The organism is Flavobacterium aurantiibacter (genome assembly GCF_002251775.1).
Classification (GTDB): domain Bacteria; phylum Bacteroidota; class Bacteroidia; order Flavobacteriales; family Flavobacteriaceae; genus Flavobacterium; species Flavobacterium aurantiibacter.
Map to the genome: position 1 here is coordinate 1 of NZ_NOXX01000218.1, position 45,969 is coordinate 45,969.

General features: G+C 39.2%; 44 protein-coding genes and 1 tRNA gene. 32 read left to right on the forward strand and 13 right to left on the reverse strand.

Annotated features, from left to right (window positions below; genetic code table 11):
* Together CHX27_RS12730 and CHX27_RS12740 are read left to right on the forward strand one after the other, a co-directional pair.
* Positions 1 to 528 (forward strand): hypothetical protein (locus CHX27_RS12730; protein ID WP_207758963.1); only part of this gene is annotated, 528 nt, incomplete at its 5' end.
* Between the two features lie 808 nt (positions 529 to 1,336).
* Positions 1,337 to 1,732: a helix-turn-helix domain-containing protein gene (locus CHX27_RS12740; RefSeq protein WP_094487144.1), complete on the forward strand. Its 396-nt coding sequence runs from the start codon at positions 1,337 to 1,339 to the stop codon at positions 1,730 to 1,732.
* 5 nt (positions 1,733 to 1,737) lie between these two features.
* Here the strand turns inward: CHX27_RS12740 and CHX27_RS12745 are convergent, their stop codons facing one another.
* Both CHX27_RS12745 and CHX27_RS12750 read right to left on the reverse strand, forming a co-directional pair.
* A complete protein-coding gene (locus CHX27_RS12745; protein WP_094487145.1) occupies positions 1,738 to 2,049 on the reverse strand; it encodes a YtxH domain-containing protein in 312 nt (103 codons plus the stop codon).
* A gap of 3 nt (positions 2,050 to 2,052) precedes the next feature.
* Entirely contained in the window at positions 2,053 to 4,050 is a 1,998-nt protein-coding gene (locus tag CHX27_RS12750) for a glutamine--tRNA ligase/YqeY domain fusion protein (RefSeq protein WP_094487146.1), read from the reverse strand.
* Positions 4,051 to 4,095: 45 nt separating this feature from the next.
* Here CHX27_RS12750 and folB point away from each other — a divergent pair, with 45 nt between their 5' ends.
* From folB to CHX27_RS12765, 3 genes are all read left to right on the forward strand, one after another.
* The gene (gene folB / locus CHX27_RS12755) at positions 4,096 to 4,470 is read left to right on the forward strand and encodes a dihydroneopterin aldolase (protein WP_094487147.1); all 375 of its coding nucleotides are present in this window, start codon (positions 4,096 to 4,098) and stop codon (positions 4,468 to 4,470) included.
* 115 nt (positions 4,471 to 4,585) lie between these two features.
* Positions 4,586 to 4,798: a hypothetical protein gene (locus CHX27_RS12760; protein ID WP_094487148.1), complete on the forward strand. Its 213-nt coding sequence runs from the start codon at positions 4,586 to 4,588 to the stop codon at positions 4,796 to 4,798.
* Complete coding sequence (locus tag CHX27_RS12765; RefSeq protein WP_094487149.1) at positions 4,795 to 5,052, forward strand: type II toxin-antitoxin system RelE family toxin; 258 nt, start codon at positions 4,795 to 4,797, stop codon at positions 5,050 to 5,052. The genes CHX27_RS12760 and CHX27_RS12765 overlap by 4 nt, the downstream gene beginning before the upstream one ends.
* 55 nt (positions 5,053 to 5,107) lie before the next feature.
* Here CHX27_RS12765 and CHX27_RS12770 read toward each other — a convergent pair.
* From CHX27_RS12770 to rnr, 4 genes are all read right to left on the reverse strand, one after another.
* Positions 5,108 to 5,178 (reverse strand) — tRNA-Cys (locus CHX27_RS12770).
* Between the two features lie 334 nt (positions 5,179 to 5,512).
* Positions 5,513 to 6,196, reverse strand: a complete 684-nt coding sequence (locus CHX27_RS12775) for a LysE family translocator (protein ID WP_094487150.1) — start codon at positions 6,194 to 6,196, stop codon at positions 5,513 to 5,515.
* A 66-nt stretch (positions 6,197 to 6,262) separates the two neighbouring features.
* Positions 6,263 to 6,937: a head GIN domain-containing protein gene (locus tag CHX27_RS12780; RefSeq protein WP_094487151.1), complete on the reverse strand. Its 675-nt coding sequence runs from the start codon at positions 6,935 to 6,937 to the stop codon at positions 6,263 to 6,265.
* Positions 6,930 to 9,110 (reverse strand): ribonuclease R, encoded by a 2,181-nt coding sequence (gene rnr, locus CHX27_RS12785; RefSeq protein WP_094487152.1) that lies wholly within the window; start codon positions 9,108 to 9,110, stop codon positions 6,930 to 6,932. The genes CHX27_RS12780 and rnr overlap by 8 nt, the downstream gene beginning before the upstream one ends.
* Positions 9,111 to 9,786: 676 nt before the next feature.
* Between rnr and rpiB the strand changes: the two genes are divergently transcribed.
* Both rpiB and CHX27_RS12795 read left to right on the forward strand, forming a co-directional pair.
* Positions 9,787 to 10,218, forward strand: coding sequence for a ribose 5-phosphate isomerase B (gene rpiB / locus CHX27_RS12790; protein ID WP_094487153.1), 432 nt, complete (start codon positions 9,787 to 9,789; stop codon positions 10,216 to 10,218).
* 2 nt (positions 10,219 to 10,220) lie between these two features.
* On the forward strand, positions 10,221 to 12,338 hold the full coding sequence (locus CHX27_RS12795; RefSeq protein WP_094487154.1) for a Tex family protein: 2,118 nt from the start codon (positions 10,221 to 10,223) through the stop codon (positions 12,336 to 12,338).
* Between the two features lie 35 nt (positions 12,339 to 12,373).
* Here CHX27_RS12795 and CHX27_RS12800 read toward each other — a convergent pair whose 3' ends face one another.
* Positions 12,374 to 12,613, reverse strand: coding sequence for a twin-arginine translocase TatA/TatE family subunit (locus CHX27_RS12800; protein WP_094487155.1), 240 nt, complete (start codon positions 12,611 to 12,613; stop codon positions 12,374 to 12,376).
* A 148-nt stretch (positions 12,614 to 12,761) separates the two neighbouring features.
* Here CHX27_RS12800 and CHX27_RS12805 point away from each other — a divergent pair, with 148 nt between their 5' ends.
* The 9 genes from CHX27_RS12805 (at position 12,762) to rffA (ending at position 22,407) form a co-directional block, all read left to right on the forward strand.
* Positions 12,762 to 14,252, forward strand: a complete 1,491-nt coding sequence (locus tag CHX27_RS12805) for a GH3 auxin-responsive promoter family protein (RefSeq protein ID WP_094487156.1) — start codon at positions 12,762 to 12,764, stop codon at positions 14,250 to 14,252.
* A 403-nt stretch (positions 14,253 to 14,655) separates the two neighbouring features.
* A complete protein-coding gene (locus tag CHX27_RS12810) occupies positions 14,656 to 16,344 on the forward strand; it encodes a DUF6909 family protein (protein ID WP_094487157.1) in 1,689 nt (562 codons plus the stop codon).
* 10 nt (positions 16,345 to 16,354) lie between these two features.
* Entirely contained in the window at positions 16,355 to 17,332 is a 978-nt protein-coding gene (locus tag CHX27_RS12815; protein WP_094487158.1) for a hypothetical protein, read from the forward strand.
* 5 nt (positions 17,333 to 17,337) lie between these two features.
* Positions 17,338 to 18,201 (forward strand): glucose-1-phosphate thymidylyltransferase RfbA, encoded by an 864-nt coding sequence (rfbA, locus tag CHX27_RS12820; protein ID WP_094487159.1) that lies wholly within the window; start codon positions 17,338 to 17,340, stop codon positions 18,199 to 18,201.
* Positions 18,198 to 18,746: a dTDP-4-dehydrorhamnose 3,5-epimerase gene (gene rfbC / locus CHX27_RS12825; RefSeq protein WP_094487160.1), complete on the forward strand. Its 549-nt coding sequence runs from the start codon at positions 18,198 to 18,200 to the stop codon at positions 18,744 to 18,746. The genes rfbA and rfbC overlap by 4 nt, the downstream gene beginning before the upstream one ends.
* Entirely contained in the window at positions 18,743 to 19,546 is an 804-nt protein-coding gene (rfbD, locus tag CHX27_RS12830) for a dTDP-4-dehydrorhamnose reductase (RefSeq protein WP_094487161.1), read from the forward strand. Before rfbC ends, rfbD begins: the two co-directional genes overlap by 4 nt.
* 11 nt (positions 19,547 to 19,557) lie before the next feature.
* Positions 19,558 to 20,484: a glycosyltransferase family 2 protein gene (locus CHX27_RS12835; protein WP_094487162.1), complete on the forward strand. Its 927-nt coding sequence runs from the start codon at positions 19,558 to 19,560 to the stop codon at positions 20,482 to 20,484.
* Complete coding sequence (locus CHX27_RS12840) at positions 20,474 to 21,268, forward strand: acyltransferase (RefSeq protein WP_094487163.1); 795 nt, start codon at positions 20,474 to 20,476, stop codon at positions 21,266 to 21,268. The genes CHX27_RS12835 and CHX27_RS12840 overlap by 11 nt, the downstream gene beginning before the upstream one ends.
* Before the next feature lie 2 nt (positions 21,269 to 21,270).
* Positions 21,271 to 22,407 carry a dTDP-4-amino-4,6-dideoxygalactose transaminase gene (gene rffA / locus CHX27_RS12845; protein ID WP_094487164.1) on the forward strand — a complete coding sequence of 379 codons (1,137 nt, stop codon included), beginning with the start codon at positions 21,271 to 21,273 and terminating at the stop codon, positions 22,405 to 22,407.
* A 9-nt stretch (positions 22,408 to 22,416) separates the two neighbouring features.
* Here the strand turns inward: rffA and CHX27_RS12850 are convergent, their stop codons facing one another.
* Positions 22,417 to 23,301: a hypothetical protein gene (locus tag CHX27_RS12850; RefSeq protein WP_094487165.1), complete on the reverse strand. Its 885-nt coding sequence runs from the start codon at positions 23,299 to 23,301 to the stop codon at positions 22,417 to 22,419.
* Between the two features lie 3 nt (positions 23,302 to 23,304).
* A complete protein-coding gene (locus CHX27_RS12855) occupies positions 23,305 to 24,249 on the reverse strand; it encodes a hypothetical protein (protein ID WP_094487166.1) in 945 nt (314 codons plus the stop codon).
* Positions 24,250 to 24,455: 206 nt separating this feature from the next.
* Here CHX27_RS12855 and CHX27_RS12860 point away from each other — a divergent pair, with 206 nt between their 5' ends.
* From CHX27_RS12860 to CHX27_RS12880, 5 genes are all read left to right on the forward strand, one after another.
* Positions 24,456 to 24,989: a hypothetical protein gene (locus CHX27_RS12860; RefSeq protein ID WP_094487167.1), complete on the forward strand. Its 534-nt coding sequence runs from the start codon at positions 24,456 to 24,458 to the stop codon at positions 24,987 to 24,989.
* A gap of 274 nt (positions 24,990 to 25,263) precedes the next feature.
* Entirely contained in the window at positions 25,264 to 25,929 is a 666-nt protein-coding gene (locus tag CHX27_RS12865; protein WP_094487168.1) for a class I SAM-dependent methyltransferase, read from the forward strand.
* Between the two features lie 18 nt (positions 25,930 to 25,947).
* The gene (locus tag CHX27_RS12870; protein ID WP_094487169.1) at positions 25,948 to 27,222 is read left to right on the forward strand and encodes a flippase; all 1,275 of its coding nucleotides are present in this window, start codon (positions 25,948 to 25,950) and stop codon (positions 27,220 to 27,222) included.
* 1 nt (position 27,223) lies between these two features.
* Positions 27,224 to 28,024 carry a glycosyltransferase family 2 protein gene (locus CHX27_RS12875; protein WP_094487170.1) on the forward strand — a complete coding sequence of 267 codons (801 nt, stop codon included), beginning with the start codon at positions 27,224 to 27,226 and terminating at the stop codon, positions 28,022 to 28,024.
* 34 nt (positions 28,025 to 28,058) lie between these two features.
* Positions 28,059 to 29,300, forward strand: coding sequence for an O-antigen ligase family protein (locus tag CHX27_RS12880; protein ID WP_094487171.1), 1,242 nt, complete (start codon positions 28,059 to 28,061; stop codon positions 29,298 to 29,300).
* Here the strand turns inward: CHX27_RS12880 and wecB (CHX27_RS12885) are convergent.
* Positions 29,275 to 30,390 (reverse strand): non-hydrolyzing UDP-N-acetylglucosamine 2-epimerase, encoded by a 1,116-nt coding sequence (gene wecB, locus CHX27_RS12885; protein ID WP_094487172.1) that lies wholly within the window; start codon positions 30,388 to 30,390, stop codon positions 29,275 to 29,277. The two genes, CHX27_RS12880 and wecB (CHX27_RS12885), sit on opposite strands and share 26 nt — an antisense overlap.
* A 73-nt stretch (positions 30,391 to 30,463) precedes the next feature.
* On the opposite strand from wecB (CHX27_RS12885), the gene CHX27_RS12890 reads away from it, so the two are divergent.
* The 5 genes from CHX27_RS12890 to CHX27_RS12910 all read left to right on the forward strand — a co-directional run bounded on the left by CHX27_RS12890 (position 30,464) and on the right by CHX27_RS12910 (position 36,287).
* The gene (locus tag CHX27_RS12890; RefSeq protein ID WP_094487173.1) at positions 30,464 to 31,579 is read left to right on the forward strand and encodes a glycosyltransferase family 4 protein; all 1,116 of its coding nucleotides are present in this window, start codon (positions 30,464 to 30,466) and stop codon (positions 31,577 to 31,579) included.
* Positions 31,576 to 32,685 (forward strand): DUF1972 domain-containing protein, encoded by a 1,110-nt coding sequence (locus CHX27_RS12895; protein WP_094487174.1) that lies wholly within the window; start codon positions 31,576 to 31,578, stop codon positions 32,683 to 32,685. Before CHX27_RS12890 ends, CHX27_RS12895 begins: the two co-directional genes overlap by 4 nt.
* A gap of 142 nt (positions 32,686 to 32,827) precedes the next feature.
* Complete coding sequence (locus tag CHX27_RS12900; RefSeq protein ID WP_165764515.1) at positions 32,828 to 33,949, forward strand: O-antigen ligase family protein; 1,122 nt, start codon at positions 32,828 to 32,830, stop codon at positions 33,947 to 33,949.
* Positions 33,950 to 34,933, forward strand: coding sequence for a UDP-glucuronic acid decarboxylase family protein (locus tag CHX27_RS12905; protein WP_094487176.1), 984 nt, complete (start codon positions 33,950 to 33,952; stop codon positions 34,931 to 34,933).
* Between the two features lies 1 nt (position 34,934).
* Positions 34,935 to 36,287, forward strand: coding sequence for an undecaprenyl-phosphate glucose phosphotransferase (locus CHX27_RS12910; protein WP_094487177.1), 1,353 nt, complete (start codon positions 34,935 to 34,937; stop codon positions 36,285 to 36,287).
* A gap of 22 nt (positions 36,288 to 36,309) precedes the next feature.
* Here the strand turns inward: CHX27_RS12910 and CHX27_RS12915 are convergent, their stop codons facing one another.
* The 3 genes from CHX27_RS12915 to CHX27_RS12925 form a co-directional block, all read right to left on the reverse strand.
* Positions 36,310 to 37,488 carry a glycosyltransferase family 4 protein gene (locus tag CHX27_RS12915; protein WP_094487178.1) on the reverse strand — a complete coding sequence of 393 codons (1,179 nt, stop codon included), beginning with the start codon at positions 37,486 to 37,488 and terminating at the stop codon, positions 36,310 to 36,312.
* Positions 37,481 to 38,572, reverse strand: coding sequence for a non-hydrolyzing UDP-N-acetylglucosamine 2-epimerase (gene wecB / locus CHX27_RS12920; RefSeq protein ID WP_094487179.1), 1,092 nt, complete (start codon positions 38,570 to 38,572; stop codon positions 37,481 to 37,483). Before wecB (CHX27_RS12920) ends, CHX27_RS12915 begins: the two co-directional genes overlap by 8 nt.
* A 153-nt stretch (positions 38,573 to 38,725) precedes the next feature.
* The gene (locus CHX27_RS12925) at positions 38,726 to 41,245 is read right to left on the reverse strand and encodes an outer membrane beta-barrel family protein (RefSeq protein ID WP_094487180.1); all 2,520 of its coding nucleotides are present in this window, start codon (positions 41,243 to 41,245) and stop codon (positions 38,726 to 38,728) included.
* 139 nt (positions 41,246 to 41,384) lie between these two features.
* Here CHX27_RS12925 and CHX27_RS12930 point away from each other — a divergent pair, with 139 nt between their 5' ends.
* From CHX27_RS12930 to CHX27_RS15360, 6 genes are all read left to right on the forward strand, one after another.
* On the forward strand, positions 41,385 to 42,317 hold the full coding sequence (locus tag CHX27_RS12930) for a CPBP family intramembrane glutamic endopeptidase (protein WP_094487181.1): 933 nt from the start codon (positions 41,385 to 41,387) through the stop codon (positions 42,315 to 42,317).
* Positions 42,317 to 43,366 carry an AMP-binding protein gene (locus CHX27_RS12935; RefSeq protein WP_094487182.1) on the forward strand — a complete coding sequence of 350 codons (1,050 nt, stop codon included), beginning with the start codon at positions 42,317 to 42,319 and terminating at the stop codon, positions 43,364 to 43,366. Before CHX27_RS12930 ends, CHX27_RS12935 begins: the two co-directional genes overlap by 1 nt.
* Positions 43,367 to 43,400: 34 nt before the next feature.
* Positions 43,401 to 44,333, forward strand: a complete 933-nt coding sequence (locus CHX27_RS12940) for a S66 peptidase family protein (RefSeq protein ID WP_394335703.1) — start codon at positions 43,401 to 43,403, stop codon at positions 44,331 to 44,333.
* Entirely contained in the window at positions 44,333 to 44,692 is a 360-nt protein-coding gene (locus CHX27_RS12945) for a YraN family protein (protein ID WP_094487184.1), read from the forward strand. Before CHX27_RS12940 ends, CHX27_RS12945 begins: the two co-directional genes overlap by 1 nt.
* Before the next feature lie 130 nt (positions 44,693 to 44,822).
* Positions 44,823 to 45,482, forward strand: coding sequence for an aspartate kinase (locus tag CHX27_RS12950; RefSeq protein ID WP_094487185.1), 660 nt, complete (start codon positions 44,823 to 44,825; stop codon positions 45,480 to 45,482).
* A 96-nt stretch (positions 45,483 to 45,578) separates the two neighbouring features.
* Positions 45,579 to 45,779, forward strand: coding sequence for a hypothetical protein (locus CHX27_RS15360; protein WP_133063474.1), 201 nt, complete (start codon positions 45,579 to 45,581; stop codon positions 45,777 to 45,779).
* Positions 45,780 to 45,969 lie beyond the last annotated feature (190 nt).

A 45,969-nucleotide genomic window follows, 5' to 3' on the forward strand; every position in this document is an offset into this window, starting at 1 on the left:
GTTCAATTTATTTTACTTCAAATAATTTCACCCAACGGGTTAATGAAAAATCATTTTTTCTTAGTCTTCACTACTCTATTTTGCATCATATGCAATGCCCAAGACTCAATTATTGGTCAATACATTGGCGAAAATTACAAAAAGACCAAAAATAATTCATTTGTTTCCAAAGAGTTACTATTTTTAAAAAATAAGGATACAATAAAATTGAACTTAAAGTTACCTATAGATACTTCAAAAAATATTGTAAATGATTTAGGCTTATTTTTTAATTGTCATTTGAAAAAAGATACGATTTATAAAATAACCCTAAAGAAAATATTATGGAGTAAAATTCCAGAAACGGAATATAGTTACTACAGAATAAATTTGATCTCGAAAGAACCAGACTCATATGAGTTTATCGAAGTAAATAGGAACACGCCTTATGGATATCGTGGAAATTACGGTAAATACGTTGATATGAACAATATCATATATGAAATCATAGGAATAAGTCCAGACGAAACATGCTTTTTTTCTCACTAAATTTATTTAAATCGATAGCGAAAACTCGTCAGCGAAAATTAAAGAAGCTCTCTTAAAGCTACATAGCTAGCGAATTTCCACAACTAAACATAGCGGAAACACGTACGGCAAGTAATCAAAAAGTAACAAATGCGGCTGCAATTGTGACGAGTGTTTATAGCAAATTTGATCTACCTATACCTATTTTGAATCCAATGATTGAATTTAATGACATTTACTTCTATTTCAACAAATCCAAAATCAAAAAATACTACTTTCATCCCGACCACCTCGGTTCAAGCACCTATATTTCAAACGATTTGGGCCAAGTCTCGCAACACGCCGAGTACCTACCCTTTGGCGAAATCGTTACTTTAGCAAATAGTATTCTAACACCAATAAAAAATAAATGCTTGGTGAGAAAACTTTTAGTTGACGAACACAAGAATTCGANAAATTTATAAATGATTTTTCGTAATCCGTTGGCCATTGGTTACGGAGCAAAATAAAATCATCATGAAAAAAATGATGTGAGCAATTCACGCAATAATTTTGCAAAAAATGCAATAATCTTGCGTAAAATGCAATCAAATAAACAATAGGAATTCTGGTTATATAATTCAAAAAAAATATTACAAAATTATCGCGTTTATTTACCGAGATAAAAGTATAAAATTATCGAAATAAAATAAAATTAAAAATTATATAATATTGATTTTAAATTTGTTACATTTTCATAACAACGTAACAACGTTGTTAAAATATCGTTAATATTTAATAACGCTTAGAAAAATGTATAATTTTGATTATCTATTAAATGTCCCAAACTATGAAATTAGCTTTTGCAAAGAAAATACGTCAGTTGCGACTTTTAAAAAACCACACAGTTAAAGAAGTTGCTTTTTACCTAGAGATAGACGCTTCAACCTATCACCGCCTCGAATCAGGTAAATCATCAAACTGGCTGAAATACTTACCTAAACTTCTTGAATTCTATAAAATAAACGAAGAACAACTTTTTCTCGGTTTACCCGAAGATGTAGTTGCACGTAAAGCAGTCGAAAATAATCATGCTGCGGATAGCTATCTATTAAACTTCTTTCAAAAAGAAATCGAAAAAAGAGACGACTTACTAAACGGATTGAAAAAAGACCTCGAACAACTGCGCGCACTGAACGACAAACAATTTAAAGAACTACGATTTCTTAAAAAAAATACGTTCTAGTTGAACTATAGTTTTGCTTTTAAACTGTCTAGCTTTTCCTGAAGAGTACGCAAGATTTCTGCCGCACCATCGTCGGCTTTAGAAACTAATTCGTCTACCGTTTCACTTAACTGCTCTTTGGTTATCTTTTGCGACTCGGCTAGTTGCAACAACTCTTGGATTTTCTGCGCAATTTTATCTTTTTGCTCGCCAATGCTGTCTTTAATTTTCCGACGCGTTTCGCTTCCTTTATCAGGAGCAAATAAAACACCTAGTGCCAAACCAGCAACTGCTCCCAAAGCGGCTGCTAGTAGTACTTTTGTTTGATCTTTACTCATAATCTACGCTTTTAGCTGTTCTAAAATTACTTGCAATCGCACATCGGAACGCGCTACCAAACCTTCGAATTTCTCTGCCATTTCGGCATCCATTTCTGCGTAGCGCAACAAATCGTTTCCGCTGTACAATAAAAGTACAAATAACAACGAAACCTTGTTGTTGTTAATGTTCTTTTTAACAGCTTGTTGCAACAACGAGAAGTTCTTTATTTGTTTTAAACGAGCTTTCAATTGCGCTAATAAAGCCATTTGCTCGTTCTCGTCGGTTAGTTTAAAATACCTATTGAGTTCTTTAAGCGAATTATTAACCAAGTTTTCGTCTTGCTTGCCTTTCTCCTCCCAAGAATCTTTTAAAGCTACCGTTCGGTTAAAAATCAGCTTACTTTCTGAACTATCCGTATCTACACAGAAATAACCCAATCGTTGAAATTGGTACCGATTTCCGACCGCAGCTGTTTTTAATCCGGCTTCTACTAAGCCCGTGACGGTTTTAAGCGATTCTGGGTTTACAAATTCGAGGAAATTTCGCTCTTTGTGTGCATCGGGTGCCTCATCTAAAAATAATCGATCGTAGAGCCTTATTTCGGCTGGTATTGCCGTAGCAGCATCAACCCAATGAATGGTTGCCGCTACTTTTCGTTCGCTAGCTTCGGTACCGCTTCCGCTCAAACTGTCGGGATCGTAAGTGGCGTGAACGGCTGTAATTCTTCCGTCTTCATCTTTTTCTACCGCAGTTGCTTTAACAATGTACGCATTCTTCAAACGCACCTCTCCTCCTATCGACAAACGGAAAAACTTTCCGGTTACCTGTTCCATGAAATCGTCACGTTCGATGTACAGTTCTCGTGAAAACGAAATGGTTCTAAAACCTGCGTTCGGATCTTCTTGATTGTTTTCTGCTTTAAGCGAAAGATGTTCGCCCCCCGGGAAATTCGTAATAATCAGCTTAACCGGATCGAGCACTGCCATAACACGCGGCGCTGTTTTATTTAAATCTTCGCGAATGCAATGCTCCAATACCGAAACGTTTATCAAATTGTCGCGCTTGGCAATTCCGATGGTTTCAGCAAATTTTCGAAGCGATTCGGGCGTATATCCACGTCGACGCAAACCGGAAATGGTCGACATCCGCGGATCGTCCCAGCCACTAACGTATTTCTCATTTACCAACTGCAACAATTTCCGTTTACTTACAACGGTATGACTCAGATTACGACGCGCAAATTCGCGTTGTTTCGGACGAATTGCCGTTCCAGTACCAATCTGATCTAAAAACCAATCGTACAATTCGCGGTGTGGTAAAAATTCGAGCGTACAAAACGAATGTGAAATTCCTTCCAGGAAATCGCTCTGGCCATGTGCCCAATCGTACATCGGATAAATACACCAACCGGAACCCGTGCGGTGGTGGTGCTTGTGTAAAATACGGTAAATAATCGGATCGCGCATGAGCATGTTAGGTGAACTCATGTCGATTTTAGCGCGTAAAATGTGTGTTCCTTCTGCAAATTCGCCTGCTTTCATGCGTTGAAACAAGTCGAGATTTTCGGCAACCGTTCTGTTTCTGTATGGCGAATCGACACCAGGTGTTGTTGGTGTACCTTTTTGTTCGGCCATTGTTTCCGACGTTTGCGAATCGACGTAGGCTTTTCCTTTCTCGATGAGCATCACCGCCCAGTCGTACAGTTGTTGAAAATAATCGGATGCATAACATTCGCGATCCCACGAAAATCCGAGCCAGGCAACGTCGCGCTTAATAGCATCCACGTATTCCTGTTCTTCTTTTGCTGGGTTGGTATCGTCGAAACGCAGGTTTACAGGAGCCTGATAATCAATTCCTAAACCGAAATTTAAATTGATTGCACTGGCATGTCCGATGTGCAAATACCCGTTAGGTTCGGGTGGAAATCGGAATCGCAATTCGTTTCGATTTAATCCAGTTGCGAGATCATCTTCAATAATTTGCTCTATAAAATTAAGCGACTTGGCTTCGGTTGACATTTTTCGGTAATTTGCTACAAAGATATAAATCCCTTTCGCAGAATTATGGCAACAGTTAGTGCTTCGATTGTATTAGATGAAATTCGTGTTTACGCATACCACGGATGTTTGGCAGAAGAAACCAAAATAGGTAGTGATTATCGGGTTCGATTGCGGGTTTGGGCCGATTTATCGAAGTCGGTTAGCAGCGACGAACTTTCGGATACGGTCGATTATGTTTTGTTAAATCGTATTGTAAAAGAAGAAATGGCGATCCCATCGAAATTACTGGAACACGTTGCCGGACGTATTTCTGAGCGAATTTTCAGAGAAAGTGCTTTGGTTGACGAATTAGAAGTTGAAGTAAGTAAGATAAACCCGCCGATTGGTGGCGATGTGAGTTCGGTAATGATTTGTTTGAGGGAGAGATTGAAAGACTGAAAGATTAAAAGATTGAAAGATTTTGGAATAATAGATCCGAGTTTAATTAGTTATCTTAGGATTGAAAAATTCAAGATTGTTTTTGATTAGACAATAAACATTAAAAATAAAAAATATGTTAACTGTACATCCGCAATACATTACTGATGCACACGGAAATAAAATTTCTGTCGTTCTTCCGATGAAAGATTTCGAAGCCATTATGGAAGAGTTGGAGGAGTTGGAGGACATCAAATTATACGATAAATATAAACAGGCCAACGAACCTTCATTTCCGATAGATGAAGCGTTTACGTTGATTGAAAAAAAGCGGGCTCAAAAAAAATGAGGTATAAAATTACATTACGAAAAAATGTGATAAAGGTCTTAGAGAAAATAAATGAACCTTATTATTCAAACCTCAAAGAAGCTCTTTATCAACTTGCTGAGAATCCGCGTCCAGCAGGATGTAAGAAATTAAAAGGGCGTGACGGATACCGAATCCGAGTCAGTGATTACAGAATTATTTATGAAATTTTAGATGATATTCTTGTTATCGATGTAATTGCATTAGGACACCGAAAAGACATTTACAAGGGTTAGATTTTCTTAAATCCAGATCAAAAAAAAACCTTCAGAGAAATCTGAAGGTTTTTAGAGGCATCGAGCGGATTCGAACCGCTGTAGGAGCTTTTGCAGAGCCCAGCCTAGCCACTCGGCCACGACGCCATTGCGGTCGGCAAATGTAAGTAATTATCTCAAAAATCAAAGCATTTGCATAAAACTCGGGAAAAAATCTTTGTGGAAGTATCGATTTTCTTAGCAACGATTTGTTTGGTAACGATTGCCGCGGCAGCGATAGAGCGATTAGCCCGCAGTTTAAAAAAAACTAAAATAACAAAAAAACCGCGACGGCAGAAGCGCGTTTTTGCCGTTTAATTTTAGCTTTTTTTAAACGAGGACTAGTAGCGAAAGCGCGGGGGCCGCTATGAAGATTTAAAGATTGAAAGATTGAAAAAAGTAAAAGGATTTAAAAAATAGAAAAAATCAAAAAATTTGATAACTATTCGTTGGGTTCGATGATTTCGACTGCTTTTTTCACCAATTTTTGATCGCTCGGAAACCAACCTTGCAGCATAATAGATATTCCGAAAATTATTAGTAAAATACTGGTAATCTGTTTAATAAGAGAAATATTTTTCGGAGTCATTTTTGATTTTAAACGTTTTGCTGCCAACATTTTAACTAGGTCGATTAGCAAATACGACCCAATTACCGAACTAAAAAACACGATTAAACGACTCATTTTTAATTCTAAAGCGGGTCCGAAGGTGATAAAAATAAGCAACCAAAAACCGAGTACTCCGACGTTAATGAAGTTCAATAAAAATCCTTTTCCGTAAAGTGCTAGATAGTCTTTTTTTAGAATTTCGACTGTTTCGGGCTCGATAGCAACTTTTGAATTTCGCCGCAATTTTATAAACGAAATTAAGCCGTAAGTTACCATTATCAAGCCACCGAAAATAAAAAGTGCTGGTTCGTCTTGCAGGTTGTTTATTAAGCGATACGAACTGAAATACGCTACGGCGATGAATACAAAATCGGCCGTAACCACACCTAAATCGAATACCAAAGCGGCTCGTAATCCTTTAGTTGCGGCGGTTTCCAGTAGTACAAAAAAAACTGGTCCAATCATGAAGCACAGCAAAAATCCGAGTGGGATTGCCAGTAAAATGTCGTGCAGCATTTATTTGTTTTGCGTTTGCGAATGGCTAAGGTAAAGAAAGTAAACTAACTTTCCACGGTTTCGGCGTTATTTACGAACAATAGTGCCACCTAAAACACGTGTTTCGTTGAGGTTTTTTGGGTTTCCGTACACTTCGATGGTTCCGCCGGCGCGCACTTTAGCATTAACAGTTTCGCTGGCTTTTACTTGTGCATTTCCACCGGTAGTTATTGTAACAGTAGTTTCTTCGGTTTGTAAATCTTTACCTTCAAACCTACCACCAGTTCCGATGCTAATTTCTTGAACCGCTGCCCTTCCTGCCAATACAATAATTCCGCCGGTTGTAGCTCTGCTTTTAGCGAAATCAAGTTCAGTATTTATTCGAATTTCAGCACCTTCTTTAGCTTCAAAATCAATATTCTGACCTTGAAGCACATCGGTATTCGAAACAGAACTGCCTTCGTTTGCTTCTACACGCGTAATATTCTTGTAATGTAAAATAACCTTTGTAAACTCGCCATCCAGCAACTTTTTTAATGGCATCCGAATTTTCAAAACGTCGTTTTTCTGAACGAGCGTAACCTCGTTCTGATATGCTCCGGAAATTTCGGCTTTAGTTTCGTTTGCTGGTACGAGTACGAGGGTAATTCGGTCGAAAACCTCAATTTTGGAAAAATCGGTTAATGAAAGCGTTTTGGATTTTTGCGCTACAGTTGAAACTGAAAAAAGCAATACAGTTATAAATTGAAAGACTTTATTCATTTTTTCTTAAGTAATGAAAATCGAGTTGTTTTTTGACTAAATCGGCATTTTTTACTTTAACGAAAACTTCGTCGCCTAATTGTATAATATTTTTAGAGACAGCACCAACCAAAGCGTACTGCTTTTCGTCGAAGGTATAATAGTCGTCTTTAATTTCCCGAATTCGACATAAACCTTCGCATTTGTTGGAGACAATTTCTACGTAAATGCCCCATTCGGTTACGCCGGAAACCACTCCGAGAAATTCTTCGTCTTTGTGATCTTGCATGTAGCGAACTTGCATGTATTTGATGCTGTCGCGTTCGGCATTAGTGGCCAAAACTTCCATATCAGAAGCGTGCTTACATTGTTCTTCGTAAAACTCGGCATTTGCTGAGGCGCCGCCTAACAAGTAAAATTGCAACAAACGGTGTACCATTACATCTGGATAACGGCGAATTGGCGAAGTAAAATGCGAGTAATAATCGAATGCCAAGCCGTAATGACCAATGTTTTGTGTTGAATATTTGGCTTTACTCATGCTTCGAATGGCCAAAGTATCCACTAAATTTTGTTCTTTTTTTCCTTGAGCATCTTCTAAAATCGAATTCAAAGATTTGGCAATATCTTGCTTAGAGCGGAAGTTGATTTTATAACCAAATTTTGCAATAACGGTTTGGAAGTTAATCAGCTTATCTTCATTGGGTTCGTCGTGGATACGATATACAAAAGTTTTCTTCTGTTTACCGATGAATTCGGCTACTTTACGATTAGCCAAAAGCATAAATTCTTCAATCAAATGGTTGGCATCTTTAGCGATTTTAAAGTACACGCCTTCCGGATCGTTGGTTTCGTTGAGGTGAAATTTTACTTCCACTTTATCAAACGAAATGGCACCGTTTTGCATGCGTTGCTTTCGCAGAATTTTTGCGAGTTCGTCGAGTTTTAGTACTGATTTTACGATGGGTTCCGGAACTTCGCGATCGGTTCCCGTTAGCGATGTTGCTGTGGGAATTGTATGTTCGGCAGTTTCGATGATGTGTTGAGCTTCTTCATACGCAAATCGGAAATCAGAATAAATAACCGTTCGACCAAACCATTGGTTTACAATTTGCGCCTTAGCATTGATTTCAAATACAGCAGAGAACGTTAGTTTTTCTTCATTCGGACGCAACGAACACGCGTAATTAGAAAGTACTTCGGGAAGCATAGGTACCACTCGATCAACGAGATAAACCGAAGTTGCTCGATTAAACGCTTCTTGATCGAGTATGGTTCCTTCTTCTAAATAATGCGACACATCGGCAATATGCACACCAATTTCGAAGTTTCCGTTTTCAAGAAACTGAAACGACAAAGCGTCGTCGAAATCTTTTGCATCTTTCGGATCTATCGTAAACGTGACTACCTTTCGCATATCACGCCGAGCAGCAATATCGACAGCAGTAATTTGGGTGTCGATACCGTCGGCAAAAGCTTGTACTTCCGCAGGGAAATCGGCGGGTAAACCGTACTCGGCAAGTATTGCATGAATTTCTGTTTGGTGTTCACCAGGTGCTCCAAGAACTTTGATTACGGCTCCGAAGGGCGAATCGGCTTTGGCTGGCCAATCTTCAATTTTTACCAGCACAACATCGCCTTGTTTGGCACCGCCGGTTTTATCTTTTGGGATAAAAATATCGGTGTACATTTTCGGATTTGCGGTACTGACAAACGCAAAGTTTTTTTGGATATCAATTACGCCAACAAATTCGGTTTTATGACGTTCGATAATCTCGATGACTTCGCCTTCCGGTTTCTTTCCGCGACGGCGGTTGTACACATAAACGCGCACTTTGTCTTTATCTAGCGCATGGTTGAGGTTGTTTGTTGGAATAAAAACATCGTCTTCAAAATCTTCGCAGATGAAGTAGGCGGTTTTCCGCGTGGTCATATCGATGGTTCCTTCGTAGTAATCCGGCGAAACGGCTTTTACGAGGTATTTTCCAGGTTCCGATTCGATGATCACTTTTTGAGCGGCCAGAATTTTTAAATCTTTGATGATTTCATTTCGGCTCTTGGTGTCGTCGAGTTCAAGAACAGCGGCAATTTGTTTATAGTTAAAAGCTCTGTTCGGATATTTAGAGAGAATTTTTAGAATTTTCTCCGAATAGGTTTTCACCTTCTTTCCGTGCTTTTTTGGAATCTTTGTCATAGTGTAATCGTTGTTACGAAGGTACAGCGAAATGTGTACAGGTTTACAAAAGCAATATCGAAGCTTTGAAATTGAACCGAAATTTAAAGCTATGAACAAACAATTAATAACAACAAATTAATTTTAATTATAGAAATATATATGTGTTGTTGTATAGTGTGTTGATTTGTACAAAAAGTATTTTAGCGTTTAGTTGATTCTTAGCTTTTACTTAGTTGTAACGATTTATTAACATTATCTTAACTTTGCACTGGTTTCATTTTGAGCTTTTTACAAACTTTATTGACAATTGTAGAAAAACCACCGAAACTAGTTTTCGTCAGCTTTTTCACAGCCTAACTTTTGTTAAGAAATCGTAAAAACTAGTCGATAACTTTTCAAAAAATAAGGCAAACTTTATTTGATAATCTCGCGGGAATTTTGTCTTGTAAAAAAATCTGATTTCACACAAAAAAATCTGTTAGAAGTTATGTTGATTTATCAACAAAAAAACCACAATGCTTCTTGTCTTATTTTTAAGACTTTAACATATTTTATCAACAATTCGCTGAATATCAGGCTAGATGTCGCAATAAATGAATTTAAGTAGTCAGATTTTCAACGACTTAGGTTTTTGAAGAAATCGACTTATTTTCGAGCTGCGAAACGTACCTTTGTGCAACACAATTACAGTATTATGATTATTTCGATAGGAAACGACCACGCCGGGCCCGACTACAAAAAGGCGATAGTTGCCCATTTAGAACAACTCGGACACCAGGTTTTAAACCACGGTACCGACACCACCGCCAGCGTAGATTATCCGGATTTCGGGCATCCTGTGGCAGAAGATATCGAACGCGGCGCGGCACAGTTCGGAATTGTAATTTGCGGTTCTGGAAATGGCATTGCTATGACTGTAAATAAGCATGCGCAAATTCGCGCTGCACTTTGTTGGACCAAAGAAATTGCGCAATTAGCTCGTTTACATAACGACGCCAATGTAATTAGCATTCCCGCTCGATTTACCAGTGTGCAACAAGCTGTGGAGCTGGTTGATGTGTTCTTGAACACCGAATTTGAAGGCGGGCGTCATGCAAACCGAGTTGCTAAAATTGCTTGCTCATAAATATGACAGAAATTGCTTTTGTTGTTGAGAAAGCGGGAATTCCTTCGCCCGTTGTTACAGCTGTTTTAGACTTATTGAACCAAGGCGCAACCTTGCCTTTTATAGCGCGGTACCGAAAAGATGCCACTCAGAATGCCGATGAGGTTGCAATTGATGCCATTTCGAATTTTGCCAAACAATTTCGCGAACTCGAGAAACGCAAGAAAACTGTTTTTCAAGCATTAGACAAACAGGGAATAAACGATCCGAAATTGCGTGAAGCAATGCAAAACGCCGATAGTTTGGTGGTTTTGGAAGATTTGTATTTGCCTTACAAACAAAAGCAGCAAACGCGCGCAGCCAAAGCCCGTGCGGCGGGATTGCAAGGACTGGCCGATGCGATTTTTCAACAGAAGTCGGTTGATTTAGAAGTATACGCGTCACAGTTTTTAAATGTAACTATTGTAAACGAAGATTTGGCTTTGCAAGGAGCGCTCGATATTGTTGCCGAGCAGTTGAGCGAAATTCCCGCCGTGCGAACGTCGGTACGAAATACCATGCGCAAACAAACGCTGATGCAAACAAAAGTGCATCCGAGTTGTACCGAAGAGCAGAAAGCAAAGTACGCGCAGTACATCGATAAGCAAGAATCCTTATCGCGCGTACCGCCGCATCGGTTTTTAGCCATCCAACGAGCTGAAAACGAAAACGTGTTGAAACTCCGGTATGAGGTCGACGATGATTATTTAGAACAACTAATTATTCGCAACGCCAGTTTTCGGAAACAACCCGATTCGTATTTACAAACAGCGGTTTCCGACAGTTTAAAACGATTGATAAAGCCAAGCATTTTAAACGATGTGTTGCAGGAGGTTAAAGAAAAATCGGATCGCGCTTCGATTGTTGTGTTTGCCGCTAATTTAAAGCAGTTGTTGTTGGCGCCGCCTTTGGGAGCCAAGCGCATCATGGGTATTGATCCTGGTTTTAAAAGCGGTTGTAAAATAGTGTGTTTGAACGAATACGGCAGTTTAATGCACAACGAAACGATTTATCCGCACGACGGAGGATCGGCTGAAACGATGGCTATAAAAAAAATCGGCAGTTTGGTACAATCGCACAAAATTGAAGCCATTGCGATTGGCGACGGAACAGCTTCGCGCGAAACGGAACGCTTCATTAAAAAAGTACCTTTTCATTCCGATGTTCAAGTTTTTGTGGTTTCGGAAGCAGGAGCATCGGTGTACTCGGCATCGAAAATTGCACGAGATGAGTTTCCGAATTACGACGTTACCGTTCGTGGTGCGGTTTCGATTGGTCGACGATTGGCCGACCCGCTTGCCGAATTGGTTAAGATAGAACCTAAGGCGATAGGAGTGGGGCAATACCAACACGATGTTGACCAAAATTTACTGAAAGAAGAGCTCGATAAAACCGTTATGTTGGCTGTTAATGCGGTTGGCGTTGATTTGAATACGGCCGGAAAGTCGATCTTAAAATACGTAAGTGGAATAGGGGAGAAGCTTGCCGAAGAAATAGTGAAATTTCGGGAAGCCAACGGCGGATTTACCAACAGAAAACAGTTGCTTGAGGTTCCGGGTTTGGGTCAGAAAACATTTGAACAAGCTGCGGCTTTTTTGCGCATTACCAACGGAAGTAATTTGCTCGATAATTCGGCGGTACATCCGGAAGCGTATGCTGTTGTTGAAAAAATGGCGAAAGTTCTGGGAATTACGGTGGGCGAATTGATTGGAAACAAAACAGAGATTGCCAAAATTGCACCGTCGGATTTCGTTACTGAAAAAGTGGGAGTTTTAGTTTTGAAAGATATTTTAAAGGAACTGGAAAAGCCCGCTCGCGATCCGCGGAAGAAAGCTCAGGTTTTAGAATTCGATTCGACAATTAAAACAATTGACGATTTACGGGAAGGTATGGAATTACCGGGCATTATTAACAACATTACCGCTTTTGGTTGCTTTGTGAATATAGGTATCAAACAAAGCGGTTTGATTCATATTTCAAACCTCGGACAAGGATTTGTTAGCGATGTTTCATCGGTTGTGAAATTGCATCAACACGTTCGAGTTCGGGTATTGTCGGTAGCGTTGCAAACCGGACGAATACAGCTGGCACTACTTAAATAACAACTACAAAAAAACCGCCTTAAAAGCGGTTTTCTTTATTCTTTGTGAACTTTAGGTTCGTCGTTTAAAGGCGAAGAAGGCTGGATTGGGTCGCTCGAAACGGGCTTTGATGGCGTATCGTCTTTAGCAGCGTTTTTAAATTCTTTAATTCCGCTACCTAAACCTTTCATTAATTCCGGAATTTTTCTTCCTCCGAAAAGCAACAAAACAACCACTAAAATTAAAACCCATTCGGTTGGTCCAAAGCTGCCTAAAAATATCATTGAAGCAATCATAATTCAAATTGTTTATCGCTACAAAAGTAAGATAATTTTACTGTTTGTATTCTTAAAGCTATTACAATTGTGTAGCGATAGAAAAAAAATCGATTTTTTGATTGTACTTCTTTACCAAAATCGGCGGTTGCATAGTAACTTGCGCCTCATGTCGGTTAAAGCTTTTTTATCAAAATACGTTGCAGCACTAGCGGTTGCAAAAACCAAAAAATGGGCTTCGCAGCCTGTCGTTACACAACAACGCACTTTTGAAAAACTGATTCGGCGCGCTGCAAATACGCAGTTTGGGACAGATCATCGTTTTTCGGAAATCCGTTCACATGCCGATTTTGTTGCCCGCGTTCCCATCCGAGATTATGAAGCCTTAAAGCCGTATGTAGATCGAGTTGTTGCCGGAACACCCGATGTACTTTGGCCCGGAAAACCGCGGTACTTTGCCAAAACTTCGGGAACAACATCAGGCGCAAAGTACATTCCGATAACCAACGAATCGATGCCGTTTCACATTCAAGCTGCGCGCGATGCTATTTTGCATTACATCCACGAAACAGGCGACACTAAAGTTGTAGATGGAAAGATGATTTTCTTGCAGGGAAGTCCGATTTTAGAAGAGAAAAATGGCATACAATTGGGACGACTTTCCGGTATTGTTGCCCATTATGTTCCAAAATACTTACAGAAAAACCGACTTCCTTCTTGGGAAACCAATTGTATAGACGATTGGGAAACCAAGGTTGATGCGATTGTTGAGGAAACGATAAAAGAAGATTTGTCGATCATAAGCGGAATTCCGAGTTGGGTACAAATGTACTTTGAGCGTTTGCAAGAAAAGTCGGGTAAAGCAGTTGGCGAGTTGTTTCCAAACTTCAATTTGTTTATTTACGGTGGAGTGAATTACGAGCCGTATCGCAAGAAATTTGAGCAATTGATTGGGAGGAAAGTCAACAGTATAGAGCTCTTCCCAGCATCGGAAGGCTTTTTTGCTTATGCCGATTCGCAGCAAGAGGAAGGCATGCTGTTGTTGTTGAATTCTGGAATTTTCTACGAATTTATTCCTGCCGATCGCTTTTTTGAAGAAAATCCGCCGCGACTAACGGTTGGTGAGGTAGAACTGGGCGTGAATTACGTTTTGATATTATCGACTAATGCAGGATTGTGGGCGTATAACATTGGCGATACGATTCGGTTTACATCGCTTTCGCCGTATCGTCTGGTGGTTACGGGTCGCATCAAGCATTTTATCTCGGCATTTGGGGAGCATGTAATTGGCAAAGAAGTGGAGGAGGCTTTGCGCACCGCTTTAACGGATTCGGAAGCTGTGGTGAGTGAGTTCACCGTGGCTCCGCAAGTTGCTCCAGATTCGGGTTTGCCCTATCACGAGTGGTTTATTGAATTTGAACAAGAACCGGAAGATTTGGAATCGTTTGCTTTAGCTATAGATATAGCATTACGGAAGCAAAACAGCTATTACGACGATTTGATTTCGGGTAGTGTATTACAGGTACTGAAGATTTCGGTGGTTCCCAAAAACGGATTTCAGGAGTACATGAAGAGTCAAGGTAAATTAGGTGGTCAGAATAAGTTACCGCGATTGAGTAACGACCGAAAAATTGCAGATTTCCTGACGAGATTGTTATAAACCTTTTATTTATTGGAGTTTATGGGTTGATTTTTGAAAAAAAAGCGACAGTAAAGTAGCGTGACTTTAACATACGTAATATTGCAATATTACCTCATATATAGTGTTGAAATTCAAAAATATAAAATCCAATACTTCTCTCAAATGTAAGTAACGTTCATAAACTTATAAAAATTAATCTGATTTATTTTCCGCGAAAGCGTTTAACTACTTTTCATTCCGCGAAAGCGTAAAATTTAGCAACGATTTTAACTTCATACAGTTGCCTCAAGAATACAAGTCGGTCAGTGATCTGAAAACACAGTATTGAAATTGAAACAACACACTTAACCATTTAGCAAAAACGGAGGCAACTAGAATACAAACGAAAAAACCTACATTTGCAGGTTAGTAAACTTTGCACATGAGCGAAATTAGAAATGTACACCGCAGTAGAGCCCAAGAGTCGTCGGCTGCGATTGAACGATTATATATTACCATCCGACACCTTTTTAACCGTGGTTTTTACAAACCAATGGGTGTATCAGGGGAAACGTTGAGAGAAGCACTTTTATCGCTCCGACCCGAAATTTACGGAAGTATAGCTGAAGAAAAAGTGGAGCTAAATGGCTTGCTTTACGTCATCGAGCGTCTGCCAACGGGTATAGAAGAGTGTCGTTTTATCAACTTAATTTCCGACGAAGGTTATACCAATAGTCATTTTACCGCGATCGTTCCGCCGAAGCGTAAACGCAATTGTTACCGCATAGACGAGGAGCAAATGAATGTGGTAATTACCCGAGGACGTTCGGATATTTACGACATTTTAACGCACCTGACGTTCATTTTTATCGAATCGCACAAAATTAAAGATCGCGTTTTATTGGACGATGGAGGCGAGTTGTCGCGCGATTGGTTAAAGCTTGAACAAGCCGTTAAAACTTCAAAGAAACTCACCTTAATTGAACGTGAAAAAGCAGTTTCACATACGGCAAATATTCTTGGACGCAGTTTTTCGGAAGTGAATGCTATTTACGATTCGTTTGGCAGCGCCGAAAAGCCCGACCGATTTTTGAGCGTAGTTTATTGGTTAGGAAAATTGGCTTTGGAAGAAGTTTTGGAAAATAAAAAACGCACTATTTCTTTCAGCCCGATTTTACGCGAACGTTTAGGACATCACATTCACGGAGAAATTTGGGCACACAATATCAAATCGACCTTATTCGCCAACGGATTACTTGATCGTGAAATTCACATCATCAGTGCCAATATGCACTCGGTAATGAATTCGATTTTTGCTGCCGGAATTCAAAAAAACAAGACCGAATCTGGTATCGATTTCAAGTTGTTTGAAGAGTTAAGCAGCAGTGGTGCCAAAGAATTGCGTTTAAAGGTAGAGAAATTGGCATTGGCAAACGGAATGATTTCGATGCCAGATACTTCGGGAACAAACATTGATGTTCAGATTTTCGATACTGCTATAATCGATTGGAAGAAAACGGCGTTTCCGAAAGTTAAAACACAAGAAAACGGTCCCGTATTAATCGTGATGGATTATGCGTTTGGCGAACAGGCTTATGAAACCATCGATGAATTGTTGAAGCCTTTTGTGCAACCCGATGGTGTGAAACAACATTTGAATGTGGCTTCGGTTTCAATTATGGGTAAAGCCGGTATTTTAGAAGGAGGAAAAGGCGATATTATGATTCCTTCGGCGCACATCAATGAAGGTACGGGCGACAACTATCCGTTTGAAAACGAGTTAACTGCTGAGATGTTAACCGGTTACGACATTCCAGTTTGTGCGGGTCCGATGGTAACAGTATTAGGAACCTCATTACAGAACAAAGATTTGTTGACGTTTTTCCACAAGTCAACTTGGGGTGTAATCGGTTTGGAAATGGAAGGGGCGTATTATCAGAAAGCCATTCAATCGGCTTCCAAAATTCGAAAAAGCATACCATCCCAGGTAAAAGTTCGTTATGCGTACTATGCCTCGGATAATCCGTTAGAAACGGGAAGTACTTTAGCTTCGGGTGGTTTAGGAACAACCGGTGTTAAGCCTACCTATTTAATTACAATAAAAATTTTAGAACAGATATTTAACTTATAAATTTATAACAATGAATAAGAACACTTCAGAGAAACCTGAAAGTGAAGAAATTGACTTTTCTCAAATCGGTAACCGCATAACGGATAGTTTCTCAGCCTTTAAGGCAACAGCTTTTCGGGCTATTTTGTTTGTAAAAAGAAAAATCATCATACTTACGGTACTACTTTTTTCGGGTTTCGGTCTTGGTCTTTTTCTCGATAAAACGCTAACGAGTTATCGTCATGAAATAATTGTAACACCAAATTTTGGTTCAAACGACTACCTATATTCTAAAATAGAGCAGTTCAATTCTAAAATCATTCAAAAAGATACACTATCGTTAACCAAATCAGGGTTTAAAGATCTTCATCAAACGGGAAAGCTAACCATTGAGCCAATTATAGATATTTATAAGTTCATCAAAGACAATGAACAAAATTTTGAATTAATTAAGCTTATGGCTGAAGACGGTGACCTAGAGAAAATAGTTACGGATAAGATCACAAGTAAGAATTACCCTTATCATGTTTTGACATTTGAAACCGCGAATAAAGTATCTGAAGAAGGGTTTGTCAAACCTTTAATAAGTTATCTAAACGACTCTAATTATTTTAATCAACTAAAGGAAGCTTATAGAAATAATCTGGCAATTAAGATGAAGGCGAATGATTCGATTATTGGCCAGATAGATAGTTTTCTCAATACATTTAAAAACAGTACCGCTAGTAATTCGAAAAGCAGTAGTTTGGTGTACTATAATGAAAACACACAACTCAACGAAATCATTAAAACGAAGGAACTACTATTTGCAGAGCAGGGTTCATTACGGATTGATTTTATTAACAGCGATCAGATAATTAAAGAAATAGTTGTTTCAACAAATTTAAAAAACATAAAGTCGATTAATGGCAAACTTAAGCTAGTATTACCAGTACTTTTTGTATTCTTTTACTTGTTCATTTATTTCTTTATGGTCTTTTACCGAAATGAGAGCAGTAAGCTAAAATAGAAAAAATGAAAGGAATCATTCTCGCAGGCGGCTCCGGTACGCGCCTACATCCGCTTACACTGGCAGTAAGTAAACAGCTTATGCCGATTTACGACAAACCGATGATTTACTACCCACTATCCACTTTAATGTGGTCGGGAATTCGGGAAATCTTAATCATTTCCACACCACACGATTTACCACTGTTTCGCCAACTCTTGGGAGATGGTTCTCGCTTGGGTTGCCGGTTTGAATACGCCGTTCAAGAACATCCGAACGGCTTGGCAGAAGCATTTATTATTGGCAAAGATTTTATTGGCGGCGATAAAGTAGCTTTGGTTTTAGGAGACAACATTTTCTACGGAACGGGACTTGCAGATTTATTACAAGCAAACAATAATCCTGATGGTGGAATTATTTACGCCTATCACGTACAAGATCCAGAACGCTACGGTGTAGTAGAATTCGATAAGCAAGGAAAAGTGCTTTCTATCGAGGAGAAGCCGGTTGTTCCAAAGTCGAATTTTGCCGTTCCTGGAATTTATTTCTACGATAATCAAGTTGTAGAAATTGCCTCCAATATCAAACCGAGTGCACGTGGTGAAATCGAGATTACCGATGTTAATAAAGCCTATTTGCAACAAGGAAAGTTACAAGTGAGCATACTTGATCGCGGAACCGCTTGGTTCGACACCGGAACGTTTAATTCGCTTATGCAAGCATCGCAGTTTGTTCAAGTTATTGAAGAACGACAAGGTTTAAAGATAGGTTCTATTGAAGAAGCTGCTTTCAAAATGGGATACATCGACGCGCAGCAACTCGAAGCATTGGCGCAGCCCTTATTGAAAAGTGGGTACGGAAAACATTTAATTGAAATTATCAACGGATGAAAGCTATAGAAACGACTTTAAAAGGCTGTTTCGTTCTAGAACCCACGGTTATACCCGACGGTAGAGGCTATTTTATGGAGAGCTTCAACAAAAGGAAGTTCGCCGATGCGGTAGGTCACGAGGTCGATTTTGTGCAAGACAACCAATCGTTTTCCACTCGCGGCGTTATTCGCGGCTTGCATTACCAACGGGGCGAGCATGCTCAGGCAAAACTAGTACGTGTTTTACATGGTGAAGTTTTAGATGTGGCGGTTGATTTACGACCCAATTCGCCAACCTACGGTAAAGTGGAAACCGTTTTGCTTTCCGAAGAAAACCAGAAACAGTTTTTCGTTCCACGCGGTTTTGCACACGGATTTGTGGTATTGTCTGAAACGGCAGTTTTTTTCTACAAGTGCGATAATTACTACAATAAAGCTAGTGAAGGCGGTGTGTTTTACAACGATCCGGATTTAGCTATCGATTGGCAGATAACAGAGAAAGAGCTCATTATTTCTGAGAAAGATCAAAATCTTCCATTCCTAAAAGAAGCGTTGCCGGTATGAAAGTGTTGGTAACTGGAGCAAACGGACAACTTGGGCAGTGTTTGCAAGAACTGGCGCCACAATTTCAAAATCTCGAGTTTACATTTTGCAGCTCACATGAACTAGACATTACCCAGCAGTCGCAAATCGAGGATAAATTTTCAGAACTCCGCCCCGACTTCTGTATCAATGCTGCGGCCTACACGGCAGTAGATAAAGCCGAATCCGAGTCAGATCGCGCCTTTCTAATAAACGAAACCGCGGTTGGTTACTTAGCATTGGCTTGTAAAAAATACAATACTTCACTTATACACGTTTCAACCGATTTTGTTTTCGACGGAACTAAGAACACGCCGTATCAAGAAACCGACGCAGTAAATCCTTTAGGTGTTTACGGGCAAAGTAAACTAGCGGGAGAGCAGCGCATTCAGGAAATTTTGGAATCATTTTATATTGTTCGAACGTCTTGGGTGTATTCTGATTACGGACACAATTTTAAGAAAACCATGCTGCGTTTAGGCAAAGAACGCGGAGCTGTTTCTGTGGTAAACGATCAAAGAGGCTGCCCGACGCATGCAATCGACTTAGCGCAGGCATTATTGGCTATAGTAAACGCAAAAAATCATAAAGCGGTACCTTACGGTATCTATCACTTCTGTGGAAACAATGAAATGACTTGGTATTCGTTTGCAATTCAGATCTTTGAAGAGGCAGAGCTGAAAGTTGCAGTAACGCCAATTCCAACTTCCGATTTTCCAACGCCTGCAAAAAGACCGGCTTATAGTGTTTTAGATCGCAGCAAGTGGGATCAAACTTTTTAAAAAGAAGCCCAATGAAATTATCAGTAGTTTCTCCGGTTTATAACGCTGAGCGCATAATTCCAACCTTAGTTGAAAGAATCGAGAACGCAGTTTCGCCGATTTTTAATGACTATGAAATTGTTTTGGTAGAAGATTGTAGTTCGGATAATAGTTGGGCAGTCATTGAAGCACTAGCTGCAAAGAATCGACATGTTGTCGCTGCAAAACTCAGTAAGAATTTTGGGCAACATCCAGCTATAATGGCAGGTTTGTCTTTGGCCACAGGCGATAAAATTGTGGTTATGGATTGCGATCTGCAAGACCAACCCGAAGAAATAGAAAAGTTATTTAAAGCAATGCAAACAGGTTACGACATTGTTTTAGCCAAGCGCAGTAACCGACAGGACGGCTTTTTCAAAAAACTCTTTTCGCGAATATTTTTCAAAACCTATAGCTATTTAACCGACAGTAAATTCGATAATACTATAGCAAACTTTGGTATTTACGATCGCAAAGTTATCGATGAGGTTTTAAAGATGAGTGATTATATCAAGTCGTTTCCGCTCTTTGTAAATTGGGTTGGCTTTCGTACTACGTCAATTGAAGTAGTTCACGCGAAAAGAGCAGAGGGAAAAACTTCATATACCTACAGAAAGTTATTTAAATTGGCATTTGATACCATAATATCATTTTCCAATAAACCTTTAAAGATCTTTGTAAAGATTGGCATGCTTATTTCCTTGATTTCATTTCTTGTAGGAATCTATACACTTTACAAGTACTTTGCAGGTGAAATAAAAGTTTTAGGTTATAGTTCGATCATGATTTCGATTTGGTTTTTATCTGGAATGATGATTACCATCACTGGAGTCGTGGGTATTTATATCGGAAAGATCTTTGATCAATCGAAAAACAGAAAGCCGTTTATAGTAGAAAAAACTGTCAATTATGAATCGTAAGAATATCTCTGCCGACGAAATTTACATCGGAACGAACACCATAATTGAGCCTTCCGCAGTTATTCGAGGGATTAATGGAAATGCACTCCGTGTTGTTATTGGAGATAATTGTTACATTGGAACGAATGTGCAAATTATTTGTGATGATTTTTCTCTTGGTGATTATTCCAAAATCCAACACGACACCAATATTCACGGGTATTTGCCTTGCCATATCGGTCATAACGCTTGGATTGGTCAGTTTTCTATTATCGACTCGATAGGAGGAACTACGATTGGAAACAACTGTGGAATAGGCGCCCATTCGCAGATTTGGAGTCATATTAAGTACGGCGATACGTTGGAAGGTTGTCGGTTTTTGTCGGAAAAGCCCATGCAAATTGGCAACGATGTTTGGTTTGTAGGACATTGCATCGTTTCACCGATACTTGCCGCTGATAAGTCGATGGCCATGGTGGGTTCGGTGGTTACTAAAGACATGAATTACAACGAAATTTACGCAGGTTCGCCAGCAAAGTCGATTTCGGACAAGATAGGATTTCAATTTAAAGAAGTTTCGGTGTCGGAGAAATTCCAGAAAATGCGCACCTATTTGCAACAGTGGAATCCTAGTGCTAGATCTATTGAAATTGTTAGTGACGTTTCTGAAATAGATTTTTCTAAAACTGACATTTCATTTTTCAACGTTTCCGATCGCACTTACACCAAGAGAAGTAGTGAAGAAGAAATTGCATTTATGAAGTTTCTGCTTCCAGCGAAAGCAAAATTTACGCCAATAATCTGATAATGAAGACCCCTTTCAATAAACCGTATTTAAGCGGAAGAGAAACTTTTTACATTGAAGACGCGGTAAAAAGGGGTAAAATATCAGGGAATGGCGTTTACACACAGAAATGCCAGAAATTTTTTGAAGATAAGTACGGATTTTCGAAGTGCTTACTTACCACTTCTTGTACTGCTGCGCTTGAAATGGCCGCGATTTTAGTGGAAATTGAACCAGGCGATGAAGTGATTATGCCTTCGTACACATTTGTTTCTACTGCCAATGCATTCATTTTGCGCGGTGCCAAAATTGTTTTTGCTGATAGTCGATCCGATCATCCAAATATAGACGAAAACAGTTTAGAATCCTTGATTACGGCGCGTACCAAAGCTATTGTTGTGGTTCATTATGCCGGTGTTGCCTGTCACATGGAACCGATAATGGCACTTGCAAAGCAACATGATTTATTTGTAATTGAAGATGCAGCGCAGGCAATCGATAGCTATTACACTTTCGCCGACGGCACTAAAAAGGCTTTGGGTTCCATCGGTCATTTAGCGGCTTTTTCATTCCACGAAACCAAGAATATTATTTCTGGAGAGGGTGGGATGTTAGCGGTAAACGATGAGCAATTTGCGAAGCGTGCCGAGATTATATGGGAAAAAGGAACCAATCGCTCGTCGTTTTTTAGAGGGGAAGTCGATAAATACGGTTGGATAGATATTGGAAGTTCTTTTTTACCATCTGAAATAGTTGCCGCTTTTTTGTGGGCACAGCTCGAAAATTTAGAGGACATTCAGCGCAAGCGCAGAGCTATTTGGGAAGCCTATCACCAACAATTAGCGTCTTGGGCGCTAGCAAACGGCATTAAATTACCTCAGATTCCGAATTACGCCACCAATAACGGGCACATGTTTTATTTGATTTGTAAGAGTTTAGAACAAAGAACGGCGGTTATAAATCACTTAAAAGCGCACGGAATTTTAGCGGTTTTTCATTATTTGAGCTTGCACAAGAGTCTGTTTTATAACGAACGCCACGATGGAAGAAGTTTAGTGAACAGCGATCATTTTACCGATGTTTTAGTTAGATTGCCGCTGTATTATGAATTAGCGGTTGAGGAAGTGATTAGGGTTTTAAGGGAGTTTAAAAAACCATAAAAGATATTTTTAATCGAACTGAGGGAAGTTTAAAAAAAAGTTACCATTAGTTACTTCAATTGTGTCGCTTGCGTCATTTGGATTTTGCCCAACAAAACTGTAAGTTCCTCGTATTAGATTAAAAACTCGTTCGGTTACTTCTAATGTTCCAGTACAGTCGTAAACCAAATATTCATGGGTTTCCGTATTATATTTTGCAATCTTAACCGAGTTAGTTATCGAATTATTGTTAAAAGAGTAGATCCCAGGAGTAGAATTTTGCCGATTAAATTTTAGTAAAATCTTAAATTGATCGTCACTAAGTGTGTGAAGCGTTAAATTATGATAATCTGACGGATTATCCTTACGCATATAATGATGAATTGTCTTCCAATCTACACCATTGATTTTGGCTGTATTATTTAAACCTAGTATGATAGGAACAGATTCAATTACAGGTAAACTAAAAGAGCCATTAACAAATTTAGATTGAGAATTTAGGTTATCGGGATCGGCATACAAAAACCCCGAAAAATTACCCTCAATCCTATTTAATATTGTATCGTAAGAAGTAATTTCTAATGAATAGAAATTAGAGCTAAAATTCCTAAAATTGTAAAACTTACGCCAAACGCCAAATTCAAAGTAATCAATATGAATCTGCCCTATTTTGCCCTCTTTTGAGATTTTAATGGTGGGTTCAAAATCGAACGAACGCGTTTGAAATATAATTTTATCTTCAATTAAAAATGCATTGCGAGCTGTTAAATCCGTTAACGCACCATTAACATAGAGTTCAAATTTGTTTTCTGGGGCAACCACTTCGGGTTCTATCTCACTAACAGCTTCTGTATTATCTGAACAGCCAATATTAGAAAAAGCAATCAAAGCACTGATAAGAATAAGTCTTTTCATGAATTAGTAAGTTTGAAAATTACGAAAAACCCCATCGGTTACTTGAATAGTCTCAGCAGGATTATTTGGGTTGGTAGCTAAAAATGAAAATGTACCTATATGTGAATATCTTCGGGCACCGTGGAATTCGCGATATGAATAACTTATAACTCCCGAAACTATATAATCTTCAAAACTATTTGAATTTAAATTAAAACGTTGAAATTTTACATAGTTACCAATGCTGTTTGGGTCGAACTCAAAACTTCCAGGAGGCGTATTTTCAGCGATGTGTATTATAAATCTGTAATCGTCTTCGGCAGTAAAAGTACTCTCAGACCCAATTTCTTTTGCAACCCAACTTTCTCCGTTAATTAATGCGGTGCAATATTGCGGTATGCTTTGATAGAAAAGGCTCAATAAGTTTTCATTAACTCGAACGAAATTTTTGTTTAAAATCCCCCTAATATTTCGGTGGTAGGAGGCTAAATTATTAACATCACTATATAGTTTTCCTTCAAAGTCGATTGTAAGTGTATTATTTACATCATTGATTTCAAAATTGTGTACTTGCATAAAGTTAGCAGGAAAATTTTGATAGTTTCGAAAGTTAAACTGGTTATTATATGGAGCACCTTCATATAAAAAAAGTGTTCCCCTCAAAAAATCTCCTGATTTTGTATAGGTTAAAGATAAACTTATAGGTGTTGCACCTACTAAAGTTGCACCTAGAACTACAGCATCATTATAGACGGTTACGGACAAATTCGGGTTATCTATTGTTGAAAAATCGGTTTTAACTCCGTCAACAGCGATGTAATATTCGGGGGGCGTTTCATTTATAATCTCAACTACCTCATCAGTAGATGAGCATGAAAGGATAAAGTTAAAAAAAATCGCAAAGAAGATTATTTTTAAAACTACACGATTTCTAATTAAAGGGTGGACATCATTAAACTTTGTTATCATATCTGGATTTGGGTAAATGATTTTATGTAGTACAAGGTAGATTTTTTTTTTGAGATACGAATATTGATTGTTTATCGTTAGTGTTGAGAGGATTTAGCAAATCGGAGAGAAAATGGACTCCGTTAACTCTGTTATTTTCAGCTAACAACTCATTAATTATTTGGATAAATCGATAAAAGCAATATTTTTGCGCAAAATTAAAAACCATGAAAATTAAGTTATTCTTAAGTTTATTTTTAGCAATCTTTCTTTTAGCTTGTAAAGGCGAGAAACAAACTGAGCAAGTGGCGGTTGAAAAGCCAGTAGATAGTAAAGTTAAAATTGTCGTAGACATGATAGTTCCTAAAGACGACTCCTTTCAGATCTTTTACACAGAGGACGGAACATCTGTTTTCAACGAAGAGAAGTCTGTTAGAGTTAATGTAAAAGGACAGCCGACTACTCAAAAGATCGTTTTTAATTTCCCAGAAGACGTAGCATTTAGTTTTTTAAGGTTTGATGTTGGAGAAAATAAAGAACAGCAACAAATGAAAATTGAAAATTTCACAGTTGATTATTTTGGTAAAAAATTCGAAGCGAAAGGAAATTTATTTTTCCAATTTTTTGCACCAAATGAACAGCTTACTGTTGACATGAACGGCTCGACCTTTGTGCCTAAAAAATCGGGAAATATACATGACCCGATATTTTATCCACTCGAACCTCTGGGAGTAGAGTTAGAAAAATTAGTAAAGTCTTAAATAAGTCCTATAGCCGCCTCAATCCAAGGCGGCTTTTTTAATTCTTAATTTAAATGGTTATAATTTATTAAAAAACAGCTAATTTTAGATCAAACAACCGAAATCACACAGTGCTACATCAATTACTAGTCTTATTACATATTAAAGGCTTATTTTTCAACCTCTTTAGATATAAAGTTTACTTCTCTTTTTCACTTTTTTTAATAGAATAAGTAATATATTAGCTCTACGCACCGTCTACACATTACCTTTTTTAGACCTAAATTTTCTATTCATGAACTATCAAGACAAGGCATCCGATTACTATGCAGGAATAAGACATGATTTAATCAGACTGATCGATCCAAATTCCAAACATCTTAGAGTTTTAGAGATAGGCGCGGGGTACGGTACAACATTGTATTTTCTTAAAGTAAATAACATTGCTGTTGAAGCGGTTGGCGTTGATATTTTTGAGGATAAATCAAATCCAAACAACTATAAGCCTATAGATAGATTAATTTTTGGGGATATCACAGAGGTTGATTTGTCGGAATACTTGAGCTACTTCGATTTGATCTTATTAGCAGACGTCTTAGAACATATTACCGAACCCAAACCAGTACTTCAGAAACTTCAAATGTATCTTAAAGACAGTGGAAAGATTATTGTAAGTATGCCTAATATTCGACACTATTCCGCAATAAAGAAAATCGTTTTTCAAGGCGATTTCAGGTACGAGGAAAGCGGCATATTTGATTACACTCATGTGAGGTTTTATTGCAGGAAAAACATTGTGGAATTATTGACAGATTCGGGATTAACTATTCTTAAAGAAGAAAGTTCAATTACGAACTATAAAGGCAGGTCGTACGCAAAGTTGCTCAATAAAGCAACTTTTAGATTATTTGAGGAGTTTTTTAGCTATCAGTACTTTTATTTAGCTGAAAAAAGTCTTTGATTCTCTACTTTTGTTTTCATGATTAAATCGATCAAAGAGACTAGAAGTATTTTCACCACTTCTAGCCTAAATTTCGTTTATCGCATCTTCGGTTTAGGGATGTCTTTCATCATTACGGTTCTTATTTCGAGATTGTTTGGTGTAGCGGTGTTTGGAAATTATTCTTTAGTTTTAGCTATTTCTCAAATAAGCGCACTTTTTTTCACCTTAGGAATTCCAAGCACACTAATTAAAATTGTAGGTAACCAAAAACTTACTTACCATCAATCTAAAGACCTATTAAAGAAAGGATTGAAGGGAGCAGTAGCAATATCTGTAATTCCCGCAACTTTAGTTTATTTTAATGCGGATTTTATCGCTGTAAAGTTATTTAAAAACGCTGAACTAGAGCGCTTTTTAGAGATTGCCGCATTTTCTATACCAGTGTTTGTTGCAAATGAAATCTTTCTATATTTCTTTCTCGCAATAAAGAACTTTAAAAAGTTCAACTTTTTTATGTTTGTGTTACCAAATATTTTTTTGACAACACTATTACTTTTATTCGCCACACTTCATTTTTCAAGTGAATCAACATTGCTTTCTTTTGCGATAGCTATTTTTTTAAATGTGATCTTACAAGCATTTACAATTTTTGACTGCGTAAAACGAGAGGAACGAACTGGCCTTTCAACACGAGAACTTATTAAAGAAGCAACTCCACTACTTTTTAGTAGTTTATTTATGTACATGTTAAACTATACCAATACAATTCTCCTCGGACTTTTAGTAACCGAAAATTTAGTAGGAGTGTATAACATTGCTTACAAAGTAGGTAGTGTAGGATTACTTATAGTTATTTCAGTAAGTACGATCATCACTCCTAGAATCGCAGAGTTATACGGATTGAAGGAGTATTTCGCATTGCGAAAACTTATTCAGAACTCTACAAGGTTGGTTGCTATTTGCACAGTCCCTGTAGTGTTAATATTGATTTTTGGAAGTGAATTCATTCTACAAATTTGGGGAGAAGAAGCAAAAGACGGAAGTTGCGCACTCATAATTATTTCAGTGGGTATTATGTTTAATGCGCTGTCCGGCAACGTCGATCAAATATTAAACATGACCGATAATCAGCGTATCCTTCAAAACATTACACTAGTAAGCTTCTTTTTTAATTTGATTTTTGCGCTACTACTTATCCCTCAGTATGGAATAGTTGGAGCTGCTACTGCAAGTTTAGTTACTAATGTTGTTATGAACGGCAGTTGCATGTATTATATAAAGAAGAAATTGGGTTACTATACATTATTTTAGCATGACGGTAGAACTATCAGTGATCATTGTAAACTACAACGGGAAGCGATTTTTGCAAGATTGCTTAGATTCCCTTTATAGAAGCCTTGATAATATTACTTTTGAAATAATAGTACTAGACAACAATTCTACTGATGATAGCTGTTGTTTTTTGCAGACAAATTTCCCCGAGGTAGAGCTTATTCAGTCAGCCGTCAATCTTGGTTTTGGAAAAGGAAATAACAAGGCTGTCGAGCTTGCAAATGGAAATTATCTACTCTTAATCAATAACGACACTGTAGTTTTAGATCCAATTTCACCCGCATTAGATTTATTAAAATCAGATAATACTATTGGCGTAATAGGTATTAATATGTTAAATGGAGATGCCAAATATTTGACAGCAGCAGGAAACTTCCCAAATTTTAAGAATATGTTGCGTATGAAGTACCTTTTGCAGCTTTCAGGAGATTTTAAAACACAGGATTTTAAAAGAGATTCATACGATGTTGATTGGCTAGGAGGCTCATTTCTTTTATTGAATAAAGAAACTTACACTAAGGTTGGCGGTTTCGACCAAGATTACTTCATGTATGTGGAAGATGTTGATTTATGTCGGAAAATTGCTAATCTTGGATTGCGAAGGGTTTTCTTTCCAAAAATAAGCTATCTACATTTCGTAGGATTTAACAAATCTAAGAATCCGTTATTGGTTCGAGGCTATGAAATCTATATTGCAAAACACTATCGGGGATATAAAAAAACGCTCCTTTCTGTAGCTCTACTCATTAACAAAACTGTAAAAAGACTGAAGGATATTTAGTAAATACAACAGGCTCATTATGTAAAGAAAAGTGATGAAGATCTCAAAAAGTACCTTTTACTCATTCCTACTCGGATTTGCATTATTATCGCAATTATATGTTGCATCATTTAAAATTGCCATATTCCTGCAGATTTTAGTTCTAGCTATTTACTTTGTTTTTGAAAAGGCAATGATTAGCAAACGACTGCTTTTTTCAATGTATCCCTTACTTGTAATTTTTTTAATTGGTTTTGTCGGATTTCTTGTTAGTAGTTATTCCACTTTTAATTTGATAAAAGACATCTTGCATTTTATCAAACCCCTTCTAGCAATATTAATAGGCTTTTTGTTTGTCAAAAAAATCGGAGGACTTAAAGAATTAGCTCACACAATTGTTTATACAGGACTAATATCTTCAATTATTCACTTCTATATCATCTTATTTGTCTCGGGCTTTTCGTCAGTCACAGAGGTTAGAGAATTTAGCAGAGATAACTTTTTAGAGTTATTTGCCTTGTTTTTTCTGGTCTACTATAAAAAATTTAATAAAGAACTGCTTTTTTCTTCCAATTTAAAACACAATCTAGTTAGCTGTCTATTATTCATTTCTTGTTTACTTTACTTCTCGAGAACAATGATTGTCGTTGCGATAATTCTCGCATTGACGTTGCACGGATACACAATTATTACTCGGAAAGCACTAAAGGGAATCGGATTTTTTATCATTGCAATTGCGTTATTTTACACGTATTTGTTCTCAGTTAAAATTGATAGAAAAAAACCAGGTTTAGAGTCTTTCCTTTATAAAGTAAAAAATGCGCCATCTGAGATCTTTAAAACGAAAATTGACCGCGAAAACCACAAAGATCTCTGGGATCATTGGCGCGGTTATGAAGCGGCAAGGGCTTTTGATCTTATGAACGATCATCCAAGCAGCTATATTTTTGGAACGGGCCACGGCTCACTCGTTAATTTAAAGTTCTTTGCCCCGTTAACCGAAAACTATAAAGACAAAGGAATCAAGTTTATATCCGAATTACACAATGGATATGTTTATATTTTATACAAAACTGGATTTATTGGGCTTCTAGCATACCTTTTGTTCTTGTGGAAACTTTACAGGCGAGTATATGGTGAAAGAATAATGACAACATACTTTGTTTCTGGGATCGCTCTAGCCTTCTTCTTTACCACCTTAACAATAACGGGGATTTACAATCCGAGAGATATCATGGCTTTTCTTTTGGGAGCTTTTCTCTACTTTGAGTTTAATCAGCAGCCAAAATCTCTATAATCTGCTTACTTGTACTTCCATCTCCGTACGGATTCGAAGCTTTTGATATCGATTGGTAATACATGGAATCATCGAGCAGTTTTTGAGTTTCGGAAACAATTTTTTTCTTGTCGGATCCTACCAAAACCGCAGTTCCCGCATCTACACCCTCGGTACGTTCGGTAACTTCTCGCAAAACTAAAACCGGTTTTCCTAAACTGGGCGCCTCTTCCTGAATACCGCCCGAATCCGTTAAGATAATGTGGCTTTTGTTCATCATCCAAATCAATTCCGGATAATCCAGCGGAGCAATTAGCTTGATGTTCGGAGCGAGCAACTTCTGGTGCGCAATTTCTTTGATATTCGGATTTAAATGTACCGGGTAAACAATTTCAACTTCGTTTGATCGGGCAGCGGCAATTTCAAGCAGCGCTTCGCAAATTTCTTCAAAAGGCTTTCCGAAGTTTTCTCGACGGTGGCAAGTAACCAGAATTATTTTCTTCTCGAAATCAATATCCGAAAAACGCGCAAGTAAGTTTGCTTCGCTATTTGGGTCTATTTTCTGAAGTCCAGTTAAAAGCGCGTCGATAACCGTGTTGCCAACTACATAAACGTTTTTATGGATGTTTTCACGAATTAAATTGTCCTTCGATGTTTCGGTCGGACAAAAGTGAAAATCGGCGATGCGCGAAGTTAAAACCCGATTCATTTCTTCGGGAAACGGGGAGTGTATGTCGCCACTTCGCAATCCGGCTTCTATGTGAACGACCTTAATTTTTTGGTAGAATGCGGCTAGAGCAGAAGCTAAAACAGTGGTTGTATCGCCTTGAACAAAGACATAATCAAACGGTTCTTTCAACAAGATTTCGTTGGTAATGCGCGAAATCAAATCGGCAGTGAGTTGATGTAGCGTTTGATTCGGCTTCATAACGTTTAAGTCGTAATCAACGGCAATTTCAAAAAACGAAAGCACCTGATCGAGCATTTCGCGATGCTGAGCCGTAACAGCAACTTTTACTTCAAATCGGGAGTCTGTCGAAAAGCGTTCAATCAAAGGCGCCATTTTTATGGCTTCCGGGCGCGTGCCAAATAAAAACAGTACTTTTTTCATGAGCAAATACACGCACTTTCGCGTGGAGCGAAACTACTAAAAAAACTATATTTGTCGCGCTAAAAAACGGCCGATGCGCGTATTATTTCTTTCTCGAACCAATTTGTTTTCTGCTCCAGGAGGCGATCTCATTCAGATGCAGAAAACCAAGGAATTCCTTGAGAAGCTCGGCGTTGAAGTAACCATCAGTATCGAGTTGGAACCCGATTTGCAAACGTATGATTTGGTTCACGTTTTCAATCTGATGGAACCACAAGAATCGGCCATACAAGCGGCACATGCAAAAAAGCACGGAAAGCCTGTGGCATTGTCAACCATTTACGGTTTGTATACGGAGTTTGAGCGCAAGGCTCGCGGAGGTGCATTTCAAGTTATAGCTAATATTTTGAGCCCCTATCAAATAGGATATGTAAAAACATTTATACGTCATTGGGTCGAGAAACGCATGCATAAGGGCGTTTATCAGATGCTTTACAAAGGATACTACGGCTTAATGAAACAACTGGTTTCGCAAACCGACGTATTTTTGCCCAATTCCGATTCCGAGATGCAGCGGGTAATTGCCGATTTTAATTTAAAGAATCCGCATTATTTCCCAGTACCAAATGCAGTAGACAAGTCCTTGTTCTCCACAGATACCGAGCCAAACGAGAAGTTTGCTCAATTTAAAGATTGTATCGTTTGTGCCGCTAGAATCGAAGGACGTAAATCGACTTTACAACTCGTTCGTGCAGTAAAAGACGCGCCTTACACTTTGGTTTTGGTTGGAAAGGCATCTGCGAATCAGAGTAAGTACGTCGATCAAGTACGTGCAGAAGCAGGTGCAAATGTTGTTTTTTTAGAACCGATGCCACAATCGGATTTACGGCACCTTTACCGAGTTGCTAAAGTACACGCATTGGTAAGCTGGATGGAAACGCCTGGCTTGTCTTCGTTGGAAGCGGCGGCATCGGGTTGTAATATCGTTGCAACCAAGAAAGGCGACACCTATGATTATTTCGGAGACTACGCGTTTTATTGCGAACCCGATAACATAACAAGTATCCGTAAAGCAATCGACACGGCATATGCAGCTCCGGTTGACGAAGCATTTCGCAAACAGATACTCGAAAAGTACGTTTGGGAAGAAACGGCTGCGCAAACGCTCAAGGCGTATCAAAGTATACTCAAAAATACCGACCACTCATGAAGATTGCAGTTTTAGGAACTCGAGGAATTCCGAATCATTACGGCGGTTTCGAGCAATTTGCTGAATTCTTCAGCGTGTATGCGGCACAGAAGGGCCACGAGGTAGTTGTTTACAATTCGCACAATCATCCATACATAGAACAATCGTATAAGGGTGTTCAAATAGTAAAATGTTACGATCCTGAGTATAAAATGGGTACAGCCGGTCAATACATTTACGATTTGAACTGTATTTTAGACATTCGCAAACGTAAATTCGATGTCGTACTTCAATTGGGTTACACATCGAGTTCTATATGGTCGTTTCTGCTTCCGCGGAAAGCGCTAATCGTTACTAATATGGACGGTTTGGAGTGGAAACGCACCAAATTTTCAAAACCCGTTCAGAAGTTACTTCGCTTTAGCGAGAAATTAGCGGTGAAAAGCAGCGATGTTCTGGTGGCCGATTCGATTGGAATTCAACAGCACTTGCAACAGCGCTTCGGAGTCGATTCGACATACATTCCTTACGGAGCCTTTCAATTCGATCAGCCCGATGCGGCTCAGATTCAAAGTTTCGAAGTAGCCCCACATCAATACGACTTGCTCATCGCGCGGCTGGAACCCGAAAATAACGTAGAGACCATTCTCGATGGCGTTGCTTTAGCAAAGCAAACGCGAAAGATGTTGGTCATCGGTAACCATCAAACCGCTTTTGGCAATTATCTCAAACATAAATTTGGCAACACACACAATATTGTATTCGTTGGTTCCGTTTACGATTTGGAGAAACTTAATAATTTACGCTATTTTTCAAACATCTACTTTCACGGACATTCTGTTGGCGGCACAAACCCATCCCTACTCGAAGCCATGGCTTCTCAGGCTTATATTGTTGCCCACAATAACATTTTTAATCGAGCAATTTTAAAAGAAAATGCCGATTATTTTTCCACCGCGGAAGAAGTAGCAGATTTAGTTTCTCACAAACAAAAAAGTGATAACTTGCGCTTCGTTTCTGAAAATTTTGGCGCAATTGCAACCAATTTTTCGTGGGAAAAGATTAATGACGCTTATCTACAATTATTTACAACTCGCCTGGCTGAAAATCAGCAACCTAAGAACTGACGCAGGAGCGCAACTGTTTTTAGCAGCCGTTGTTTTAACAAGTATTCCTTTAAAATTTGCCTACAGCAGCATAGCAACAATTTTGTTAGCGGTGCTTTGTTTATTGTCGTTTACACGTACAAATTTTAAATTGACGCTGTCCTTGGCACTGCCAATTTTGTTCTATGTGCTCATGACGGTCTCTGCGGCATGGTCTATAGATTACGGCGCTACTTTAAACGGTTTGCGGAAAGATCTGGTTTTTCTCATTATACCTTTTGCATTTTCATGTTTACCGGCGTACAGTTCACAACAACTTCAGGGCGTTTTTAGGTTCTACTCGTTTGGCTTTGCGGCTTATGCCATCTTTTTTATTGGAGTGGCTTTAGTGACATTCTTAAGTACTGGAGATAATTCGGCATTTTTTTATCACAACCTAGTCACCATTGAACGCAATGCCATTTACATGTCGGTTTTTGCATCATTTGCATTATTTTACTTTATCTCGCTTCCGCAGAAGCAAACCATCGAAAAAGCGGCATTAGCTATCCTCGCCGTTTTTGTGTTGCTTTTATCTTCTAAGAGCGTCATTTTTATTGACGCCGTTTTAGTTGTTGTTTTTTATTCGTTCTTTTCAAAGGTTCCTAAAAGTGTTCGGTATTTGACATTAATTTCACTTCTGTTATTTCTAGCCTTTTCATTAGTTTTTGTAAAGAATATTCGCGAACGCTTCTTACTGGAGTATGAAACAGCATTTGTTGATAATACGTTGAACACAACTATTGGAAACGGACAAGGAAAGGTGTACAACATCTCGCTTCATCAAGCGTGGAATATGGACAAGTTTGAGCAGAACCACTTTTTTCCTGGAACCGCATTACGTATTTATCAAACCCGTATTTTTGGTGAAATGTTGCAAGAAGATGCCATCTTTTTTAAAGGCTATGGCTTAGAAGCTTCTCAAAGCAAAATTGTAGCAAAAGCAAATGAGCACGGCCTTTACAATGGATATGCAGAATTCAATTTCCACAACCAATACGTACAAACTTTCGCAGAATTGGGAGTATTCGGATTTCTATTGTTATTAGCGATGCTCTTTTTAAACATGAGAAATGCGATAAAAAGGGCAGATTTCTTACATATCGTTTTCGCGTTGTCTATTATAGTCTTATTTTTGACCGAATCGTTTTTTTGCAGGCAACGCGGGCTGATTTTCTTTACAGTACTCTACTGTTTATTCAATACCGCATTGCCTGCCAGCAAAACGAATATTGAAGAAAAATAAATGAAAAGAATTTTAATTACGGGAGCGGCGGGCTTTTTAGGTTCGCATTTAGCTGATCGTTTTATTGCCGAAGGTTATTATGTTATTGGCATGGATAACCTTATTACTGGAGACCTTCGAAATATTGAACACCTTTTTCAGCATCCAAACTTTGAATTTCATCACCACGATGTAAGCAAATTTGTTTTTGTGCCGGGTGATTTGGATTACATACTCCATTTTGCGTCGCCAGCCAGCCCGATCGATTACTTAAAAATACCAATTCAGACCCTCAAGGTTGGTTCGTTGGGAACACATAATTTACTCGGATTAGCTCGAGTTAAGAACGCACGAATTTTAATCGCCTCAACTTCAGAAGTATACGGGGATCCGCTCGTACATCCACAAACCGAAGATTACTACGGAAATGTAAATACCATTGGTCCGAGAGGCGTTTACGACGAAGCGAAGCGTTTCCAAGAATCCATAACCATGGCTTATCACCGTTTTCACGGTTTGGAAACCCGAATTGTTCGTATTTTTAATACGTACGGACCTCGCATGCGTCTCAACGACGGTCGAGTAATTCCAGCTTTTATTGGTCAGGCACTGCGTGGTGAAGATCTCACCATTTTTGGAAACGGATTACAAACACGCTCGTTCTGTTATGTAGACGACCAAGTGGAAGGCATATTTAGATTATTGCACTCCGATTATTCTTTACCTGTAAATATTGGAAATCCAGACGAAATCACCATTCTTGACTTCGCGAAAGAAATTATCAAGCTTACCGGAACGGAGCAGAAAATCGTTTTTCAACCTCTTCCAGAAAACGACCCCTTGCAACGGCAACCGGATATAACTCGAGCAAAAGAGCTATTGGGTTGGGAGCCAAAAGTAAGCCGCGAAAAAGGGATGAAACTAACTTATAATTACTTCAAAAGCTTGTCGAAGGCCGACTTAGAAAAACAAGACCACAAAGACTTCTCCAAATACAACCACTAGAATGCGCGCAAAAACAGGACGATATTCTGTTTACATTCGGCCGACCACGTATGTGCTCGACTTGGTTGTGATTAATTTATTTTCCATTTGCATGTTGGGAAGTGAATTTGCAAGCATTTATTTTTCGGTTTTTATTTCGCTAAGTTGGGTAATCATTGCACTAAACATTGATTTTTACGAAGTTTACCGTTTTACGAAAGTAGTTGCTATTCTAAATAAGCTTGCGAGACAACTTTTCCTTTTTACGCTCGTTTGTTTCGCTTTTGCGGGAATTTATTCTAAAGAAGTTCCGGCCAAAGAAGTATTAACTTACACGCTTTCTTCAGGTTGTATCGTAGCAACCGTGAAGTTGTTAATCTATTATTCACTACGCAGATATAGAGCTATTTACGGAGGAAATTTTAGAAACGTGGTTTTAGTTGGGCAACCCAAAAATGTGCAGGCTTTAGCCGACTTTTTTAATGATAATCCGGATTATGGATACGATTTAATTCGAGTTTTTAATCTAGAATCCGACAAAAAGCAGCAGATTGACGAGTGTTTAAGCTTTGTGCAATCAAATAAAATAGATGAAATCTATTGTGCGTTGGTTGATTTGTCGCCTACTCAAGTAGAAACTTTTATTGATTTTGCCGATAATAATCTCAAAATTTTGAAGTTTCTTCCAGACGAGCGCAACATCTTAGGAAATAACACCAAACTCGATTATTACGGCTACATTCCTATTATATCTCTGCGCGATATTCCGCTCGACGATCCGATCAATCGAACAGCAAAACGCATATTCGATATTCTTTTTAGTATTGTAATCATTATCGGTTTTCTTTCTTGGCTCACACCCCTCTTAGCATTGATCATTAAACTCGAATCCAAAGGCCCAGTTTTCTTTAAACAAAGGCGTAACGGATTGGATTACAAAGAGTTTAATTGTTTTAAATTTCGTTCGATGACGCTCAATGAAATTGCTGATATAGAACAAGTTACTAAAAATGACCCGCGTATTACGAGAATTGGCAAGTTCCTTCGAAAGTCGAGCATCGACGAATTGCCACAATTTTTTAATGTGCTCTTAGGCGATATGTCGGTTGTTGGACCACGCCCGCACATGGTGTCGCACACCGAAATGTACGCGCGAAAGATCGATAAGTTTATGGTTCGTCATTTCATTAAACCAGGAATTACCGGCTTAGCTCAAACCAACGGATTTCGAGGCGAAGTTGAAAATGAGAAAGATATCATTTATCGCGTCAAATACGACATATTTTACCTAGAAAACTGGTCGTTACTGCTCGACATTAAAATTATTGTCATGACGGTGGTGAACGCGGTTCGTGGCGACGAAAAGGCGTATTAAGTCTTCAATTTAACAAGCTGTTTCAGCCTTTAAAAACAGCTAAGTTTTGAAATTGTTCTGCCGCGTTAAATGCTCGATTTGCGGTCAGAAAAACCTCAGATTTTAAAGCCATTCGTTCCGCTGAATCTAGTTGGGCTACTTGTGAGATTAGCTCGGAAAGACGCTTGTAATCACCCGTTTCAACGTCGTAACCCAAATTGAAGTTCCGAACGATATCGCTGCCTTCACCACCACCCATATAAATGAGTGGAAATCCCATTTTGCTGTATTCGAATATTTTAGACGGAACCGAACCGTAAATGCGACTTACTAACGGCACCAGAGCAAAATCCATTTTTTCTATACGAGCCTGCAATTCAGAGCGACTTAAATTCCCATGAAAGTAGATGCCGCAATTCGGTTTTTGACTCAAATATCTACTTATTAAATCTTGTTCGGCACCTGCTCCAAATACATGAATTTCTACCTTGTTCGCATCAAAGGAAATCTCGGTTAATAAACGATAAATTCCTTGAGCTACACCCAAAAGTCCGGCGTAGAAAATCTGCACTTTTTCGGCATTCTCCACAACAGGCGTTGCTTCATGAGAAAATTCCGGAAAATTCCGGTAAAGTTCTAATGTCGCTTTAGGTTTAAAGGACTTAATGTGCGTTAAAATTTCCTCCGATTGACCCAAAATAACCTGCGCCCAGCCGTATATTTTTCGTTCAAAGTAGCAGGCTGCACGGTAGCCGATGCCTTTGGGTGGTATAACTTGTAATTCAACTGCGGCTAAAGGCCACAAGTCGGAGACATTCAGTATGATTTTTTTTCTGCGTAAGCGCAAAATCGCACAACAGACAAACGACAATAATAAGGGCGGCGATTGTACCACAACATCTTTAGGCAAGCGCGAAAACAGTAATTTAAACGACAGTAACAACAATAAAGAAGCAGTAGAAAACAGTCGCACAAGCGGATTTTTCGACGCCGATGGCCATATAAAAAAACGCACTACCGAAATTCCCTGAACCGATTCTCGTGTGTTTAGTTTGTTTTTATAGCCGGGATACAGCTTGCCCGTAGGATAATTGGGAAGCGGACAAAACACGGTTACTTGTCTTCCGTTTTTTTGAAGCAATTGCGCAAGTTGCATGATTCGGTTGGCTGCCGCTCCGGTTTCTGGTGGAAAATAGTTAGTAATGATCAGTATTTCAGGCATTTTCGCGCAAAATTATCTCCAAAATACGCTCGGCGGCTCGACCATCCCACAGCTCGGGAATGCCGTGTGTTCCTAATCCATTTTTAAGGAAGGATGTGTATGCTTTTGAAAGGACATTTAAATCGGTCCCTACCAAGGTATTGGTACCTATCTCAATTGTTTCGGGCCTTTCGGTGCTGTTTCGTAGGGTAAAGCACTTTATCCCAAGAACTGTAGTTTCTTCAGATAAGCCGCCACTATCGGTTATCACACAACTGCTGTTTTGCACCAACCACATAAATTCTAAATACGGCTGTGGGCTGGTGAAATAAATGCGTTTAAATTCGTTGATCTTCGATCCTAAAACGTGTTTCGTTCGCGGATGAATCGGAAATAAAACAACGCGCTCGCTAGCAATTTGCTCTATTGTTCTTAGTGTGTGCACCAATTGATCACCATTGTCGACATTGGATGGCCGATGCAAGGTCAGTAAGATATATTTCCCGGATTCTAAATTAGCTTCCGCAAACCAATCAGGTGCTTTAAAATTTGGTTTCGAATGCAGCAGCGAATCAATCATTACATTTCCAACAAAGTGAATTTGCTGCGGATTAACTCCTTCTCGCAACAAATTTTCTGATGCTGAAACAGAGGTTGTAAAGTGTAAATCGGTTAAACAATCGGTTACTTTACGATTAATTTCCTCAGGCATGGTCCAATCTCCCGAACGAATTCCCGCTTCAACATGGGCTACTTTCACACCCATTTTCTTCGCCGTAATAGCACAGGACATCGTCGAAGTTACATCGCCAACAACAAGTACCAAATCGCAAGGATTTTCGATGAGCTCCTTTTCAAAAGCGATTAAAATTGCTGCAGTTTGCTCAGCTTGGCTGCCGCTACCTACGTTGAAATTAACATCGGGTTTTGGTATGTGAAGTTGCTCGAAAAAAACATCGCTTAATGCGGCGTCGTAATGCTGTCCGGTGTGCACCAATCGGAAATGTATATCGGACCGTTGTTCCTGTCGATTTTTTATCTGGCGAATAAGCGGCGCAATTTTCATGAAATTAGGACGAGCTCCGGCGACAATAGTTATTTTCATGGACGATTCTTTCGGGTAACAAATGTAAAAGAAAGCGTTTGGAAAATTGCATTTGGAGGCGGAAAGCCTTTGGATTTGAAGTCTACAGACTTTGAAAACAAAAAAGTCGGCAAAACCACTGCTTTACCGACCTTTTTCTAAACCGTTTTTCCATTATCCAGGAAAATCCCCACCGTCGTCGTCGCGTCTCGTCGGACGATCTTTATCTGTTTTACTCTTATTAAATCGGTAAGTAAACGACATTGTAATAGTTCGTACACGCCATTGTTGTTCGGAGTATGAATTTAATTGAGCCAAATTGGTTTCATTAATTCGCTTACGACTGTTAAAAACGTCTTGAACATTTAGTGCTAAGGTTCCTTTATCTTTCAAAATATCTTTACTAAACGCAAGATTTGCGCTAAAAACACCAAGTGATCTACCTTGTGCATTGCGTTGAGGCGCGTTATAAGTACCGTTCGTTTGCCAATCGATTCCGTAAGGCAGACTTACTTTGGAGTTGATTCTAGAAAACCAACCGAAGGCAATATTGTCGAAATTCTGTGTTACCTCTTCACCTTGTGTACTGGTGTAGGTGAAATCACCTTGCGTCTCATTTCGGAATAAATTGAAGTTTGAATTCAAACGCCACCATTTAAATGGATTGTAGTTTAAAGTAAATTCAAATCCGAAACGGTATTCGGTGGCGAGGTTAATGGGCGTGGTTAAAATTACAGGTACTTGAATGTCTTCACCACCAACGATAACTGGATTCCCGTTGGCATCTACAGTATCGGCTCCGTCGACGATAGTGGTTACGAAATCGCCACTTTCTTTTCGCACAAACTGAAACGAATCTGTCGTTCTGTTGATGTACATCGATCCGTTTAGCGTTAATTTTCGCCATCTTTTCAAAAATCCGAAATCCAATGCATCGGTCATTGCCGGATCAAGATCTGGATTTCCTTGAAAAATATTGATGTTCGAAGAATAGTTGCTAAACGGGTTTAATTGTCGGCCACGCGGACGGTTAATACGACGGCTGTAACTCAACGATACATTGGTTTCAGGGGTTATTTCGTACGTTAAAAAGGCCGAAGGGAAAAAGTTGTTGTAGCGCTTGTTGTTGAAGTTGTTGGTTGTGAGTAAATTAACGTCAATGTTGGAATCTTCCCAACGTAAACCAACCAACGCCGACCATTTACCAAATTTATTTCCATACTGCGTGTAAAGCGCGTTAACTCGTTCTTTGTATTCCAAGTTGTTAGAAAACTGTTGGTATTGGGAGAAATTTCCGTTTTCATCGAGTCCGCCAACTACGAAGTCTGTTCCCAGAATATTTGTGTCGCCCTTATATCCGGCTTCGAATTGTTGGTTCTTTCCGAAAGGCAATACATAATCAATTTGAATGATGTTGCGCTTTTGATTTTGATCGTTGAACGTAAGTTCTTGCAATACCGCTGTATTGTTATTTTCGATAATAGACTCGTCGTTATCTCTACTGGTTGAAAACGACAAGTCTGCCGTGAGTTTGTGGCCTTTTCTTTTGAAATTATGTACAAAGTTCGAGGCGTATTCAATGCTTGAACTGGCGTTGTCTTGTTCATTGTTTCGACGCGTAACGAAGAGGTTTTCACGGTTGGCGTCGAAGTTGTTAAATCGAACTGTTTCATCGTTGCTTCCTTCACTGCTGCGGTAATTCATTTGGTGCGTCCAAGTGGTGTTTTCGTCGAGAAGTAAGTCGAAACCAAAGTTGGTATTGTAGCTATCGCTGATACGTTCGTTGTTTCTTTTTTCATCGATAAAATTTCGGGTTGTACCGTCTTCGTTCAAATATTCGCTGTTGTTTAATCCGTTTCCGGGATTTTTACGATAGTTGTAACCCGTTGTTCCAAATAGATTAAAGAGTTTAGTTTTATAGTTCACATTGGCAGTTAAACCATAGTTGGTTGGTGTGCCGCCAGAAGCAATAATCGAACCGTTGATTCCGAGGTTTTTTCCTTTTTTGAGAATGATATTCAACAAACCGCCGCCGCCTTCGCTCTCGTATCGTGCAGATGGGTTCGTAACTACTTCTACTTTATCGATTGCATCGGCAGGAATTTGGCGCAGCGCTTCAGAAATGTTAATCGCATTTGATGGACGCCCATCGATAAGCACACGTACATTTTCATTTCCACGCAAAGTGATGGTTCCATCCGTGTCAACAGCTACAGATGGTATATTGTCTAAAACATCGCTAACTGTACCGCCTTTCACAAGCAAATCCTGTCCCACGTTGTAAACTTTTTTATCGAGCTTAATTTCAACGGTAGTTTTTTCTGTACGCAGTTCTACGGTTTCTAACACAGTTGCATCTTCAACTAGAGAGAAATTGCCTAAGTTGGTGTTTTCCGTCAGGGCTTTTCCTTTGATTTCGACGGGTTTGTAGGAGATGAATTCAATAGTAATGTCGTAAGTACCCACAGCAACGTCGATAGTAAAGGCACCTTTAGCGTCTGTAATTCCACCCGAAACGGCATTGGTTGTTGTGTTTTTGAGCGTAATCGTCGTGTACTCCATCGGTGCTTTATTTCCTGCATCGAAAACACGTCCCGATAATTTTACAGTTTTTCCAGAGTTTTGCGAATAAGCACCTAACGTGCTGAAAATTAGAATGAATGTGTAGAACATTCCGGAATATATCTTTCTCATAGCTTATTTTTTCAGGCAATTTGACCGCAAAGGTAGTCCAATGGTTTAAGGCACTTTTGCCAAAGCTTTGATAAATGAAGTAAGCGGCACGCTTCGATATGTTAAGCCGCTGTTGTAACTTAGCGCAAAAAGAAAACAAATGAGCAACTTTTTTTCCGTCTCCAATAAACCAGCGTCCGAATTTCTTAAATACTTGCTGGGATCCGTCTTGGTAATTGTAGCTAGTGTTATAGGCCAAATCCCTTTAACGATTGCCGTATTATTTCAGTCGGCTAAAGACGGCAAATTGGGCGAACTTTCTGAAGACGTATTATATAAAGTATTGGACTCCAACTTATTGCTGTTCCTACTATTGCTTTCTTTTTTAGCAGGTTTGGGCGGGCTCTATTTCGCGGTTCGGTACGTTCACCGATTAGCTTTTGAAACAATTGTTACCAGCCGACCCAAAATCGATTACTCCCGAATTTATTTTGCCTTTGGAATCTGGAGCATTTTTTCGATCATAACCACAGTAGCATACGCGCTTTCAGATCCAGAACACTATGTTTTGCAATTCGAATTGCTGCCTTTTATCATCTTGTTTCTAATTGCAGTGCCCATGATTCCTATTCAAACAACTTTAGAAGAGCTTCTTTTTAGAGGCTATTTGATGCAGGGCTTTGCGACACTGTTTAAGAATCGTTGGTTGCCGTGGATTTTCACCTCGGTAATCTTCGGCGGATTGCACTTTTTCAATCCAGAAGTCGATAAAATCGGACCTGTAATCATGTTTTATTACATCGGAACCGGCTTGTTTTTAGGATTGATAACATTAATGGATGAGGGTACCGAACTCGCACTTGGTTTTCACGCAGCTAATAATTTGTGTACCGCATTACTCGTAACTGCCGACTGGACAGCCTTTCAAACTCACTCGATCTTTAAAGATTTGTCGGAGCCGTCTGCCGGATTCGAAATTTTTGTCCCACTTGTCATTATTTTCCCTATCTTAACATTCATCTTTGCTAAAAAATACAAATGGAAAGGTTGGCGAGAAAAACTTAGCGGACCAATTCCTCAAAATGAAATATAATGGAAACACATACAATCAATTACACCGACGTACATCATAAATTTAAACTTAATGGTTTCCATTTAGGAAAAGATGATTTATGCCGCGTAGCCTACAGTTTTATTAAGGAAGGAGCCGATTTTGAAAAGCCCGTTGGAAACTTTCTGCTCGATTGGTTCGACGATCGCGATTATATCGAAATGGATACTTCCGGAAGTACAGGTTTGCCAAAACGTATTCGCGTTAAAAAGCAAGCTATGGTTAATTCGGCATTGGCAACAGGTGCTTTTTTTGATTTAATGGAAGGCGATAAAGTACTTCACTGCTTACCAGCAAAATATGTGGCAGGAAAAATGATGTTTGTACGCGGATTTGTGCTCGGACTCGACATCGATTTTGTGGCACCAAGCGCAAAGCCATTGAAAAACTGCGATACCCAATACGCCTTTTCAGCAATGGTGCCGTTGCAGGCGCAAAACTCGATTGGCGACTTAAAATGGATCAAGAAGTTAATTGTTGGTGGGGCCAAAATTAGTGCACAACTTGAGGCCGATTTAATTGCCTCCGGAACGGCCTGTTTTGAAACGTTTGGAATGACAGAAACCGTATCGCATATCGCAGCTAAACCTGTTGGCGACGCCGTTTTCCAGACCATGTCGAATATCGAAGTTTCCGCCGATGAGCGCGGTTGTCTCGTAATCTCGGCACCCTATATTTCAAACGAGAAAATTGTTTCAAACGATTTGGTTCAAGTGCATACGCCACACACATTTACGTGGTTAGGGCGTATCGACAACGTCATCAATTCAGGTGGCATTAAGCTTTCTCCGGAATTAATCGAAGAAAAGTTAGCGCCTAAAATCAACCGCCGCTTCTTTGTAGCTGGGCTGCCCGACAACGAGTTGGGGCAACGTTTGGTATTAGTTGTAGAAGGAGAACCGTACGAACTTTCCGAGGACACCTTCAAAAAGCTAGACAAATACGAAAAACCCAAGGAAATAATCTTTAAACCTATTTTTAAAGAAACAGGAAACGGAAAAATTATCCGTCAGGATTCTCTTAACGCGTAAATACATGCGCTTATCGATTCTTATATTTTTGTTTATGATGTCTGCGACGAACGCCCAAAACCAGGGAAAAAAAATATTGCCGCCGAAACTCAATCCAGGTGATACCGTAGCAATAGTTGCTACCGCGCGAAAAAATATTACCGACAATCTAAAACCAGCTATTAAGCTGCTGGAAAGCTGGGGGTTAAAAGTCAAAATCGGAAGTTCTATCGGTTTAGATTACAATCAGTTAGCTGGAACCGACCAACAGCGGGCGGCCGATTTACAAGAGCAATTCGATAACCCAAATATCAAAGCTGTTTGGTGTGTTCGCGGCGGTTATGGTACCGTGCGGATCATCGATAAAATTGATTTCACGGCCTTTAAAAAAAATCCCAAATGGCTAATTGGTTTTTCCGACGTTACTGTGTTGCATAACCATCTCAACAATTTAGGATTTGCAAGCATACACGGATTAATGCCTTTAAATGTGGCTACCGCAAGTCCAGCGGCCGTCGAATCGCTTCGAAAATGTTTGTTCGGACAACCGTTGCAGTACGAAATACCAACCGATTCCGAAAGCCAACTCGGAGCCGCAGAAGGCGAATTTGTTGGCGGAAATCTATCTATTCTTTACAGTTTGCTGGGCAGCGTAAGTCAGGTGAACTGCGACAATAAAATTCTTTTTCTCGAAGACCTCGACGAATACCTGTACCACATCGATCGAATGCTCATGAACCTCAAGCGCTGCGGCTGCCTCAGTAAGCTAAAAGGCGTTGTTGTGGGCGGTATGACAAAAATGAAAGACAACGAAGTTCCGTGGGGCAAAAACGCCAACCAGATTGTGGCAGAACATCTTGAAGGCCTCAATATTCCGGTGGTTTTCGATTTTCTGGCAGGTCATATTTCGGATAATCGCGCATTAATTTTAGGTGCTCACGCAAAACTCACCGTTAGCAAAGACAAAACAGTTTTACGTTTCGACTAGTGGCGCAGCATAACGACTTAGGAAAAAAAGGTGAAGAAATGGCCGTGACCTACTTGGAAGAACAGGGTTACGAAATTCTGGAACGCAATTACGTGTACCAAAAATCAGAGATTGATATCATTGCACGAATAGGCAATGTTGTGTGTGCTGTTGAAGTGCGAACCCGCAGTAGTGTTGATTTCGGACTGCCCGAAGAAACGGTAAAATCAAAGAAAATTAACAACCTCCTCCAAGCGGTAAATGCTTTCGCAGAAGATTTAGAAGATGAGGTAGAATTCCGTTTTGATATCATTGCGATTGTTAAAAATGGCGAATCTTTCGACATCAAACACTTACCCGATGCATTTTATCATTTCTAGTTGTTATATTTGAAACAAATTGTCAGATATACAAGAACGGCGTTTTAGTTTGGATGAAATTCCACAAAATGTAAATTGGCGTTACATTATTTAGGTGTAGAGCGCGGTTCTTACTAAAAGCAACTCTGTTATGAAAACTATTGCGGCCGTTGTAGAAAATTACATCGAAACAAAGCCCTTTTTGCTAAACGCACTCGCGCAAGGAATCATCAACCTAACCTCGCTTTCGCGCAATATGTTGCCCGATTTACAGCAAGAATTAGGAAAAGACGTGAAACAAGGCGCAATTGTGATGGCACTCAAACGCTTGTCGGAAGATCTCGATTTCCGAATGAATCACAAGATCGTAAAAGTGCTCAAAAACATTGGAGAAATTACTGTGCGCTCTTCGTTGGTCGATTATACATTTGCGGTTTCCGATACGATTTTGAACAAACAAGCCGATTTAATAGCGGATATAAAAAACTACACCGATATTTTTTACACCTCGTCGCGCGGGGTTTCCGAAACCAATATTGTGATTAGCGAATCGGTTAGCCAGCTGGTAGACAAGCATTTTGTAGGCGAAAAGCTGCTTCACAAATTCGAGAATCTAGCGTCGATTACCGTAAAGCTGCCGAAAGACAACGTGTCGACGCCCGGTGTGTATTACTTTATTTTCCAGCGACTTGCCTGGGAAGGAATCATCATCAACGAAGTAATTTCCACCTCTTTCGAATTCACCATTTTAGTTTCCGACGAAGAAGTTGATCTTGCCTTTAAAGTCATAAAAGATTTAAAATCGATTTGATTTTAGAAACGCACGTACGATCAAATTTGGGTACATTATTATTCTCAAAAGAATAAATTACAGAGGCTTAACAAAGTTTTCAAGTCTAGTGTAGGTTTGAAGCTATTCCTGCTGTTCGCTGCAAATCCGCGCTACACCAAGGGTTTGCACAACCGTTTTGCTCGGCTTCCGTTGGTCGCCAGCAAAACAGTGTGCGCACGCCTTGTTGCAGCTTTGGGTTTTCCGCTGCCATCAGGGCTAATCAATGTCGTTCCCAAAAAATTTGATGATTTAAAAACCACTTCAATCGATTCGTAGCACAAAACTATTCTCAAAATCAGCGTCCGAAACTGGTTTTCAAGGAAAAAATTAAAAAACACAAAACAGTTTATATTCAGGTCAACCGAGGTGAATATACGGGATTGTAGTGAAAATTCTCTAAAAAGGGTACAGCAACGCTCCAGGGCCTCCAGCCCGCCTCCGGCATAAAATTACAAAATCGATTTTT

What these genes read in the sequence shown, in the direction of transcription:
- CHX27_RS12740 (WP_094487144.1), top strand. Translation starts at nt 1,337, where the DNA reads ATGAAATTAGCTTTTGCAAAGAAAATACGTCAGTTGCGACTTTTAAAA.
- CHX27_RS12745 (WP_094487145.1), bottom strand. Translation starts at nt 2,049, where the DNA reads ATGAGTAAAGATCAAACAAAAGTACTACTAGCAGCCGCTTTGGGAGCA.
- CHX27_RS12750 (WP_094487146.1), bottom strand. Translation starts at nt 4,050, where the DNA reads ATGTCAACCGAAGCCAAGTCGCTTAATTTTATAGAGCAAATTATTGAA.
- folB (WP_094487147.1), top strand. Translation starts at nt 4,096, where the DNA reads ATGGCAACAGTTAGTGCTTCGATTGTATTAGATGAAATTCGTGTTTAC.
- CHX27_RS12760 (WP_094487148.1), top strand. Translation starts at nt 4,586, where the DNA reads ATGTTAACTGTACATCCGCAATACATTACTGATGCACACGGAAATAAA.
- CHX27_RS12765 (WP_094487149.1), top strand. Translation starts at nt 4,795, where the DNA reads ATGAGGTATAAAATTACATTACGAAAAAATGTGATAAAGGTCTTAGAG.
- CHX27_RS12775 (WP_094487150.1), bottom strand. Translation starts at nt 6,196, where the DNA reads ATGCTGCACGACATTTTACTGGCAATCCCACTCGGATTTTTGCTGTGC.
- CHX27_RS12780 (WP_094487151.1), bottom strand. Translation starts at nt 6,937, where the DNA reads ATGAATAAAGTCTTTCAATTTATAACTGTATTGCTTTTTTCAGTTTCA.
- rnr (WP_094487152.1), bottom strand. Translation starts at nt 9,110, where the DNA reads ATGACAAAGATTCCAAAAAAGCACGGAAAGAAGGTGAAAACCTATTCG.
- rpiB (WP_094487153.1), top strand. Translation starts at nt 9,787, where the DNA reads ATGATTATTTCGATAGGAAACGACCACGCCGGGCCCGACTACAAAAAG.
- CHX27_RS12795 (WP_094487154.1), top strand. Translation starts at nt 10,221, where the DNA reads ATGACAGAAATTGCTTTTGTTGTTGAGAAAGCGGGAATTCCTTCGCCC.
- CHX27_RS12800 (WP_094487155.1), bottom strand. Translation starts at nt 12,613, where the DNA reads ATGATTGCTTCAATGATATTTTTAGGCAGCTTTGGACCAACCGAATGG.
- CHX27_RS12805 (WP_094487156.1), top strand. Translation starts at nt 12,762, where the DNA reads ATGTCGGTTAAAGCTTTTTTATCAAAATACGTTGCAGCACTAGCGGTT.
- CHX27_RS12810 (WP_094487157.1), top strand. Translation starts at nt 14,656, where the DNA reads ATGAGCGAAATTAGAAATGTACACCGCAGTAGAGCCCAAGAGTCGTCG.
- CHX27_RS12815 (WP_094487158.1), top strand. Translation starts at nt 16,355, where the DNA reads ATGAATAAGAACACTTCAGAGAAACCTGAAAGTGAAGAAATTGACTTT.
- rfbA (WP_094487159.1), top strand. Translation starts at nt 17,338, where the DNA reads ATGAAAGGAATCATTCTCGCAGGCGGCTCCGGTACGCGCCTACATCCG.
- rfbC (WP_094487160.1), top strand. Translation starts at nt 18,198, where the DNA reads ATGAAAGCTATAGAAACGACTTTAAAAGGCTGTTTCGTTCTAGAACCC.
- rfbD (WP_094487161.1), top strand. Translation starts at nt 18,743, where the DNA reads ATGAAAGTGTTGGTAACTGGAGCAAACGGACAACTTGGGCAGTGTTTG.
- CHX27_RS12835 (WP_094487162.1), top strand. Translation starts at nt 19,558, where the DNA reads ATGAAATTATCAGTAGTTTCTCCGGTTTATAACGCTGAGCGCATAATT.
- CHX27_RS12840 (WP_094487163.1), top strand. Translation starts at nt 20,474, where the DNA reads ATGAATCGTAAGAATATCTCTGCCGACGAAATTTACATCGGAACGAAC.
- rffA (WP_094487164.1), top strand. Translation starts at nt 21,271, where the DNA reads ATGAAGACCCCTTTCAATAAACCGTATTTAAGCGGAAGAGAAACTTTT.
- CHX27_RS12850 (WP_094487165.1), bottom strand. Translation starts at nt 23,301, where the DNA reads ATGAAAAGACTTATTCTTATCAGTGCTTTGATTGCTTTTTCTAATATT.
- CHX27_RS12855 (WP_094487166.1), bottom strand. Translation starts at nt 24,249, where the DNA reads ATGATAACAAAGTTTAATGATGTCCACCCTTTAATTAGAAATCGTGTA.
- CHX27_RS12860 (WP_094487167.1), top strand. Translation starts at nt 24,456, where the DNA reads ATGAAAATTAAGTTATTCTTAAGTTTATTTTTAGCAATCTTTCTTTTA.
- CHX27_RS12865 (WP_094487168.1), top strand. Translation starts at nt 25,264, where the DNA reads ATGAACTATCAAGACAAGGCATCCGATTACTATGCAGGAATAAGACAT.
- CHX27_RS12870 (WP_094487169.1), top strand. Translation starts at nt 25,948, where the DNA reads ATGATTAAATCGATCAAAGAGACTAGAAGTATTTTCACCACTTCTAGC.
- CHX27_RS12875 (WP_094487170.1), top strand. Translation starts at nt 27,224, where the DNA reads ATGACGGTAGAACTATCAGTGATCATTGTAAACTACAACGGGAAGCGA.
- CHX27_RS12880 (WP_094487171.1), top strand. Translation starts at nt 28,059, where the DNA reads ATGAAGATCTCAAAAAGTACCTTTTACTCATTCCTACTCGGATTTGCA.
- wecB (WP_094487172.1), bottom strand. Translation starts at nt 30,390, where the DNA reads ATGAAAAAAGTACTGTTTTTATTTGGCACGCGCCCGGAAGCCATAAAA.
- CHX27_RS12890 (WP_094487173.1), top strand. Translation starts at nt 30,464, where the DNA reads ATGCGCGTATTATTTCTTTCTCGAACCAATTTGTTTTCTGCTCCAGGA.
- CHX27_RS12895 (WP_094487174.1), top strand. Translation starts at nt 31,576, where the DNA reads ATGAAGATTGCAGTTTTAGGAACTCGAGGAATTCCGAATCATTACGGC.
- CHX27_RS12905 (WP_094487176.1), top strand. Translation starts at nt 33,950, where the DNA reads ATGAAAAGAATTTTAATTACGGGAGCGGCGGGCTTTTTAGGTTCGCAT.
- CHX27_RS12910 (WP_094487177.1), top strand. Translation starts at nt 34,935, where the DNA reads ATGCGCGCAAAAACAGGACGATATTCTGTTTACATTCGGCCGACCACG.
- CHX27_RS12915 (WP_094487178.1), bottom strand. Translation starts at nt 37,488, where the DNA reads ATGCCTGAAATACTGATCATTACTAACTATTTTCCACCAGAAACCGGA.
- wecB (WP_094487179.1), bottom strand. Translation starts at nt 38,572, where the DNA reads ATGAAAATAACTATTGTCGCCGGAGCTCGTCCTAATTTCATGAAAATT.
- CHX27_RS12925 (WP_094487180.1), bottom strand. Translation starts at nt 41,245, where the DNA reads ATGAGAAAGATATATTCCGGAATGTTCTACACATTCATTCTAATTTTC.
- CHX27_RS12930 (WP_094487181.1), top strand. Translation starts at nt 41,385, where the DNA reads ATGAGCAACTTTTTTTCCGTCTCCAATAAACCAGCGTCCGAATTTCTT.
- CHX27_RS12935 (WP_094487182.1), top strand. Translation starts at nt 42,317, where the DNA reads ATGGAAACACATACAATCAATTACACCGACGTACATCATAAATTTAAA.
- CHX27_RS12940 (WP_394335703.1), top strand. Translation starts at nt 43,401, where the DNA reads ATGATGTCTGCGACGAACGCCCAAAACCAGGGAAAAAAAATATTGCCG.
- CHX27_RS12950 (WP_094487185.1), top strand. Translation starts at nt 44,823, where the DNA reads ATGAAAACTATTGCGGCCGTTGTAGAAAATTACATCGAAACAAAGCCC.